This is a genomic window from Stieleria marina (assembly GCA_007741555.1).
GTDB lineage: Bacteria > Planctomycetota > Planctomycetia > Pirellulales > Pirellulaceae > K23-9.
The window spans coordinates 1-57,671 of sequence record CP036526.1; the positions used below are offsets into that span (position 1 = coordinate 1).

Genomic DNA, 57,671 nt, shown 5'->3' on the forward strand with positions numbered 1-57,671 from the left:
ATGATCGCCACGCAGCCCACCGTCACGTCTTTTCCACTGGAGCGTCCACTGCTCCGGGCTCGGTGGCGTGACGCAACGGCTGGCAACAATCCCGCGTTGCCATTCTTTATCGCGGGTACCGAAAATCGTCTGATCACATCGGTTTGCCAAAGCAACTCGGGCGTCTTTGATTTGGGTAATCCTGTGTTGCTAATCGGGCCCACCGGCTGTGGCAAAACCTCTCTCGCGTTGCACTTGGCCGCTCAACAAGCCATCGCTCTTGGCCAAGTCCAACAAGTCGGCGCGGTGAAGTATCTGCCGGCGATTGATTTTGCTCGTGGATTCGCCGAAGCATCCGCTGCCGACGACATGCCTCCGTTTCGTGCGGAAATTGATGATGCTCCCGTGTTAGTCATCGATGACTTGCATCTGATGGCAGACAAAGCGCCTGCTCAAGAAGAATTGGCCGCTCGCATCGAAATGCGTACCGATGCCCAGCGACCGACGCTAATCACTTGTCGCCGTTTGCCCCCGGAAATCCGGTCGTTTCGTCCGCGTTTGGTAAGTCGAACCCTGCACGGTCTGACGTTGCCAATTCGTTTGCCATCAGGTGAGGCGAGACGATTGATCCTACGCGAACTCGCGATGATGAATGACGTCAATCTGGACGAAGCGTTGTTTGATGCGCTCGATGCTGGGTTAGAAGATGACCTGTCCGTTCGAGCCTTGGACGGGGCTATGAAACAGGTGTCGTTGTGGTGCCGCATGAATGATTCTGCTGTCGATCTGGCGGCCATCAACAACGCGATCGGAGCGACCAAGCGAAGCGATGATGTGTCGCTAGGAAAGATCTGCCGAGTCGTGGCACGCCGCTCGGGATTAAAAACCGCTGACCTGCGTAGCAGTTCTCGTAAGCAATCCGTTGTACGCGCCCGATCCTTGGCAATGCTGATTGCGCGACGGCAGACTGGCAACAGCCTGGATCAGATTGGCAAGTACTTTGGCGGCCGCGATCATTCAACGGTCTTGCACGCGATTCGCAAAAGTGAATCGATGTTGGACTCTGATACCGATCTGCATCAGACCCACAACGATGTCACTGAGAAATTGTTCTCGTAGACGTCGCGTCAGTCAGCGAATGTCTGTCGGACATTGCTGATTGCTCTCTCTGTGCCACGACAATCCAAAGTATTTTTTTGTGGATAAGTCGTCGGTGTTTTGGTCGCCCACTGTGCTGCACCAATGTTCGTCTTTCTCCCGTGTCATCTGCCCCTGTGATTGGTTGTCTAGAACCCTGCCTGTTCTGCACAAACCAACTACCGAAGAAGAACGGGTTTTCCACTGTCTGATTGTTCTCGTAAGTATTTGATATTTCTCTACTTACGCGTTCGCGTGGTTAGTTATAGACACCATGTTGTTTCGGGTTACGAATACGACGTTAGATAAATCTTACTTACTCTAATAGCTTGCAGCATTTGCTGCTGCACTAGCATCTATCAACCCCGTGCGTTGTGATCCATCTGCCGGTACAACATGCGAGACGTTTTTGATGCCTCCCCCACCCACGGTTTCTGAGTCCCGGCTGAATGAAAATCTCTTGCCAACGCGAATCACTCACCAGCGCATTTGCACTTGCCGCCAGCATTGCTCCTGCTCGTTCGCCAAAAGAAATCCTTCAGAACGTCAAAATCACAGCGTCCGGTGGAAAGCTGACTTTGACAGCGACCGATATGGAAGTTGGCATTCGCTTGGAACTCTCCGAAGGCGTTGAGGTCGAAACCGAGGGCACCGCCTTGCTGCCGGTTCAGCGGACGATGGCCATCTTGCGAGAAAACAACGACGAAACCCTGACATTTGAAACCGACGATTCCGGCATCAAAGTCACTGGTTCGCGAAGTAAATTCAAACTGCCAGGCAACAATCCCGATGAGTTTCCAAGCGTCGATGGATTTGACGAAGCGAAGTATCACGTTCTGCCAACGCGACTTTTCCGGTCAATGGTCAAGCGAACGGTGTTTGCAACTGACAGCGAAAGCAGCCGCTATGCCCTTGGCGGAGTGCTTTTGGAACTCGAAGGCGAAAGCGTGATCGCGGTCGGCACTGACGGACGTCGATTGGCCAGAATGGAAGGCAAGGGCGAATCGGTCGGGGAGCACGGCACAACTGGCACAAGCACCATCGTCCCGACTCGAGCCATTCAGTTGATGGAACGAGCGTTGGACGACAAGGACGAAACCGTCGACGTAGCGGCTCGTAACAATGACCTGCTACTGCGGACTTCTAAAGCCGTGATCTACTCTCGGCTGGTCGAAGGTCGCTATCCAAATTGGCGTCAAGTCTTTCCACAGCGAGAGAATGCGATTCAGCTGGACATGACGGTGGGGCCATTGTTTGCCGCTCTGCGTCAAGCAGCGATTGTGACCGACCACGAAAGCCGTGGCATTGATTTCACGTTTGCCGACGGCACGTTGAAATTGGAAGCCAGCACGGCCGACATTGGTGAGTCGCAAATCGAATTGCCAATCGCTTATGACGGCGAATCCATCACGCTGACGATGGATCATCGCTACGTCGCTGATTTTTGCAAAGTGCTGGACAACGAATCGACGTTTATCATGGAGATCGAATCAGGAGCCGCTCCGGCACTCTTGAGCACCGATGATGGTTACGGCTACGTGATCATGCCAATGGCTCGCGATCGCTAGTCCAAGTCGTCGGCTTCTTTTTCGACGACCATCACGTTGGAAGACAAATCATCCAGCGTTCGCTCTTCCAGCGATTGTTCTTCGGGGCCGCCAGTTTCGATACGGGCTTCTTTGATGTCGCTTCCCGTGCCTTTGGGAAGCCGACCGACCATGCAAAGTGGCTCTCCTGGACTGATGGCTGGCAGGGTCGTCATCCCCAAGATCACGCCGTTAAACGGGGCGACCAAGACGGATTGCTCGGTCCCCAGCAAGTCGGTGTTGCTTGCCAAGGGTTGATCTTTTTGGACGATCTGGCCCGGCTGGACATGGAACTGCAGAAAACCGCCTCGGTCGGCGCGAATCCATTTAGTTTGTTCAACCACAAACTGCGTTTCGGGGGTTTCGATATCGCCATCGATCATGTTCAGCGAAACGAGAATGTTCTTGATACCGCGAACGGCGGTGTGAACGATCGCGGGTTCCACTTTCCATACTTCGCCGCCTTCCATCACGATGGTGGAACAGCCCGCCTTGCACGCTTCGCGGCGAAAAGCTCCTTCGGGGCCGGGAGAGTTCAAGATGAACTCGCTTCCAAACGCAAACGCTAAATCACGGGCCAGAGGGTTGCTGCAATCGGCACGCACATTGGGATAATTTGTGCGTCGAACCGATGCGGTGTGGAGGTCGATGCCGAAGTCAGAACGGGTGACAATTTCTTCAAAAATCTGATTCGCCATTCTTCCAGCCAGCGATCCCGTTTTGGAGCCGGGAAAACAGCGATTCAAATCACGACGATCTGGTAGGTAGCGACTGTGTCGGTCGAAGGCCAGCAGATTCAGAATAGGAACCAGTATTAACGAACCCTTTTGCAGCTCGAATTCCGAATCGCAAATCAGTTGGCGAATCGCACCCGTCCCATTGAGTTCGTCTCCGTGAAGTGCAGCGGTGATGAAGACAACCGGTCCGTCTTCCTTGGCGCGTTGGATCTGAATGGGAATACGTAGCGAGATACCGCTGTAGGATTCGCTGACGGCCAAGCGTACATTTGACGTTTCGCCAGCGGGAACGGCTTGCCCTTGCCAGTTGTCGATGGGCGTTTTTTTGCGACTGGAAAACATGCGAGTAGACAGCTTTCTATCAAATTTTGGTGACACAAAAGTAGCTTTCACCTTAGACGTTAATACGTTGCAAAACATCTGCCACCAATCCATCAGCCAATCGAATCAGTGACAACGGGACTTCCGTGTTCGTTTACGGGGTCGTTTCGTGGGTTGGCACATCGGTCGACAGTACTTTGACCTTTGGGCTTCGTTTGCGACGGTTCCGTTCGGGGACCATCGAACGCATGACTTCCATTTTACCAAAGCACAAGAGACGGTCCTCGGGCTCTAACGTGCGTTTCAGACGGGGGTTGGGGATCACCGTCGTGCCACGGTAGAGCGTCAAAACGTTGATGTCTAACTCTGGCAAACCGGATTCGTCGATCGTCTGACCAATGAATTTTGACCCCGCGGGGATATGGATTTCTGTTACTCCATAACCGCGACTGACGGTCAGTCGTTGCCTGAGATCGATCTCAGGGAAATCGACTTGAGCGGCAACGTAGTCGACGATCGCACCGGCGATGTCCAGTTGGGTACAGTTTTCGATGCCTTCCAAACCAGGTGAAGAATTGACCTCCATGACTTGAGGTCCTTCTTTGGTCTCCAGCATGTCGACACCGGCTACTCGCAGCCCCATGATTTGAGCGCAACGCACCGCGGTTTCGCAGTAGGTTTCGTCCAAGATGACACGTTCGGCAATTGCACCGCGGTGAACATTGCTGCGAAATTCTTGCCCCTGGGCAGTGCGTCGCATCGCGGCAACCACACGATCACCCACCACAAACGCACGAATGTCGCGGCCACGGCTTTCCGATACGAAACGCTGAATCAAAACGTTTTGTTTGGTGCTCTGCAGCGTCTGAATGATTGCTTCGGCGGATTGAACTGTCTCGGCCAGAATGACGCCAACGCCTTGGGTGCCTTCTAAAAGTTTGACCACAATCGGCACGCCGCCAACGCGTTCGATCGCAGGTAGGATGTCTTTGCGTTCACGGACAAAAGTCGTCGCCGGAATACCAATCTGATGACGGCTAAGAATCTGCAGGCAGCGAAGTTTGTCTCGCGAATTCGAGATGCCAGCCGAAGCACTGGTGGTGAAAACATCCATCTGTTCGAACTGGCGAACGACGGCGGTTCCAAAATACGTAATCGACGCACCGATGCGTGGCACAATCGCGTCGTAGTCGCTTAGATGTTTGGAGCGGTAGTAAAGATCCGGCTCGCCTTTGCGGAGATCAATCGAAAATCGCAGCGTGTCCAAAACACGAACACTGTGTCCCCGCGAAACAGCAGCTTCTTTTAGCCGTTGGGTGCTGTAACAGTTGGGGCCGCGAGACAGAATGGCCAGTTTCATAAGTAGTGCTTAGAGCAAGGTCGACGGATTAGGCAGGCGGCGTGAAACTGGTCGCTAAATCAGTCGCTGCGTAATCCGTCGCGACAACTACGAGAGTTTCTTCTTTTTCTTTCGCTTGGGGCGTCCACCGAAATAGGACTTTCCTGGATTGATCAAAACTCGGCCACGGACAGCTTCACGTCCCACTAACATGCGGAATCCCATTTCAGATCGGTCAGCAAGGGTCAGTTCGACCGGCCAAACTTCATTTTTCCAGCGAACGTTTGCCAGAATCACGAAACGTTCTTGCGCCTGGCCCGATGAACTTCGAATATGCCGGACGTCATGGACTTTGGCTTCGCACGCGATCGTCTTTTCGTCATTGCGTTGCACAGGGTGGACCTGAAAACGGACAAAAACTTCGTCATCACGAGTAAACGTCTCGATCTCAAACGCATGCAGACTGGACGATCGTGCTCCCGTATCGATCTTTGCTTTCAAACGAGGCACACCCAAATCAGGAAGCGAAATCCATTCGCGCCAGCCCATGATCGGCATTGAACGTTCGTCGGATGGCTCATCAAAAGCCGTTGGATCGGTCAGATTCACAGAATTTCCTAGTACCAAAGGGTCACGTCGATTTCATTCTAGGGGTAACTAAGCAGTCCCGCGACGCCGGTATCCGTGTTGAAGCAGATCTGCGTAGCCAGAGGGTCACAAACGCGAATCGATCCCATTGGAACAAACACCAGCGGACGTCTACACTTCTCGGTTCGTTTTCTGTAAGCCACGCTGAATCGAAAATCTGCCCATGTCCGACAAACCACGCGTCCAGCGAATCAGTACTTTGGTAAGCCAACTGATGTCGCGGCGAGGTTACGCACAGATGATCGCTGGCGAAGACTTTCATGCCACGATTGGAATGGCAGTCGGTGGACAACTTGGTTCTGCAATTACGGTCGGCAAACTAAAACGCGGTGTGCTGCAAATTTATGCCGCCGATTCGGTTTCGTTGCAAGAATTGAACTTTCAAAAACGATCGATCCTGAAACAGATTCAAAAAGACTTGCCGCAGAGTAAAGTCACCGATGTACGTTTTCGGATTTTGACGAAGTGACGGAAAACCAGTGACGAAATCTCCGTGAGCAAAGACACACCCAGCACCACTAAGTTGGACGATCGCATCCGTCGCTGCTGGTGGTGCGGTACTGATCCGATTTACATCGCATACCACGACGACGAATGGGGCGTGCCGGTTGGTGATGATCAAAAGCTGTTCGAGAAAATGTGTTTGGAGGGGTTTCAGGCGGGTTTAAGCTGGATCACGGTGCTGAAAAAACGCGATGCTTTTCGCAAGCACTTCAAGCAGTTTGATTTCACCAAAGTCGCTCGACTTAAAAGTGCTGCTGTCGATCGTATGTTGCAAGATCCAGGCATCATTCGGCATCGCGGAAAAATAGAATCGACGATCAACAACGCAAACCAAGCGATCAAGATTGTCGACGAATTCGGATCTTTGGCAAAGTTCTTTTGGCAGTTTGAACCTTCCAGATCCAAGGTGCTACGCAGTCGTGGCCAAGTCCAAGCCAGCACACCCGAATCAACCGCCATGAGCAAGGAACTGAAGCGTCGTGGGTGGTCCTTTGTAGGGCCGACGACTTGCTATGCGTTGATGCAAGCAATGGGAATGGTCAACGATCACTTGAAGACTTGCGATGCGTGGCCGCGAATTGACAAGGCTAGGAAGTCTTTCAAAAGACCCAAGTAGCGATCAAGCGACATTGGCTAATGTGCCGATTTTAGCGGGTGGGTTCACTTCCACGCTAACATCTTGCAGAAACTGATATGGTTGGATCGCAACACACTCGTGCAACTCAGGTTTCACGCAAGTCGACTTTTGTCGTCATCACAATGCTGTCGCTCTTTGCAGTTGGATCGACGGGTTGTGCGACGATCGTCAGCGAAAAACGGTACCCCGTTACGGTGACCAACACTCAAGCTCCGACGTACTTCTCAATTCAGAATCGTAAGAACGAAACCATTCACCAAGGCGTCACGCCTCAGCAAGTGACTCTGGATGCGAAAGCGTTTCCTTTCTGGCCAGCCAAGTACTCGGTAGTGTTTGCCGGCAATGACGCAACGACACAGACGGTGCCGTTGAAAGCCAAGATCGATCCGTGGGTGGCCGGCAATATTGTCATTGGTGGCGTAGCGGGCACTGTGATCGACGGTGCGACCGGTGCGATGTTCAAGCTACCCGCCGAAGTCAAAGGTCAAATCCCACCACAGTTTGCCGTGACAGACGTCAACCAAGGTTTCTCGCTCGCAGCGGCAGCTGTGAAAGTGCCGGCCGCAGCACCAGTGGTCGCAACGGTGTCAGGGCAAGGCGTGGAACCGAAAGTACAGACCGCATCAGCTCGTGTTGGCGACTACTCACAACCAGCGACGTTTCGCCGTTAGATGGCTCGGTCGGGTAGATTATCTCTAAAGGCCAATCACTATGAAACAACTTCTTTCAATCGCTATCGGCATCGCTTGTTGCTCGGTGGTCGAAGCGGGTTTGCAAACCCGCATTGATCTTCCAACGCCAAGCTCTCAAGGGAGCAACGTGGAATCATCTGAAGTGTATGAGTACGTGCCGCTTGCAGAGCAGGTCTTTCCAGAGACGCCGGACTCTCAACTCCTACGCAAAAGCAAATTCCAATCTCAAGTGAATTGGCTTTTGAAAAGACAACGACAATCCTCAAAGTGGGAAGAGCGTCAGAGGAAACTGTACGAAAGAATTCGCCAGCAAAAGTTACTCGAAAACGCTGAGCAGAAATCCAAATAGCGATCGAGCGACCATGGAGTCTCGCGATTCATGCGCTGTCAGAAAGGTTCTTCGTCCGGCGTAAACGTGACACGACGTAGACGCAAACACCGACGATGCAGAGTCCAATGATGACAACAACGCCGATCACAGGATTATGGTCGTCACCGCTGGAATGACGCGGATCATAGGTAACAACATGACGCAAAGGATCGGTTTCTAGTGCGGTGGGTTGGAGACCACGATACGTAGCGTTGAATTTTTCATCGACGGCGGCGCCTTCTTTGATCCATTGGGCTTCCTGTTCTACGATACTGGCAAACCATGATTCGGCATCTTTCCGTTCGCGAGTAAAGTCATCGTTGAGCGCGGATTCGGGTACATCTTCATTCTCGGTGACCTTCCAGGTGTATTGTTGCCAGTGAATTGAATTGGCGGCCCGTTGTTGGTAGGCATCTTTCGCGGCTTTCTCTTTTGCGTTGATCGCCGCACTTTTGTAAGCACGGTAGGCCAATTGGTTTGCACCGAGCGACAATTGCAAATCGCCCAGCACTTCAAGCAGGATTGGCGAATCGTGTCGAGAGAACCTCATCATTCCAAGAATACCAGTGATCGCTTCGTTGGCTTGGCTTGTTGACAGCTTGTTCTTTTCGGCACCCATCTCCCGGGGCAAATACCGGTAGAAGTTTTCTCGTTTTTGAGCGGGCGTTTCGTCGTCGCGAGATCCGAGCGGCAGCTGAACCTTGCCATCAACGGAACTCGAAATCACGTAGTTGATCAGATGGACTTGATACTTTTCGCGTCCAAAATGAGCGTCGGGATTTACCTCGATCGCTTTCTCGATGTACTCCACTCCGCTTTGTAGTTTGCCGCTGTGGATCAGGAACGTGCCAAGGTTGGCGAGTGATTCGTAGCGATCGGGAGTTACAGCGAGCTGACGTTTGGCAACGGCGATGGCTTCGTCATAGCGTCCCAATTTTTCATACGAGACAGCGACATCATCAAGCAAACGATCGTCATCTGGATTTTCTTTCAGCTTCTCCAAACGATCTTTCAGACGCCATTCGTAAAAAGCATCAGAATGGCGTGGGAATTTACCCAGAATGATTTCCAGTGCTGTCGGAAAACGCATGCGTTCTTGCAAAAGCGTTTCCGAGTCCCAATCACAGGCGATCGACTTGGAACCGATGCTACAAAATTGCACGACCGCAATCAAAACGACGATGCGATAAAGCAGCCCTGGCTTGCTCAATCGTCGACATGTCCAAAGAAAGCACAATTGACCGCTCGCCAGTTCGAGAAATTAAACGCGGAGTTCAAGCTTTACTTACCATCATCTTCACTAGCGATCCTTCGGTAGTGAAGCTCGAACTCTCGCGATGTTTCGTCAACTACTCTTTCACTTGTTTGCCGGCTCGCAACCTGAGGAATGCGTCGAAGAAACCTTGCAGTTCACTGCCGTCCAGCACGCTGTTGAAATTACCGACGTAGTGTCCCGTTCGTGCATCCTTTACGCGTTGGTCGGGATGCAGGAAGTAATTGCGAATCTGACTTCCAAATCCTGTCCGTGCTTGCGTGCCGTACTTCAATGCCGTTTCGGCTTCACGTTTTTCTTCTTCCAAACGAGCCATCTTGGCACGTAGCATTTTCCAAGCGGTGTCGCGGTTTTGGTGTTGGCTACGCTGGTTCTGACATTGCACGACCGTGTTTGTCGGCACGTGTGTCAGGCGGATGGCACTGTCGGTTTTGTTAACGTGTTGTCCACCGGCACCTGATGCGCGATACGTGTCTTCGCGGACGTCTTTCTTTTCGATTTGGATATCGATCGAATCGTCAATTTCGGGAGAGACGCTGACGGCGGCAAAACTGGTCTGACGTTTGCCTTCGCTGTTGAACGGGCTGATCCGAACCAATCGGTGAATGCCTTCTTCACCTTTGAGGTATCCGTAGGCCATCGGTCCACGAATGGCGATCGAAGCGTGGTTGATGCCGGCTTCTTCGTTGTCCTGTCGGTCCAAAAGTTCGATTTTGTAGTCTTGTCCAACGGCCCAGGCGGAGTACATCCGCAGCATCATGTCAGCCCAGTCGTTGGCGTCGGTACCTCCATCACGAGCATTGATCTGCAGAATCGCTCCCGCGTTGTCATTGGGGCCGTTTAGCAGCGCTTTCAGCTCCAAATTGTCCAAGATGCTCTCCAACCGTGTGACTTCCTCGGACACCTCGACGGCGATCGATTCGTCTTCATCAGCCATCTCAAATAGCGCACCTAAATCTTCGACCGCGCTGGACAATTCGTCCAAGGGACCGACAATGCTCTTGAGTCCTTTCAACTGGCCGATCACGATCTGGGCGGCATCGTTGTCGTCCCAGAATCCGGCTTCAGCCATTTTGGCTTCGATCGTTACGATCTCCGCACGTTTAGTAGCGTGGTCAAAGAGAGTCTCCGAGCTGTTGCAGGCGCTCGTTGATCGTTTCGCTACGTTGAACCAGTTCGGCGTCCATGACGTCGTTGACTCCAGAGTTAGGTGTTACGTTCGCGAGCGTCTGACAAGCATCAATCGCTCACAAGGATAAGGGAAACTATACATGGCACGCATTGTTCTCGCGATGAGTGGCGGCGTCGATTCAAGCGTCGCGGCTCATTTGCTGTTGGATGCTGGGCACGAAGTCATCGGCGTGTTTATGCGCCACGGCGAAGAATCCGCCCAAGCCTACGGCGAAGCAGCTTGCCAGGCGACCGGCGGTGACCCTAAGTCGCCCCCCGCTACATCGCTGCCAGTGGTCGGTGCACTTCGACAAGAGCGAGCCGACCACAAACAGGGCTGTTGCACGGCGTCGGATGCCGCGGATGCTCGCCGCGTCGCATCAGCGATGAACATTCCGTTTTATGCGTTGGACCTACAACAAGATTTCAAACGGATTGTTGACTACTTTGTCGATGACTACTTGAGCGGGCGAACGCCCAATCCCTGTGTGAAGTGCAACCACTGGATCAAGTTTGGAAAACTGTTTGATTACGCCGACGGTGTGGATGCAGATTTCGTCGCCACGGGACATTATGCCCGAATGCAAGACGGTGGACTTCATCGGGGACGCGATAGTAACAAGGATCAGTCGTATGCGCTGTTTGGTATTCGCCCCGATCGATTGCCGCGAATGATGTTGCCGGTTGGTGATTTCAACAAGCCACGTATCCGCGAAATCGCCGAAGAGCTTGGGCTAGGTGTGGCAGGCAAAAAGGACAGCCAGGAAATTTGTTTCGTCACCCAAGGTCACCACAGCGATTTTGTCAAAAGTCGCCGCCCCGATCGAGTGGGCACGACTTCGGGCAACATCGTCACGACCGCTGGCAAAACAGTCGGAACGCACAACGGATACGAAGCGTTTACCGTTGGCCAACGAAAAGGATTGGGCGTCGCGATGGGGTCGCCGCACTTTGTCGTTCGCATCGAAACCGAAACAAACGATGTCGTGATCGGTCCGCAGACATCACTTCAGCGAAATGGTCTGTCGGCGGACGATGCGAATTGGTTGATCGACCCCAACGACTTACCCGAAAACGTGTCCGTGCAGTTTCGATACAACGGATCCCCCAAGAACGCGACGGTGAAGATTGATCCGGCTGACGCCACACAGTTTGATGTTGTATTTGATGAGCCGCAGTTGGCGATTTCGCCCGGGCAGGCTGCCGTGGTCTACCACGACACGCTGGTGGTCGGTGGTGGTTGGATCAAATAGGCCAGCGATGCCCAAGAAAGCAATTGGGAAAGAGGGCAGTGTTTTGCAGATAGCAGCAGTGTTTTGTTAAACCAATTTGCAACGCGTCGGGTCTCCCAGATCTCTCCTGTCGATCTGGCGTGAATGGGCAGAGCATCGTTTCGGGACGATTTGCGGTGTTTTACCAATATCGACGTGCCAGGGTGCGAATTGCTACGATGAATCGACATTCACACGCATTCAATACTTCATTCAAACAGCAGCAAAACCATGGGTCTTTATGACCGTGACTATGGTCGCGAGTACGGAGATGAAACGGCCTGGGATCGCCACCAGCGTTCTCAAGACAAAAAGCCCAAGAGCGCCGCGATCATCCTGATGATCATCACGGTTGTTGTTCACTTCGTCGACATGATGTCGACGCAAACCGTCGAGACGCAAATCGGTTCGCAATCGTTGGGTTGGTTGTATCCCTACTTTGCGACGTTTCACGATACCGCGCTGAAGCCTTGGACTTGGTACCAATTTTTGACGTACGGGTTCTTGCATGACCAAAACGAAATTGGGCACGTCCTTTTCAACATGGTCGGACTGTTCTTTTTTGGTCGCGCGGTCGAGCAAAAATTGGGCTTCGACGAATTCATTCGATTCTACTTGTTGTCGATGCTGGCAGGCGGAATCGCTGGGTGCGCCGGGTTTTGGCTGATGGGCATCGACCAGGGCAGCGTGGTGGGCGCCAGTGGTGCCGTGCTTGCGACGACAATCTTGTTTGCGTGTTACAACCCGAACGCTGAAATCCTCTTGATGTTTGTCTTCCCGGTGAAGGCATGGATCGTGGCAACCTTCTTTGTCATCTCCAATGTGTCCGGTGCGCTGGGGATCTTTGGCAGCATGGGCGGATCCACTTCCTTCACCGTTCACTTAGCTGGAATCGCATTTGGACTGCTGTACTACTACCAGCAATGGAACTTTGCTTGGTTGGATTTCAGCAAGCTATCGACGATGAAACAGCGAATGAGCCAACGGTCGCGACGGATGAAACTAAAAATTCACGATCCGGATCGAAAAATCGAAAACGAAGCGAGCGAAGCAGATCGCATTTTGGCAAAGATTCACGAGTCGGGCGAAGAGTCGCTGACATCGTCCGAACGTAAAACGCTGGAACGATACAGTCGTCGCCAACGCGAACGCCGTCAGTCGTAGAAAGCGTTGTTTTAACCTTGCAACTTCATCGTCTTTTAAGTTTTCGCAGTACCATGCTTATTCGTATCGCAGCTTGTTTGTGTTTGTTTATCGGTTCGCAATCGGGCCGCGTTGGTTTGGCCGCTGAGACAGCCCAAGAGACTGGCGCGATCGAGATTGGTGAGAAGGCGATCAATTTTGAATTGCCGATCGTCGGCAAAGACGATTTCATCGACTTGCAAAACGAGTACCAACAGGGCATCGTCGTCGTCGTCGTACTGCGTGGTTATCCCGGCTACCAATGCCCGCTGTGTACGTCGCAGGTGAGTGCACTGATCAATCGAGCTCGAACTTTAAAAGACAAGGTTCACAAAGTCGTTTTGGTTTATCCGGGAGAGTCAGACGAATTAAAGCGTCATGCAAAGAAGTTTCTCGGCGCGCGTCGCATCCCCGAACCAATTGTATTGGTCGCGGATCCCGGAATGAAAATGGTGCAGTCTTGGGGAGTGCGATGGAACGCGCCACGAGAGACCGCGTACCCAGCAACCTTCATTGTCAAATCCAACGGACGAGTGGCTTGGAAAAAAGTCAGTCAATCACACGCTGGCCGGTCGAGCGTTGAAGAAATTGTTCGGCAGCTGAAGAAGCTGTAACACCCGCGTGGACCTTTTCGGTGGTCTGGTGAAAGAATCCGATACGATTCGTTAGACTAAGTCGCTCTCCGCCCGCGACCTTCATGACGACACAATCGATGCTCCTTCAAGAACCGCCCGCATCACAGTACGACCTCCGATTCAATGCATTCGGATTTCCAGTACGAATCGCCTGGACGTTTTGGCTTGGCGCGCTCGTGATCGGATTTGATTTTGTTCGTGGAATGGACATGGCATTTGGCGAAGAGAGTCCTGGGATGGGACCGCTGTTGATTCTCTGGACTGCCGCGCTGTTTCTATCGATTCTGATTCACGAATTAGGGCACGCGTTTGCGTTTCGTCATCAGGGCATCCATTCGTCCATTGTGCTTTACCATTTCGGCGGTTTAGCAACGCCCGTCGCGTCGATGATTCCGGGTCGATCGATCGGGCGATTGACGCCCAAACAGGACTTATGGATTACGTTTGCAGGTCCATTGATTCAACTTGCCGCGGCCGCCGTCATCATGTTCGGCCTGAAGGCATTGGGCTATGAGGTCGCGGCTCTAAAAACGTTGCCGGCCGGACTTGATGTGTTGTCGGAGTACTTTCCTGGCGAACGGATTGAGAATCCGGCTTTGTTCGCGTTTACATTCTTCTTTGTGTTTCCCAGCATCGTGTGGGCGCTACTAAATCTGTTGCCGGTTTGGCCGCTCGATGGTGGGCACATCATGCGTTCGATTGTGTTGTTAACAGGTGGCGATGAAAGCCAGTCACTTTGGATCAGTGTTGGGGCAGCAGGGTTACTTGCAGCCTACGCGCTAACGCACGGTCAGACCTTCATGGGAATCTTCTTTGCGATGTTTGCAGTGCAGAGTTTTCAAATGTTGCAGCAAAGAGGCGGTTGGCGCTAACTATTTTTTTCGTTTTGCGCGGCTTGCGTTTTGAAGCGTTTGCAACGCAAAACAAAACGGTTACGCATACGATCAGAAAACGTTTTCAACAACGCGGCAGGAGTTCTATTGGCGCAACATCGCTCGAATGAGCATTGCAAACGCAAAGTCAAAACATGTTGGTAGGCTTCACTTTACGTCAACGATGTTAAAATAGGTTCGCATGGTTTGGTTGTCGTCGCTTAGTAACGCGCGCTGTCTCTGTGTTGGCGCACAATCGCGTTGTTCAAAACGCATACAGGTTGTTGAAGAGCGCACCGCGTAGAAAACTTTTTTTGAGTGCAAGCATTTTTTTGCCGAAAACATGTTGCGGAATCTGTGGAAGGTCGTAAAGTTACGCCCAGTTTTTAACGGTTGGATGGATAAGCAAGGTTGGGTAGCTACACAGTACGTGTTGCGTCTGTCTTTTAAGTAAGGCGACACAATATTGAACTTTGAAAGTTGCTCAAAGCTCGTCGGTCCAATCACTATCGACGACAGGTGAGCCGTGGCCGGTGGCTTCCGAAGCGTCCGCTTTGAAAGTCACAAGGACTCGCCGTCGTTTACATCCTTCGCGGAGGAAAAACGTGGCTAAGAAGAAAGCAGCTAAGAAACGCGTAACTAAGAAGCGCGTAACTAAGAAGAAAGCAACGAAGAAAAAAGCAGCTAAGAAGAAGCCTGCTAAGAAGAAAGCAGCTAAGAAGAAAGCAGCTAAGAAGAAGCCTGCTAAGAAAAAAGCAGCCAAGAAAAAAGCAGCTAAGAAAAAGCCTGCTAAGAAAAAAGCTGCCAAGAAGAAAGTTGCTAAGAAAAAGCCTGCTAAGAAGAAAGCCGCTAAGAAGCGTCGTTAGTCTTCTGGATGGAACCCTTCGGGATCCATCTATCGCAGTTCACAGAACCGCCTCCATGGGTTTACCTATGGGGCGGTTTTTTCATGCACTTGCAACCAGCCAAGAATGAATGCTAGCGACGTACACGGCGAGTGCTTGACCGCAAGACTTCGGGCTGCCGTAGCGAAACTGCAGCACGATCTTGACGGGCCTGCAGCGTTAATGGGCCTACAGGGTCGGCAAGCTAGCCTTGGGTGGGTTGGCCGCCGCTTTGGTAGCAAGGCTGCGAACCAGCGATTTAGTCACTGCTTCTAAAGGTGCTCGCGCCGCGGCATCCGATTCGAGCACTTCGGCAAGACGTCCTTCGTCACCAGCGACGCGCAATTTGATGTCGATTGGCATGCCACCCAAAAACGGCACGTTGGTTTCTTCGGCTTTGTCTCTTGCGCCTCCACGACCAAAGATGTCGTAGGTCTTGCCGCAATCAGGACAAAGAAAACCGCTCATGTTTTCGACCATTCCCAAGATGGGAATGTTCACTTTGCGAAACATGCTGATCGCTTTGATCGCATCAAGTAGCGCGACTTCTTGCGGAGTACAAACGACAACACTACCAGCAAGCGGTAGCGCTTGTGAAAGTGTCAACGCAACATCACCGGTGCCTGGTGGCATGTCGATGATCAAGTAATCCAATTCGCCCCAATCAGTGTCGCTTAAAAACTGATTGATCGATCCGTGCAACATCGGTCCTCGCCAGATGACGGCTTGATCGGGTTCGACCAAAAAACCCATCGACATGACCGGCATGTCATCACCGAGCATGATGGGTTCGATCTTTTTGTTTTCGCCGATTGCTGGTCGACCGGTCAGACCCAGCAGGTGCGGGACGCTGGGGCCATAAACATCAGCGTCCATCAAACCAACTTTGGCGCCCAAGCGACGCAAGGTCAGGGCGATCGATGTTGCAACGGTGCTTTTGCCAACCCCACCTTTGCCACTCCCCACAGCGATCACACTCTTGGCTCTCAAACCAATTTGACCGATTCGAGCGGGCGGTCGATCGTGGACCACAAAATCGATCACAACTTCGGTGCCAGGATTCGCTGCAACAATCTTCGATTGCAACGCATCGCGAACGTCTTCGACAATCGGCATGCTGTGGGTTGTCAAACCGATGGTCAGCTTGGCCGTCGATCCATCGACATCGACCGACTTGATCTGGTTCATTTTGTCCAACGGTCGACCGGTTTCGGGGTCGGGATAGTTGGCAATGGCTTGGTGAACGGATTCAACCGAAAGAGACATGATGGATCGTTTTGGCGGGTGGATTGTCGGGGTGGTGCTGACAGAGAGAAGCTCTCGACACCAACCCAATTGAGAACCCTTTCCAGTCTAGAAGCTGGGCCAGATCTGAACACTCCCCGTTGTTTGCCCCTGTACGATCAAGCAATGACTTGGCTGCGGAGCTGGCCACGCGACGGGGCAGCAGAGCACCGCCCGCGGACGTTTTTGGCTGATAAACGCCAGGGAGGTGTAGCGATGAAATGGCAGAAATGCCCGGTGATTGGCTTCGCGGGATTACTTGAAATACCGCAGACACAGGTTGCTCAAACCAGGCAGTTGCTCGGGCTGCGAAATGATGGCCCCGACCCCCAATTCTGTGAGCGCCATTTGATCGCGAGGCGTGATCCCGTTTGCCGCCACAATTTGAAGAATACCTGGTGCGCCCAGGGAGGTGGACGCTACCAGATCATACATCCGGGCAGCACAACTTCCATCAATCTCCCACAGCACAACCGCCTTGCGTTTACCGATCAGCAATCGCCTTACTAGATTGGGCTCAGCGGACACCAGATTCACGGTCATGGGAGCAGGCACCAGATGCGTTGCGAATCGGCGTGATGCGGTCATCCATCGTTGATCGGATTCGCAAACGATCCAAGTTTGAATGAGCGATGGATCAATCAGAGGTGAGATCCCGCTCATTGATTCATCTCGTCGATCTTTCGTAGCAAACGCGCGCGGCTGATACCGAGCCGGCGGGCGGCTTCGGCGCGATTGTTATCGCTAGCTTCCAGCACTTCTGAGATGATTTTGTGCTCGTATCGCCGGACACTCTCGTCAAGTGAAATGTTGGCGGGACGTTGAGTTGCGTCGGCGTGCCCTGGACGAAACGACCGTATCGCTAAAGGCAGATGTTCCAATCCGATGGATTCGCGCGGTGCTGCCGCAATTGCGTGCCGGACAGACGATTCAAGTTCTTCAAAGTTCCCGGGCCACGGATAAACAATCAGTGCGTCCAAAGCAGCGCGTCCGAAACGTTCGGCGTTGCCGTCGCCCGATGCGCGACGCGTATCCAGTGCGGCGGTCGCCAATACAGGAATGTCTTCGACACGGCTGGCCAGAGAATCAATCACGACCGAAAGCGTACTGAGTACATCAATCAATTTGGGATGAAGTCCAATCGTTGACTCCGGTTCCAGCGAGATCGTGTCGTCGTCGTTGCTTTCGCCAAGCGGCTCGCAAAGCAATCGTGGTTGTTCGGTGCAAAGCCCGATCAGTCGCAGCCGTGGTGCAAACGTGGTCAGCAACTCGCTTAGCCGATGTTGTGCTTCGATCGGCATGTCGTCCAATTCGTTGACGAGCACCGTTACGCGAGTGGTTTTTGATTCCGAAAGCTGATTGATCGTCGTCATCAACGTGGCGTCTAGCAATTCGGGGTCCATTAACGGACCTTCGACGCGGACCAGCGGTTCATCCGGAGCCGACTGTTGGTGAACCCTCATGGCGATCGATAGCGAACCGGAACCATCGGGGCCAAAGAACGCCAAGTGCGTGCGGGTCGATGCAGCGACACTGAGTTTCGTCCGCATGCGTCTGGCTTGTGACGAAACACCTGCCGTGGCGATCGTTGCGATGTCCGCGTGATGGGCTCGCCAGGCGTCGAGTTTTTTGCGCAGTTCCACTGCTTGCAGGACTTCAGTCGCACCGCCCGTGTCAGCGACTGCATCGTCAAATTGACCGCCGATCGCAAATGTCATGGAATCCGACGCTGTGCCAGCGCGAACGAATCGGACATCGAGCGGCGTAACTTTACGGCCGTCAATTGGCGGCGGTTGAACACGAAGCGATGCAGTGCCTCGTTCGTTGAAACCAGGAGGCGGCGACAGCGAGGCAGCGACGAAATCCAGAGGATCATCGGAGATCGATGTACCCGCGACGCAATGACGGTCCAGTAGCACGTCGACGTCGATACCCAGCCAGCGCGCAACGGCAGCGGAAAGATAGATCAGGGTGCCTTTGGGCCCGATTACCCACAGCGGTGCGCTGGATGCGTCAAGCAAGCGCGACAGCGAACGGATCTTGGTGCCAGAGGCCATCGCAACAGGGTGTAAGTAGACGAAAATGGGTGGGTGTTTCAAACAACCGTCACCTGTCATCCACTATAGCTACGAAAAGAGACCGATCGCGGTCGGTCTCTCTTCTGCAACAAATCAGTTACGTCAGCTCAACGGCTGCGACCCTGCGTTTGGTTGGCCTAAAAGACGTCCAAATTGAAGTGGTGACCCGAGTGGAAGCGGCGATTGCTGGGGTAGTAGTTGTGCCACTTTTTGTTGTAAACCGGCACTCGCATTTCTTGCGGGTAGCGGTGGTACATGCTGTCGCTACTGCGATAGTACTCTTGGCCCCAGAAATTCTGAGGATAGTACACGTACGGGTAGTGGTAAAAACGGTTCCAGTCGCGGCTGGCCGATTGACCGCCCCAGCTTTGGCCAAATGCGCGTTGGTCAGCCGAAGCGTCTTCGACCAACATCGCTGAGCTACCAATCAGGACGGCTGCGATAATCAAATGACGGAGCATTACTGCTTTCCCCCCTCAGGGCGATCTTGTTCAACCAGATCATCTGGCTTCAGATCATTTGGTTTTTTTTGCGGATAGTTCCGGGGCCAATTGGGCGTAATCAGGCGGCTTTTCAGCCAAACGTCCAACGAGCGAACCCGATGTACCGTCACTATCGGCACAGACGGCACCATCGGTTGAGCCGTTCAGGGAGGGAATTTCAAGGGGAAACCACCGGTGGGGTCCCGGGAACTACCCAAAACGACTTCTCACAGCCCCACAAAGGCACCTATGATTAGGGAACATCCCTAACACATCGCCTTCCTATGGACGTATCGAAATGATGTTCCATCGTTTCTCGTTAGCCGCGCCGCTGATTTTGCTAGCAGCTCTAGCGACTACCAGCAACGCCGTTGCTTGCCCTTTTTGTAATGCTGTTTCACAGACTCTACGTCAGGAAATGGAAGTCATGGACGCCGTCGTCATCGCCACGGCGATGCAGAGCGATGCCACGCGAAACAAAGAGACCGGCGAGATCTTGATGAAGATCGATGTGGTGCTCAAAGGCGACGATCTGCTCAAGGTTGGATCCGAAGTCAAAGCCGTCTACTACGGCGAAGTCAAAGTGGGCCGCCGATTCATGTTGTCCGGTGTGGATCCTCCCGATCTGCAGTGGTCCTGTTTGCCCATCAACGAACGTTCCGAAAAATACATCATCGCGGTTACTAAGCTGGACGACGATCCGCTTGAGCGTCTGCGGTTCTTTTATGATTACTTAGAAGACAAAGATTCGATGCTTGCTCGTGACACGTACGACGAGTTTGCCATCGCACCGTATTCGGCCATCAAAGAACTTGCGCCCGAGATGGACCACGATCAATTGGTCAAATGGTTGCAAGAGCCTGAGATGTCGACGGATCGCAAACGTTTGTATCTGACGATGTTGGGCGTCTGCGGATCCAAGAAAGATTTGCCGATGTTGGAGACACTGATGACCAGCACCCAAAAAAGTACTCGCGGCGGATTGGATGCGTTGATCGCTTGTTATTTGACGCTGGCGGGTGAACAGGGTTTGCCGCTCGTCAACAAACTCTTTTTGGCGAACAAGAAAGCACCTTACGCGGACACCTACGCCGCGATCATGGCGGTACGTTTCCACGGCACCGAAGGCGAAGTGATCGCTCGCAGTGCGTTGGTGGAATCGCTGCACCATGTCCTTGATCGTGCGGACCTGGCTGACTTGGTGATACCCGACCTCGCAAGGTGGAAAGATTGGAGCCAAATCGAACGCTTGAAAAATTTGTTCATTAACGCGGACGAAGACAACAATTGGGTACGTGTCCCGGTCGTCAATTATCTACGAGCCTGTCCGTTGCCTGCCGCAGCAGAAGCCATGAAAGAACTGGAAAAACTGGACCCAGAAAGCGTTCGACGTGCAAATACGTTTTTTGCCATTCCAGTGCCCGCCAAGGACACGGGATCGAGCAGTTCGTCAGTCCGTCGCAAAGCCACTCGGAAATATGCCGCTCTGCCGATCGTTCGAGATCACCAGGATCCAGGCTCCGCAAAAACCGGCACGCTGACCGCGTCCGTCAGCCCCGTCGTACCGAGTTTTCCCCCACAGTTGGCCTCCGACGTTTCTTCGTCGAACCCTTGGACGCTATTGCACGTACTGGCAATGGCGCTTGCCGCGTTGATGATCGCTCAGTTTCTGCTGCTTACGGGCGGCGCGGTGGTCAAGCAAGCGTAATTTCGCTCTCGCAATGGTCATTGAACCGCGGCGTGTTTCGCGTGTTCAATCAAAGGTTTTTAGATCAGATGTCTGCCGAACTTCAAATGTCAGCGGCCGCCGATGAGGCGGATTTTCCGTACCGCGCTATTAGCCGTGCGGCGATCGCATCCGTCGTCTTCACCGTGTTCGCATTGCCGGGTCTGGTTCCGACTTTCGAGCCGATGTTGTTCTTAGCCGTGATCGCAATCGTCGCGGCCCTCGTGGCAATGCGTGCGGTCAAACGTTATCCCGACGAATACAGCGGCCGGGCGATTGCGCTGTTCAGCTTGATTGCTTCGCTGGCGATCTTGGTGGGCGGTGTATCGATGCACACGTACATCTATCTGACCGAAGTGCCCGATGGCTACGAACGAGTGCCGTTTTTCGAGTTGCAACAGCCCTCGGACGCAAAGATCGATGCTCCGACTGAATTGGCCTACGATATCGACGGAAAACCTGTCTTTATCAAAGGCTATATCCACCCGTCATCCGGTGGCGGTGTGCTTCGTCAATTCATCCTGGTCCCCGATTTGGGAACTTGCTGTTTCGGCGGACAACCCAAAAGTACCGACATGATCGAAGTCACACTGCTGGGTGGTAAGACGGTCAAAGCCGGTTTGACCCGGCGAAAACTGGCTGGCAAATTTCAGCTGAATTCGGCACCGCAGGTGGTCACCGACTTTGACAACAATGTGTTCTACCGGTTGCGTGTCGATCAGATTAAGTAGCGATTGATCCAGCGCAGTCCGCAGGAACGGCGGTTGCGAGCGGTTCTTGGGCAACTGTGAATCGCCCAATTTGACATACTCTTGGTGATGCGTTCGGTTGTATAAGCAACATCGACGTGGATGGGTTTCCGCCCCGAGTGTTTCAAATTCCAGATCTTCAATTCGTAGTCTCTTATGAAATCAATCGGCCTATGCGTTGGTTTGCTCGCGCTCGCGATCGGAGCAGTCATGTTGGTTCGACCGGGCAGCAATGCCTCGTCGCCTAGCAGCCAGCCAGTTCCATCGGCAACCGCGCTATCGGACGCTGCCCAGTTAGAGGTGGCCGAGCCGAATGTAGCTCAGTCAGACGTGGCTCAGTCAGACGTGGCTCAGTCAGACGTGGCTCAGTCAGACGTGGCTCAGTCGAGCGGCGACCTTGAGAGTGACTTAGCCCCCAGCGACTCGCAGTCAGCAAATCAGACGCGGCAGGCCGTTCAAACCGACCAGTCCACCGATGCAGCGATCGATCCTCGCACCAAAGGCGTCGTGATCAAAAAGAGTAGCGCGGCGGCCAGAGCCAAAGGTGAAATCACGTTTGACGACCTGCAGTTCAAGATCAAGAAAGACGCCAAGTTCACCGACGAGATGCTGGACGACGATGTCAAATCGCTCGACGGGATCAACGTGCGACTGACAGGATTTATCTTGCCGACCACGTTGTTCAAAGAAACCGGCATCGATCAATTTGTTCTGGTGCGCGACAACCAAGAATGCTGCTTCGGTCCCGGCGCAGCGTTGTTTGATTGCGTGATCGTTGAAATGCAGGGTGACAACACCACGGATTTTGTCACACGACCAGTGACCGTTCATGGCAAGCTCAAGATCGACACCAAGAAATACAAATACCCTGGTGGCAAGGGGCCACGTGGAACAACGCACTTCGCGATCTTCCGCATCGAAGGGCAGAAGGTCGAATAGTTGCTTGGTCAGACGTCGGATGGCAGTGCCGCGTCAACGCACACTGCTGGACGCGTCTCTACGCTCCAGGACTCCAACCGGGCCGCGGCACGTTGTGAATGTCGGCCGGTTCGTCGCCACTGATCGCTTGGATGCGTGCCGAAGCGGCGTTGACCGATTCGGCGTCAGTCAGGGGTGTCAGGCTAACTCGAAACGATTTCGTTTCACCGCCGGCAATCTCTACGACACGACCCTGCTTTTCTTCGTACGATCGTTCGTTGGGAAAGTTCGTGGCGGGTTCGATTCCTGTGACGTAGCCGTCGGTCACAGCACCCGTGTTCTTCCAGAGAATAAATCGCGGTAGCCCTTTGATCTTAAATGTCACACTGACTCCACGTTCGCCGTTGGCCGAACGCAGTAACGCGACGCACTCGTTTGCTTCGTCCGCTCGTGGTTTGGCAAAGTAAACTCGTTCGGCGTATCCTGCTTCTGGTGGACCGTATTGATTCCACTGATCAATCTCGCCCGCTGACAATGCGTCTTTGGGAGCCAGTTCGTCCAGGGGAATTTCGATGCTGGATCCTTCGCCCAAAACCGGCTCGCCGACATTGACGTGGTACAGCAGTTGAATTGTCGTCGGGGCCGATAGCTCGTTTGTCACATCATCCAATAACTCGATTTTTGCGCTGCCCGCGTGGACTCGTAAACGACTCCGAAGCGTCAGGTTTTTGAAAAACAGCCGCGACTCTCGGACTTCACCGATGACTTCCAGACGCCCCGAAGCTTCGTCGTATTCGATGGACAGCGAATCAGCCGCCAGATTGCCGATTCGCCCGTGCAGTGGGTAAACCAGCTGTCCTTTCTCGTCATGTTGCGGTGCTCCGTTGCTCTCCAACCCACAGCGGACAACCAATTCATCGAAGCCTTCCAGCCAACCGAGCCCGCTGGGGTCAAAAATCGGTACTTGTGAGGGATGGACGGGGCCACTGACGGGCGACTGCCAGCCAAACCGCACACCTTCGGATTCCACGCACCAAATCGACATGCCCCGCGTTGGCAGCAGGTAGACTCGCACCACGCCAGTGTCGACTTCGATGACTTCGACCTGGTCTGCCGCACCGCCCACGAAACGCCCGTGACGTGTCTTGATGTCGCCTTGTCGGGTCTCGACGTCCAGCGTCAACGGCGATTTGCTTTTCCACTGAATCGAATCCAGGCGGTTGTCGATACTGCGAAGGTTGGATGATTGGACCATCGGATCAAAGAAAAAAAGTAAGAAATGACAAACAGGGCCAGAGGATTTTCGTCCGTCGGCGAATTAACCTCTGAATCCTCGCCGAATCAGTGGCGTTCTTGTACCCGGCACCAGCAGGCAATAAAACAATAGGCCACTTGGATGCCCAAAAAATGTCTGCATCGCAACATTCTTAGCCCTAAACACACCACCCGAACAGCCCCAAGTAGACGATCGATGACCAATGTGAAATTGGACGCGGGATTGATTCAAGGTGACAGTGTTGCCGGAATTTTGGACTTCGTCATGGATGCGGGCGAAGGCCTGCTGCGGCTGACTCCAACCTGGGTTCCTCGATCATTTTTGCATCCTGGTCGCCGGATCAAACTGCAACCAAACGACCACCATCGTTTTGGAGCCAACCGCGGTGGCATCGATGAACGCTGGTTCGGAAGTACAACCGAAGCTGCCAACGCACCACCGACGCAGTCTTCATTTCGCACACCGCGGCGACTGGCGTTGAAATCAGGCGTTGAAATCGAAAACCTCGGCAGCGAACCACTCGTAGGACTACGCTACTTCGGTCCCAATACTCACAGCAGTCTGCCCAAAGCCGGCAGCTAAACATCGTCTCTTATACTCTTCTCACGCTCTGCGTGGGAACGAGGATTCACTAACCAGGATTAATACAAACGATGAAAATTCACAACGCAATGTGGCCAGGTTTGGTCGGCAAGGGTGACGACGAAGGCCAAGAGCCAGCAATCAGCCTTGAGCAGATGTTGGACCTAACCGCTGCCGCAGAAGTCGACGGACAGAAATTCGACGGGATCGATTACTTTCTGTTCCTGCCGCACACGAATCCCGAAGCCAGCGATGACGAACTACGCAGCATCGCCGACATGATCCAGGGCAAAGGATTCAGTGTCGGTTCGCTCGTTGCACCGATTTGGCCGGGAACCATCGGTGACTCGGCGATGGGCGACAAAGAACAAACCGACAAGTTCCTCTCTGCCGTGAAGATGGCTTGTCGCGTGGCAGGCATCTTCAATGAACACGGTGTTCGCAAATACGGTGCGATCCGTATCGATAGTGCCGAGTTTGGTTTGGAAAAATGGGCCGAAGATCCCAAAGGCAACACGACCAAGATCGCCAACACCTTCCGCGAAGCTGCCAAGATCGCTGCTGACCATGGCGAACGATTGGCTTGTGAAGGCGAAATCTGCTGGGCCGGCATGCACAGTTGGAAAGACATGCTGGACCTGTTGGAAGAAGTCGCCATGCCAGAGGCGCTCGGGTTCCAGGCCGACTTGGCTCACACGTACTTGTACCTGATGGGCTACAACGCACCGGAGCACGCACTGCTGCAAGACGGCTATGGCCAAGACGAGTTCTACGCCAAGTACGAAGAGATGACGGACAAGCTACGTCCATGGACGATCGATTTCCACGTCGCTCAAAACGACGGCGAAGTCCACGGTGCCGGTTCGCACGACAAGACCGGCAAACACTGCCGCGCTGATGACCCCAACGGCAAGCTGGACATCGTCAAGTGTTCGGGTTACTGGCTCAAAGACGCCGAGAACCGCGGCATCAAGCACATCTGTTGGGACGGCTGCATGTTCCCCAACTCCGTGCTGGAAGACGTCGGTACTTGGAACACCATCCTGGACACCATGATCCAAGTACGCGACGCACACTGCGCGACTGTGTAAGTATTGCGTGGTCGGATTCGCCACAAAGAGTCACAAAAGAACAAAAAGATAGTGGGATGATTCGGGGGACTGATTTCTCATTGATCCTCAGTCCTCGCTTTTTGTTCGATTGTGATTTCTTGTGGCCGATGCCAAATCAATCCTGTAGGTGACTTTGATGCCGCGCGAACAAAAGGATGCAGTTTTTCAATTGGCGGACGTTGTGCGAGAGACTGCATTTGCATTGCACAAATAACTTCGCCCTGGGCATCTGGAAAAGGTGTACGAAAACGGTCTCGCTCATCGGCTTCGAAAGCGAGGACTCGATGTTGAACTACAACAGCTAATCACTGTGTTTGATGAGGACGGAACGTCGCTGGGAGAGTATCGAGCCGACCTGATTGTTGATGGACAGTAGTTGATCGAACTCAAGGCAACCAGCAATATCGACAACAGACATTTGGCACAAGTTCTTGGTTAGCTTGCAGCGACTAACTTTGAACACGCACTCCTGATAAACTTTGGCGCACCAAAACTGCAAATCAAGAAACTGGCGAGTCACCGCCTCGCACATTCCTAAGTCCGGCCTCTTTTTGTTCTCTTGTGACTCTTTGTGGCCTATTCTATTCCCTACTTCACCCACGATTGAACACAAATGAAACCACTAAATATTGGCTTGATCGGTTACGGCTTCATGGGTCGTACACACACCAACGGATACAAGCGTGCCAACGATTTCTTTCCGGAGCTCGAGTATCGCCCTGTCCTAAAAGCTGTCTGCGGTCGTAACGCCCAAAAAGTGCAAGAGTTCGCCGATCAGTGGCAATACGAATCGATCGAAACCGATTGGAAGGCGCTGATCAAACGCGACGATATCGACGCGATTGACATCTGCACGCCGAATAACTCGCACGCTGAAATCGCCATTGCTGCTGCAGAAGCTGGCAAGATGATCTTGTGCGAAAAACCGCTGGCGTTGAATCCGGAAGAGGGCGAGCGCATGTGCGCCGCGGTCGAAAAAGCTGGTGTCGCCAACACGGTTTGGTACAACTACCGACGTGTGCCTGCGGTGACCATGGCCAAGCAGCTGATCGACGAAGGCGTCCTGGGAAAGATCTACCATTACCGCGCCAACTTCCTACAGGACTGGACCATCTCTGAAGACCTCCCACAGGGCGGCGCAGCACTTTGGCGATTGGACGCCGCCGCAGCGGGTTCGGGCGTGACAGGCGACCTCCTGGCTCACTGCATCGACACAGCCCTGTGGCTGAATGGTTCGATCACCGACGTCAGCGCGATGACGGAGACCTTCATCAAAGAGCGTGTCCACCAAGACACCGGCGAAAAGCAAGCCGTCACAATCGACGATGCCTGTAGTTTTATGTGTCACTTTGACAACGGATCGCTCGGTCTGTTCGAATCGACACGCTACGCACGCGGTCACAAAGCGCTCTACACGCTGGAGATCAACGGTGCGGATGCGTCAATCCGCTGGGATCTGCATGACCTACATCGCTTGGAGTTTTTCTCCAACGCAGACGAAGGGCGTCTCCGCGGCTGGCGAAGTATTCACGTGAGCGACCACAGTGGCGATCAACCGTACATGGACAAATGGTGGGTTCCCGGGTTGCAAATCGGCTACGAGCACACGTTCGTGCACCAAGTCGCTGACTTCCTTAAAAGCTTGCAAGAAGGCAAGCCGTGCAACCCCACTTTCCGCGATGCGCTCGAAACACAAGAGGTCTGCGAAGCGGTATTGAGCAGTGCCAAAGAGCGAGCCTGGAAGAACGTCTAATCGGCAGTCCAAGCAAACTGTAGCGGGCACGCTCAGCCGTGCCGCAGGCCAGCTGGGTATTCCAGGATCACTGGGCCAAGATGACTAGGACGGTACCTAACACGCCGCTACCTAGTGGCGATCAAAAAGACTAGCCACAAGAAATCGCAAAAGCAAAAGGATCAGTTGTAAAAGGGAGAGAGATCGGGAGCCTTGGCTTCGCATCACCTCTGCTCTTTTTGCTCTCTTGTGCCTTCTTATGGCCGTCTCATTCCGCCCGCCACCTGTCTCGAAAATTCGATTCGCCCGCTGAATCGAAATTTCCCGTCGACGTACTTTTCAACCACATAGCAGTCAAAGAAGTACTGCTTCACAGCTGGCCTAAATGCAAGGCACCAGCAACAGTGTGACATCCCATCACATCGTTTTGGCGACCCATCGCCTCGTTTTGGCGACAACGATCCCGCCTGAAATGGCAGCCATTGCCACGAACAGAGATCCTTTGGCATCGATCGCATGTGCGGGCGCGAGATTGCAAAGCTGTCAACGCGGGACTAGCCAGTAGTCATTGAGTGCTTGGTCAATTTTTTTCAAACCAAGTAAGAACTGTTCTTCGCGTCGTCCGCTGATACGGTTTGCTGCCGACCGTACTTTGCAGCGGATCGCGGTCTTTTCGATATCCCTCAACGTGGCCAATTCATACGCCAAAGCTAATTGATAACGGGCTTGCGGATACACCGGCACGGAAAGCTCCTCGAGTGACCAATCGTCCAATGCCAATTCTTGCCAGCCATCGTCATCGGCGTCCTCTTTCAAATGCTTGCGGGCCGAATCAGGAAGCTCATCGAAACAGGAACGATGAAATTCGACCGAGGTACGACTGCTGTGGGGAGAGTACAACGCCCACGAAGTCCAGTGGTCCCAAAGACCGGCTCGTTCGGTAGCGGGCATCACGATTGCAATCACGACCAATACTTGCGAGATCAGGCAGCCCATTCGCGATAAAGGTCGACCGGCGGCCTTGTCCCGCGGCGGTAGCCCGAACAGTCGCCGGTACAGCAATCGATTGTCACGCTTTGAATTCGTACCCGGCTGCGCGAATAGAAACCAAGCTTGAACTATCAGCAGTACGTTCCAAAGTAAGACACCGTGGCTATGGTTCAGGCTCCACGGACCAAGCATGACGATCAATGATGCGTGCAGTCCGATCACCATGTATCCGGCCAGACACCGAGTCTTTCGGACTAACAGCATCACTCCGAGCACCAGCTCGGTAATCGGAAAGACATGCGCCAAAGTAGCCTTGGTCTCCGGGCTGATCGAATCCTGCAGCCCCAACCATCCCAGCGGGACATTCAAAAAATCCTGACCGACGCTGTGGACGAACTGATAGTCCAGTTTGCCAGCCGCACTGTAGATGTAAACGCTGGCCGCTAGCGGAATCAAAATCTGACGCGCCCGGACCGGTCGCATCGTCGCAAACACGCATCCGTAGATCAGGCTCTGATATGCCCAGGGCTGCAGGCGATGCTGATCCAACACAAAACCGAGCGACAGAGACAATGCTACCAGCCACCAACCACTGGACGCCGATCGTGATGGAGCAATCACCCATAGTGCTCCGGCGACGGTCCCGGTCAACGGGATCCAGCTGCACCAATCCGGCAACGCAGCGGCCCAACGGAACATAGCGACGGGAGGGAACTCGGAGTTCGGAATCCACAGCCGATAAGTAGCGGCCAACAAAACGCAAAGCATCGCCGCCCACCAGCGTGGAAACGACCACTGCTGAGCTACCTTTTCTTGGGCAACCGTTTCGTCGAATGCAAGTGTGTTGTGATCAGTCAAAACAAATGGCGGAGGGTGGAAAGTAAGCTGCTGGCAATTGCCAAGACCAAGTCAACATTAGCGAATGGTGCACCGCAGTACTTGCGGAGCGATACAGCAACAATAGAAACGAGTCTGACTCGCACATCCAAGTTTGCCAATCGTTACCCGGGACTATTACTTTGTGCGGTGCGATATCAACTAGGGTGCGATCGGCAAACCCTGTTCGTCAAATTGAAAAGAACCGCGTTCCGTCGAAAGACGCCCAATGCTCTCGGGCAACTGGTAGTGACGATAGTTGCTGCCCCAACTGTCTGGCCATCGGTTGACATAGTCGATGGTATCCCGAAAACCAATGTTGCCAAGCCGTTCGACTTCCTGAACAAGTCCGTCGACAAGAGCTTCTTCGTCGACATCTGTCCAAGTCGTAGGCTCTCCACTTAAGCCAGCGTTTTTGAACGCCGTTTCCACCACTCCAATGTCGCTCCCGTTGAAAACGTTCGTCACGTTTCCGCGGATGATGACACGGGCAGGATACCGCACATGCCAACGCAACAGCAGCGCTGCGGCGCGCTCGGATGTGTAGACATCACCCAGTGTCGTGCCGGCGGGTAAACCGGCCGTTGCTCCAAACTTAGCAGTTAGAATATCTCGAATTCGAACACGGGCAAAGTCGTACATGCACTTTCGAAAACCGGCGTTGGTGCGTCCGGCCATCGACAGGCGGTAGAACCAATGCCAGTGCTTGAAATAGTTGGCATCATCGATCGCTGGATTCACCCGAACAAATTCACCAGCGTCATTTTGCTGCGACAACCAACCGGTGTATTTGCGAAGCGAAGGCTGCCAAAGAGCATCGCCGTTGGCAACACCATTCGCATTGGTCCAGTCTTCGTCGATTGACGCGCCAAAGAATCCAAACACCGACTCAAACGCTTGCGGATCAGCGTGGCGAACATAAGACATGAACGCACACAGTTCGCCTTCAGCGACGGATCCGTCTGCCGATGTGATGCCAAAGGTCCAATGGCACGGGCCCAACGACAAAATGGCTGTGTCATAGGCATTCAGCGAGTCAAAAAAGCCCACACATTCGACTTCCGAAACCGCTCGGACGACCTTGAACGTGGACCGTTGCTTCGCACTCATCGATGCAAACGGTGTTCCGATTAACGTACTTGGCAGGATCTCCGACTCAGTCCACGTGTGACGTGGTGCCACCGAACGCGGACCTGATGTGGCGTTGAGCGTCCAGTGATCTCCCAATGCAGAAAGCTCATCGGCCGTGTGGGCGGCTGGTACCTTGTAGTAGCCACTGAAATCGCGAGCAAACATCCGGGGTGTGGATTCAGGGATTTCACCATGGCCCCAGAGATTCTGAGACGCCTGAGCGTAGATGTTGCCCGAACCGGCATACAACTTCTTCCGATCATCGCCGTCCATGCTCCAGCATTCGATCACCAAAGGGCAGCGAAAACTATGATCAATCCAGTTTGCCAACTGCAACCGCGTGTCGGCATTGGCGACTCCGCTGATGGGACCGCCGTAGCGGTGAGGGTTTTCGACTTGAGTAAGCGAATCGCTGTAACGAATTGAAGATGTCCTCTGTTGGGCGATGTGAGGCATTTGACAATAGATCTGGAATTCGCGTAACGCAAACAGAGTGTTGCGTCCAAAAATTCCGTCCGGCGTACCCACCAGTTTGAAACCCAGCTCAGCTAGATCCGTTTGCAACTGTTCGACAAAACCAATCTCGCCCTCCATCGGAACCAAGTCGCCGTCAGCCGCCGCGCGAACGGATCCGCCAAACGTCAACGTCGAATCACGATCACCCACTTTTAGGTTGTAGTTTCCGTACCGCATTGTCTCGTTTTTCGTGATTAGGGCGATTCGTGACGACAGACTGCCGCTGCCACGATTTCGGCCGACGCTCTGCCGCCGATCAGAGTTTCAAAACCAGTATTCAAAAATCGACGGCGGTGCCGGGGATCAGAGCGTGATCTGGCAACGTCTGTTGATCGTCGAACACTCGCATCTGCTCGGGCGTTTCGACGGTGTTTTTCGATTCGTCGTACAGTTCGGTTTGTTTGTCGTAGACGGATTGGTTGTTCAAATTCAGATGCTTGACCATGAACGGATACATGGCTTGGCGTTTGACAAATTCGTAGCCGTGCTGCTGATTGGGAAAGTGAGCGTTTTCGACCGCGTCGCCTTTCCCGTACAGTTCGTAGACGCGGCGAATGTACGGCATCTCGACCAGCGGATTGTTCTTCGTCCAGTCACCACCCACGCTGACCAACAACAGCGGTCGCGGGGCGGTCAACGCAGCGATCTCGGCGTTGTTGGTTTCTAGCGTCGTCGTTTTGTGAATCGGCATGCCGCTTTCACAGTTACAGCCACCAAAGAAGTGTGCCGACACCATCGTGACCGGTGCGGCGACTTTGACGCGTTGGTCGATCGCCGTCAACAAAAACGTCTGCGTGCCTCCGCCGGAGCAACCGGTCACTCCGATTTGCTCGGGATCGACGTCCGAAAGCGATTGCATAAAATCAATCGCTCGAATGCTGCTCCATGTTTGAAGCGTCATCACTTGCGGATGTTTGTGATCCCAGCCCAGGTGCTGCGAATCACCAAAGCCCACCATGTCATACGAAAATACCACCGCACCCATCCGCGCCAGCGTTGCACATCGGTTTTGTTGATCAGGCCTGTACCGCCCACCAGCCGGACCCTGAGCGTGTCCATGCGGGCAAAGGATCGCGGGTGACTTGGCACCGTCCGGGCTGTTCGTTGGCCGATAGAGTGATCCGTACACCAGAAATCCGGGTCGCGATTCAAAGGCAGCCGATTCAACGCAGTAACCGTCATACGTTCGCTTGTTGCGAACAATCGGGTTCAAGTCAGTTCGCTCCGGTAACGGATCCAATCGCGCACCTTGCAGGATCTGTTTGCGGATTTTCTCAGCCCGCTGTTTCCACTCGTCCAGTGTCGAAAACGTTGCCCCCATCCGCTCAAGCTGCTCCACCGCGTCGGCTTCACTGTGGTAGTTGCCTTGGCACAGCGTTGGTGCAGTGTCTTGGGCGAAAACCACCATCGGGCCCAACCCAACAATTGCAGACAGCAGCAGTAGTTTCTTGAACATCAAATTTTCCTGAGCGATTTGGATTTCCGCAGCCATTCTACGCCATTGTGTTTGGAATAGGCGAACGAACCCGACCATGATCTGGGAACCAAACTCGCAGAAATTTCGTCTCAGCCGTGTTCGTCAGTGCAAGTGGTTCGGTTTAGAATCAGTCGCAGCATCCGTATTTTGAAAAATCTTGGGCACCGTTGTCGGGAGTTTGCAGTAATGAAACGTGGTTTGTATTGCACCATTGTGACGGCGGTCATGTTTCTTTCGACGAATTCATTGCTGTGGGCCCAAGAGAACATTGATCCAGTGCGAACGGGCGATGAAGTCGAAGTCTTGTCGTTTTCGACTTGGTATCCCGGAACGGTGGAAAGCTACGTCGATGGCAAAGCGACGGTGCGTTACAAGCGAAGCAGCTTCGAAACGACATCCGAATTTCCAATCGAAAAAATGCGTTTTCCAAACGGAGAAGGGCACTGGATCATCTGGAAGGACGCGACCGGCAAATTTCGCGTTGAAGCACGGTATATCTCGCGAACGAAAACCGACGTCACGATTCGCAAAGCCGACGGTAGCGAAGCGACCGTTCCTATCGCCAATCTGCATCCCACGATTCGTGCCCAAGTCGCCAAAACGCCCGTGACCGCTGACTTGGTCGCACCGGTTCGCGTTGGCGATCAAATCGAAGTGAAGTACTTCAGCAAATGGTATGAAGGCACCGTCGAATCCGTTCGCGGCGAGACGGCCACGGTGAAATACAACTACGGTAGCTTCGCTCCACGCAGCGGCGATTTCAAATTGGCCGATATGCGGTTTCCCGATGGACAAGGGCACTGGATGCTTTGGAAAGACGCGAGCGGTAAGTTTAAGACCGAGGCTCGCTACATTTCGCGGACCGCAACCGATGTGACAATTCGCAAAGTCGATGGGACGGAACTGACGGTGCCGATCGCCAACTTGCATCCAACCCTGCGTGCCCAAATCGCCAAGACAACGATCACCAGCGAGCTCAACAAAGTCGATGGAGCCATCCCGATTCGTGTCGGTGATCAAGTGCAAATCAAGAGCTTTTCCAGTTGGTACGACGGCACGGTTCAAGAGGTGAAGATCGGAGCGGCGGTGGTCGAATATCAAAGAGGCAGTTGGGGAGCCAAGACGGATACGTTCGAGCTGAAGGACATCCGTTACCCCAATGGCGAAGGCCCTTGGCGGGAATGGTCGGACGCGTCAGGAGATTTCAAAATCATTGCCAGATACCTTGGCCGAGACGAAACGCATGTCACGATTTTGAAGGAAGACAAAACGGAGACGCGCGTACCGATCGACAAACTCAGCACGACCCTTCGCAAGCTACTGAAGGAAACGCCGATCATTGCGCGCCGGCCCGCGCTGGTTACTTTGGCAGGTGCCGAGCTGATTGGCGATGTTGCTGGTGCCGCGACGCGATTCAGCATGAACACCGGCTCCAGTTCGGCCAGCTCACCAGATTTGTCAAGCGTTACGCTCCCGATGGGCACACCCATTTCGCAACAAACACTGCGTCTGCCCGAAGGCGGCGCGGCGATCGCGATTGATCCCACGTACACGGTCGATCACGTGGTACCGGTCGGTGGTAGCGACGGATGGGTGATCGCCAGCGCCAAAGCCGATTGGCCTAACAAAGGGCTGCTGACGCACGTGTACTGGGCCAGCTTGGCCAACAAACGCATGATCAAAGGACCAACCTTTCACCCTGATCAACGTCTGGTCGCGTACTCCGCCGGGCAACAGCGACTGGTGATGTGCAGCGTGCAGGGTACTTGGAGCGAACCGAGTCAGCTTTCGACCTATCGCATTACGCCGGGCCAATCCGCCGCGCAACCCGAGATCACTTTAGGAATCCCCAAAGCCAAGCATTCCTACAACCGAGAACCGATTCGCGTTGAATTGATCGGCAGCAATACGATGCTGTTCGGGTTTGGTGGAAAGATCTCGTTGTGGGATTTGGAGTCGCGGCGAGTGCTTTGGGAAGTCAGTGGTCTGAAATCGCATCACTTTCAACTCAGCATCGACCATCAGTACTTCTCCGCCCTGAGTGCCAGCAGCACGATCAGCGTTTACCGCGTCGACACGGGCGAGCCAATTGGGCAGGGGAGTTGGCAAGGTTACGGCGCGACGACAGCTTGTTTCAGTCTGGATGGAAAAGGATTGCTGGCTGCAAATTCGTCGGGCATGTATCGCTGGGACTTAGCGGGGAACCAACCAGTCACGACATTGCCGATAGGTGGTTTACGGATTGGTGACACAACGCCACTGGCGGACTTGGGAAGTGGCTGGATCGTCGCGGGCCCACAGATCTACAGCTCAGGCCTTGGTCTGATCGTGTGGCAATACGCTGGTGGTGCCAGGCCAGTCCCCGTGAACATCAAGTACCAACGCATGTTAGGCCGACAGATGTTGGTCGCGGCGACCGCAGGCGGATCCAAAGGAAAGTCGATGTTAATTGGCGTCGCGACGGTCCCTCATAAAGACGCGATCGAACTGATGAAACAGGTCGACCCCGAATCGGTTCGTATGCTTGTCCGTGGCAGCCGCGTCAAGATTGATACGTCAGTCGACAGTCGCATTGCCGCAGGGCTACGGCGTGCTGCGCAGCAAAACGGATGGATCGAAGACCCGTCTAGCGAAGCCATTCTGACGGGATCGGCCAAACAGGGAAAAGCCCAAACCATGACGTATCGCAAGATCGGGTTCGGCAGCCAAGGCAGTGGCGAAGAAACGCACACCGTGTCGCCTTGGATACAGACGGCCGAGGTAGTCTATCGCGATCAGAACGCTTGGCGAACAGCCATGGGCGGCGTACCGTATTCGATGCACCTTAGCGAAGGCCAATCACTGGGGAGTGAACTGGGGAAGTCGTCACAACCCAATTATGCGTTGTTTGAGAACTTAAAAATTCCCGAGGAAATCATCTACCCAAAATTTCAACAAGGACTCGGCAGCACGTTGCTAACGCCTAGCGGTTTCGTCGATGTCGCAAAGTGACCTCTGCCGTCCAGACGCTGCCTTGTTACAGAGCGTGAAACGATCCGATCAAGTTCTCGCCACCAGGAGTAAAAATCGAATCGCGAACGCCCACGTTCGGCGGCAGCCCTTTCAGTTCGATTGTCTTGGCGTCTTGAGTCAGTTTCAATAATTGTGCGACCGGTCGTCCGCCGTCGATGCCCGTCACCAACACATGGTCTCCATCGGGATGAAAATCGACGGACAGCCCGTGCGCTGTCGGCAAGACGGCATCGTCGTCTTTGACCAATTTCAGTCGCGTTGGATTGTCCACGTCGACCACGCCGGTTGCCGAGCCGCCCCGTTTCAGTTGTCCGCCGAAGACGACCATTCTTTGATCGCCTTTGGCCCAGTTGAAATGATGCACCAGCGTTGTGAAGGGTGATTGTTCCGCCGTGAATACGTCGCGAATCGTTTTGGTTTCAAAGTCATAGACTCGCAAATGATTCTTCTCGGATTTACTGCCGTCGTCATCCCTGCCGCCAAAGAAGACCAACAACTTTCCATCACGGGACCATCGTGCGCCCCAGGCACCTTGGTCAGCGATCATGGTCGCGTTGCCACCGTCGGCGTCCATGACCCAAATCGATTGTCCCTTCACGCCGCTGGGTTTGGTGTACCGATTCACGCGGCTGACGACAAGCTGTTTGCCGTCGGGTGAAAAGCTTGGCATCACACCATCAGAGATATCACAAGCACGACTGCCATCAATGTTCGCCACGATGATTCGCGCGTCCTGCCAGTCTCCTGCGGTGGTTGACCAAGCGTCGTAGGCAACCAACGTTCCATCCGCCGAAACATCCGGTGTTCCCTGACGATCATATTTGTTGCGCAAATCAACATTGTCGATCAAGGGACGAATCGGTGTGCCGTCGGCTTCGCAAAAGTGCAGAATCATCCGACTGCGTTTGGTTTCGTCGACATCCAAAGCAGGGTCCATGGCGACTGCCACAAGCGATCCGCAAACAGTGCCCACAGCAATCAAAGTGCCCACGGCGATCAAAGCAAAACGGCGCATAGAATGTTCCTAGCGAAGAGCGGGCGAAGAGCAGACGAAGAGAGGAGCATTAGTTTAGCGGTTGCCAAACAGGCAGGTGCTTCGTCGACCTCCCTTTCGGAGGCGAGACTCTTTAAGAGTTCCGGTTTGCTCCGAACTGGACGGCCCTTTCGATCAGGACCTTCCTTGTCGCCGCCTGGTGCGATGCTGCCAGCATGTTTTTTCCCAAGCGAAAACGGTCCCGCAAGCGTGACAGCGGGAAGCGCCCCGATGCGATCATCGACGAAATCCGCCAGCAAATCGCGGCGAATCTTGGCATGGATCCCTGCGATATACGCTATGGAAACCTCGGTCGGTGTGGAAAACTAGGAACGACCGATCCCCATTGGTTGGTCTTCTACCGTGGCCAGTGGCGAGAACTACCTTGGCATTTCGACGGCCCATTGTTGGTGACCCGACAGCACATTAGCCAGTGGTATGATTGAACAAGCTACGTCGACAAAACAAAACCCACTCAATCGATTCATACGAGAACATTGGTGACAACTTGGATCGCATTTTTTCGAGGAATCAACGTTGGCGGGAATAACCTGTTGCCAATGGCGAAACTACGAGTGGATCTCGAGCAATTGAAGTTAAAGAACGTTCGGACTTACATTCAAAGCGGTAATGTGATTTTCGATTCGCCCATCAAGACCGCGGCCACGTTGGCCAAGAAGATAGCAGCGCAAGTCGAAACGGAGCATGGATTCCGGCCACCTGTTTTTGTTCTCAAACGTGACGAGTTGCAAGAGACAATCCAGTCAAATCCTTTTCCGCACGCAGTTGCCGATCCCAAAACGCTCCACGTTTTCTTTCTTGGCAGCCAACCGGCGAAACCCAACCTCCCAGCGATCGAAGCCGCGAAAAAACCGACCGAACAATACGAATTAGCAGACCGCGTTTTCTATCTGCATGCGCCTGACGGCATCGGGCGTTCCAAACTTGCCGCGAACGTCGAAAAGTATCTTGGTGTCGTAGCGACAGCACGAAACTATCGCACGATCGACAAATTGTTATTGATGGTCACGTAAACACAAAAACGTAACCCAGCGAAGACGATTACCTAGATTCCACGAGCGATTGTGAATCGATGAATCCCTACGATCCTCCTCAAGCTATTGATAACGAAGGCCCCCACGTCGACGTGGTTCAATCCGAAGGAAACTTCAGGGTTTTCGCCGCTGGCGTCGCGATGGTCGTCGTCGGCGCGGGGCTGATACTGTTTCGCCACCTCGCCCACTCGTTCTCGGGCGGCAGGCAGTCACCACCGATGGAGCAAGACTGGCTCTACTATTTCGTCGCGATCGGAGTGTTACTAACCCACTTCGGCGGAAAAGTACGCCGCCGCAGCCGAGAACGAAAAGTCATTCTTTCGCCCAACAACACGACCGGCCAATTCCGCGAACGGGCATCGCCTAAATTGACCATCGTCGTCAGTGCGAACAGGCTAATTACCGCCCAAAGAAAGGGAAACATAGACGGGAAAACACGATGCAAATTAAGAGTGGTGATTCGAATCACCCCCAAGTTCACAGACCGCCGAACTAATGCAGTTGCGGTCATTGTTGGGCGATGCTGACCGTAGTGAACTGCAGTCGTTGGTTCGCGGTCTGATCTGATAACAGTCCAACGACATTCTCTGTTTACTTAAACGTCGCCAGAGGATGGTTGCGGCAATCGATGTTGCCGGGCCTTGCATCCCAATAAAAGATTCCAAACTGCTCAAGCGACGAAACGGCTGAGTCCACCAAGTCCCAATTGCCTTCGAACATTTCGGTTCGCTCTTGTTCGTAGTACTCCATCACGGAGTCGTCGAAATCTGGGCGACAATTGATGTAGGCTTTACCAAAATCGAGTATGAAGGGCGGGGCCACAATCGTCATTTCGACAATCAAAAGTTCCCGATCACTTCCGATTAAGTGGGGAATTGTGAATCCATCGATCTCAAACACCCCATGTTCCGCGAGGATTTCGTAACATCCCAGTTCAGAATTGAAGTTTTGCTCCCGATCAAATACCTTAATGGCCGTCTTGTTGGTTGTTGGCCACACCGATCCCTCTTGGCCTGTGCCCAGCAAGTTGTCAAAATCGGGTCTCGAGTCGCGTTTTTCACAATACTCCGACGCTCGCTCCTCTGGTGTCAATTCATTCATGGCTAGAAAACGTAGTCCCTACTCTGCTCAAGTCGTGTTGAAGCTATTTATAGCCGGACAAGTATTCTCGCTTTCACAAGTCGGTCCTGACTTCGTGGTCTTGCGTGATGTTCCCACTCAGGCGAGAGGAGCAGCCAAAAATGGGCGCATCGATGTAATCGTCGATGACCGGGTTACCTCAAGCGAGGTGTTTCTCTTCCCTCATGGCATAGTGGCAGATTCGAAGATGGTACGCTACTTCTAACACAGTCGTGTTCCATTCACTCGTCGCATAGTTACGAATTGGCGGTTGCGGCGACGATGTTTCAATCAGGAAATAGCGTGAATCGGGTTGCTTGACGCACGCTTGGTGCCAGCCTAGCTCGATTTTTCTGGAACCATGGCATTCGGCGTGGCGAATGCACCCGCGAAGCATTACGGACAGTGCGACGCTCTCAAACACGTTTTGGTTTGGGGCATTTAAAAACGACTTGTCGCTGACGCACCGTTCAACCTGGTAGCCAGAAGCAAAAAGAAAAACCCAGTGCCCGGGGCGGGACTTGAACCCGCATAGCCTTTACAAGCCGGGGGATTTTAAATCCCCTGTGTCTGCCAATTCCACCACCCGGGCGTGGGTGTAAGTCGTTTCTTGAAAGCAACCTGTCGGACACTTGCTGTGGCGTTTCGGTTCGCCAATGCCGTGTCGCTTGGATTGTGACTTGCGTCGTCAGGGAAATGATACCTACCGATTCACGCGGTTTGAAGCCGAGTGGTTTGGGAATGGATGAAACCCAGTTCCGGGTAAGTTGTCGACTTTCATGGGGTTTTCTAAGTCGAACGGATCGCCCATCGCAATTTGGCAGAGGCGGCTCTTGAATTTTGACTGATTTCTTTGGGCGTTGGGCGGATCACATCGCCCGCGACGGCTTGATAAATTCCGCTGCGAAATCCGTCTCGGAAGTGATGTTTGACTCGGCGGTCTTCGCCAGAGTGGAAACTCAATATCGCAACTCGGCCGCCAGGGCGAAGGCAGGCGGGAATCTGTGCAAGGAATGAATCGAGCGCGCTGAACTCATTGTTCACCGCGATCCGGATCGCTTGAAACGTCCTTGCGATAGTCGAGTTGAGAGTTTTGTCCGACACGCCTGGTGGTGAGACCGATTGAATGATGCGGCGAAGTTGTTTGGTGGTTTCAATGGGTGCCTGCTCGCGAGCTGCAAAAATTGCCTCCGCGATGCCCACCGCGTTGGGCTCGTCACCGCCGTCGATCAGCACGCGGGTGAGCTTGTCGACGGAACTGCATCGGGCGATCCACTTACTTGCCGAAGCACCGCGACTGGCATCCATTCGCATGTCCAGCGGGCCATCGTGTTTGTAAGTAAATCCACGCTCTGGATCGTCGATCTGCATCGACGAGAGACCTAGATCGGCGAGCAGAAAATCAAGCCCGTCGGTCCACGCCAGTTGCCCCATCACCTTTGCCAACCCGGCGTAGTTGCTTTTGACCACGGTGAGCGATTGTTCGCTGTGCCCTAGCGCGCGAAGCCGCTCTTCAGACTTTGACAATTGGTCTGCATCAACGTCCAACGCAAGTAGTTGTCCGGTCCCTTGCATTTGATTGAGCAAAGCTTCGCTGTGACCGCCGTAACCAAACGTGACATCGGCTCCGCGTTCACCGGGTTGCGGCACCAGATGATCCAGAACTTCCTGGACAAGAATGGGACGATGCTGCCCGGCAGGGGTTTTGCCGGCGGCAAGCAGCTTGGCGATCATCGCCGGATCTTGGTCAGGCCCGTGTTCTTTGTACTTCTGATCAAAACGCCGCGGGTTCTTTCCCGAATACCGGACACGGCGTTGATGAGTTGAAGGAGTCTCGGGCGATTCACTGGAATCGGGCATAAAAGGATATCGCTCAGGTTGTGTCTGATTGTGAGTCTTCAGGCGTTGAAGTTTCTCGTCTTGGATTGTGCTTCATCGTAGCAGGCACGGAGCGATCGGATCGGCTAGTGCAGCAGCCGCACAGGTCGGCGCGTCGCTAGACAGTAAGATGGTGCATCCACGAATGTCACAAATCCTAGTCGTCATCGTCACTTGGAAAGAAAACATGACTGATCTGAAATCAATGAATCGCCGCCGGATGTTACGAACCACTTTGGCATGGGGTGGTGCGGCGGTATTCGCGTCGCGAACAGATCGTGCTCAGGGCTTCATGGCGGCAAACGATCGCCCTCAGGTTGCGGCGGTCGGTACCGGAAGTCGTTGGTGCCAGAAGGCCACGGGCATTGACCGCCCCTATGGCTCCGCACCAGACATGCGGAAGTACGGTGACTACGTTGTCGTGTGTGATGCTGATGAAAACCGACGAAGCCTCGCGTCGATGCTTACAAAGGGGTGGACCGGCACGGCCGCCGACAGCGTCGCAGATTATCGAGCGATCCTAGACCGCGATGATATCGACATCGTGCACATTTCGACGCCTGACCACTGGCATGCCAAGATCGCGATTGAGGCGATGTTGGCAGGCAAAGATGTTTACTGCGAAAAGCCGATGACGCTCACGATCGACGAAGGCAAAAAGATGGTCGATGTGTGTCGCCAAACCGAACGCATTGTTCAAATTGGAACCCAACAACGCAGTAATCCGAAATTCATTCAAGCGTTGGCGTTGATCCCTGACGGTCGAATTGGAACGCTGCAAAAAGCCACTTGCAGCGTCGGCGGCGCACCGACCAGTCCGATGCTACCCAAGGCTGATGTGCCGCAGGGATTGGACTGGGATAAGTGGCAAGGGCCTGTTCCCGGTTCCGATTTTCGATCGCTGGCTGGCAACAAAAACGAGACAAGCAGCTGGTCGCGCGGTCACTACGAATTTCGCTGGTGGTATGAATACTCTGGCGGCAAGCTAACCGACTGGGGTGCGCATCACGTTGACATCGCCACGTGGGGGCTAGGCAATACAAAGATGGGACCGATTTCTGTTAACCCGATATCTGTCAAGCATCCCGTTTCTTTCAAGGATGGTTATCCCACTGACAACACGCAGTACAACACCGCCACCGAGTTTCAGATTCAAGCGACGTTTGATGATGGTATCGAGCTGGAAATTCGGCACGACGGCGACAATGGCATTCTGTTTGAAGGCAGCGATGGCCGAATTTTTGTGAACCGTGGTCGGCTGACCGGCAAAGCTGTCGAAGATCTGAAATCAAATCCATTGCCGGATCGTGCGTTGGAGAAGGTTTACAAAAACCGTCCGCTCGTCGATCACTTTCGGAATTTCTTCGAGGCGGCTACCGATCGCAAAGAACCGATTTCGGATGTCTTTAGCCATCACCGTGCGCTGTCGACTTGTCATTTGGCCGGTATCGCCGCGCGTTTGGGACGTGAGATCAAATGGGATCCAAAAAAGGAACAGGTTGTCGGCGATGATCAAGCTCAGTCGTTCATCGCCCGTGACTACCGCGACGGTTTTGAGATCGAAACGTAGCACATGTGGTCAGCGTCTCTACCGTGGACAAAAGCTATGACTTGTTTTCTACATTGTTCTGACAATTGCTCGCAGCTTCGCTGTGATAATTCGATGCGCAACATTCGATGACTCATGGTGATGGAGCATGTCTCTTTATTCGCAATTCCGCTTTCGCAGTCTCTTTGTGCGATCGGGTTGGTTCTGACAGGTATGGCTTGGCCGGCAACGTCTCGGGCGGGCTGCGCAGCGATCCGGCGATGCGATGTGCCGTCACATGTTCGGTGGATGATTCGGTCGTATTCGATCGCGCAGTGCGGTCTGGTTTCGCGTTGTCCATTTGGTTTTGTCGCCGTAGTAGTGGGGATGGACGAAAGAAGCAAATTAGGTGGCGTCGGTTTGGATCAGTTCGCCAATCAGTCTTTGGGTTGCCGAGACCGCGGTCAAGAAACGAGAGGCTCAGACACAATCGTCACCTTTGAACAATTGCCGGTGTATGTCGACCGAACCAGTCGCAAGATCCTGATTCACGTTGATGAACGATGGCAATCTTTTTCCACAAGGCCAAGAAGTGTTCACTGAGTATCAACGCATTCAGTTTGGCGACAACGGCAATACGATCGGGGTGACCGGATTGGGCAATTCGTTCAGTCTTTATCGAGCAGGATTCAACGCCAGCTGGGAAGTCGATTGTTGGAGCCGTTTGCGACGTGTGGTCGAATCGTCCGAAGCAAATTTGGGTGTGTCGATCGAAGACGAAAGAGATATTCGACTTTGCCTGACAGCCGAAGTCGTCGCCGCCTACACCGAGTTCGCGTTTTCCGGAATCGCATCCAAGTCGCGTTTGAAAATGCAAAGGCACAACAAGAACTGCTGCAGATCGCAGAATCTAGATTCGCCAGCGGAGATACACCGAAACTGGATGTCTCCCAAGCTCGTGCCAACTTGGCCAACACTCACGCCGCCATTCCTCCGCTACACAACGGGCTCAATCAAGCGAACAACCGGCTTTCCTTGCTGATTGGTGCGACGCTACAACAATTCGATGCGACGTCGACCTACGGTTTCGTTCCTTCCCCGCAGGCGCAGTCGTCGCGGGCATGCCACGCGACCTGCTGCGTCGTCTCCCTGATATCCGCCGCGCGGAGCGCGAAGTCGCCGCGCAGATCGCTTTGATCGGTGTTGCCAAAGCGGAGTTATTTCCCACGTTTTCATTGAAGGGGACCATCAACTGGGAGTCGTTCGAGCTGGATAACTTGATCGAATCTGGCAGCAATGCGGGTGCGATTGTCCCTGGTTTTCGCTGGAATATTTTGAACTATGGGCGCCTGACCAATAACGTGAAAGTGCAGGAGACGAGGCTGAAACAGACACTCGTTAACTACCGACACTCGGTCTTGGCTGCGAACACCGAGGCGGCAGATGCGATGTCAGCCTTCGCGAAAAAGCAGGAACAGATTAGCTATTTGAAACAGACGGTTGAAAGCAGCAGGGAAGCGGTCATGTTGGCGACCAAGCAATACGAAAAAGGCAAAGTGCGATTAGATCGCGTCACCGATCTGCGGACAGACTTGATCCAGCAGACCGACGCACTCGTGTTGGCAGCGGGCGAAGCGTCACTTGCATTGATCCGTTTGTACAAAACGATGGGCGGCGGATGGACCATGCCGCGTCAGTCCGCCTAGCGAAGTCGAAACGTTTGGCTGAAGTAAAAAGCGTGCTGTCCGGCGCGACGCGCAGAAGCAATGTTGCTGAACGCAGAGGGATTGCGATCACAATATGGGACGACTTCGATTTCAAAATCGATTTCTCGCTTTTGCCCCGTGTCGATTTAAGAACGGACCGCTGCCTGGGCTATTCGTGATCGCCTGACAAGGTAAAGGCTGCCCAGAAGAATGGCGATAGATTTTTGCCTTTGTCGTTGGGCTGGTCATCGATGGGAGCATCATCGGAAAGCTCGAACCGCCGATCACCTCGGAGTGCCCCGGTTTGTGGTTGGTAGCGATGGATCATTTCAAGCTGAGTCGCTTGGAGTGCTGCTGATTTGGTCATTTTCTCACTCCAGAGCTTTTCGTAAAACGTTGTCATGAACACTTGAGTCGCACGGTCATCGACTTTCCAAAGGCTGGTCAGAATACTTTTCGCCCCCGCCAATCCAAACGCTCGTTGGAGTCCCACGACTCCTTCGCCCGATTGCACTTCGCCGAGTCCGGTTTCACAAGCAGACAGCACGACCAATTCGGTTTCGACTAAATCCAGTTCTGTCACTTCTGCGGCGGTCAAAATCCCGTCGTCTTGGCCCATCTCCGGTGTTTGGTTTGCACCGGCCAGCACCACTCCCGTCAAGAAAGAAGGATGCAGCCCGGGTACGGTCTGCCCATCCAGCATCGACATCGAATTGAGAGATTCTTGTCGCCCGCTGGGCTGTACCGCACCGTTGCTGTTGGTGTTCTGCCCTGCGAAGAAACCATGTGTTGCCAAGTGAAGGTAGCGTGTCTTGCTTGCCATTCTGCGAATGGCGTCTTCACAAGCAGCGGTGCGGTTGAGCGAGATGACCTGAACATCTGGAAAACAGCGTTCTGCTGCTGACGCAATGCTGGTGATTTCATCGCGTGTCCCTGGCAGGGACTCCCAGTCATTGGATTCGGTCGGCGATCGGTTCGCCCAACGCGGGGCGTACTTCACTTTGGTCGTGACGGCGATCTTGTCGGAATCGATGCGGTTGGATTGTTTTGGGCTCGCGTTTTTTGCAATCGCATTTTCGGTAGTCTGCTGGGCAATGCTGGTCTCAAATCGGGCAGCGTAGTCCACGTCGCCCACCAGCAAGATTTTCTTCCCTGCATCAAGGCTGTTGTTTTGATCCCGCGCATCCTTTCGTTTGGATTCAATCATCCATTGGGGAACAGGCACTGTCACAAATGCGTGGTCTTGTACCAGAGAGCCTCTCTTGGCGGTGTGCGGAATCGCGGCGAAAGGTAACTGTGACAATCGGCCATCGGGGGATATCAACACGGTTTTGGCATTGCCGACCAGCGGCGCCAAAGGCTGCCAAAGAAGCGTCGCCAAGTGTTCGCCGGCGAGCTCTGCTCCGTTTCGGTTCGCGATCGTTGAGCCGGGGGTAAACGAACCACGCCACTGCGAAATGGCGTGGTTGATCTTGTCAGCTGGTCCAAGATCTATCATCGCGATGGCACCCGAGTCGCCCTGGATCGCAAAGGCCACGATGCATTTGGATTGGTCCGACGTCAGATCGCCGATCACATCTGAGCGTTTGAATTCAACAAAGTCGACCAGCACTTCGCTTGGCTTGATGAATTGCTGCCAATCAGTGGGAGTGGCTGCCCAGTTGGCTTCGGCCAGTTTGGTATGCGTCAGCAGTGCTAATTCAGATTCCAGCCGCTGCTTTTGTTGGGTCAGTACAGTCAGTCGATCCAAGGCCTTGGTTTGGTCGATTGCATTTCGTGCGGCAAAAACGCGAGAGGCGAGTTCGCGATTGACACCTTCCAACTGGCGTGAGACTGCGATGGTTTCAGGGTTGTGACTACGTGATGCCTTTCGCAGTCGGGCTTGTTGCATGAACACAGCCCCTTTCCATTGCAGGACGTAACGATGCACTTTTTCGGCGGCCAAATTCTGCTGGAGCGCAAATCCTAGATAAGCGTGCATGGCCTGGTCGGTTGCCATGCGTAGCGACAGTTGTTGGTTTTCAGATAGAACGGAAGCAAATCGCTGTTCGTCGGTGAGTGCGGAAACGACGCCCAAAGTGAGCCAATTTTCCGCTTCGGCGACCCGATCACAAAGCTGACACAGCTGTGCCAACTTGCGGTGAGTCCCCCATTGCAGGCTTTGTAAGCTGACAGCTGGATTGGCGACTGCATCGGCCTTTTCGCCCTTAGACGTTGTTGCATTTCCTCGGCTTAGCTCAAGTGATTGCGTCAGGTGGCGTTCGGCATCCATATAGCTGCCCTTGGCCAACAAGGCTTCTCCGAGCAAATGGTGTGCTCCGATCAGAAGCTCCCGATTCGGTGTTTCTGTTTTGCAACGTTTCAGGACGTCTTTTGCAATCGGTAACGCAGCATTGGATTCGCTTTGTATCAGATAGAGACGAGTCAGCAATTGTAAAATGCGTGTGTCGACTTCGTCCCCGACCGATTTGTCGTCGGACAAAAGTCGCCCGCGATGCAGCCACAGTTCGGCAAGGTCGGTTTTTCCCATTCGCAGATAAAGTTCTGCCAGTTGCAGCATGGACTGACTTCGCTGACCGATACCTGCTTCGGCCATGGCATTTTCTGCATTCACCACCAGCGCTTCGGCGCGATCAAAGTCGCCCATTGCTGAAAGCAAGTCCGCGTGTCGGAGCGACAGATTGGCAACGGCCAATGAATCGTCGGCCATTTCGTTTTGGAAGATCCGCAAGCAGAGATCTCCGTGTCGCAGGGCCTGTGGAAGGTCACCTCGCAGCCGGTACGCTTTTGCAATCGTGGCGTTCACGCGCGCGAACAACAACGATTCGTTGCCCTGGTCCTGTTCGGCTAAATCGATTGCGCGGTGTAAGCGACTGATGGCGGATGTGAAATTTTGCTGAAATATTTCGGCTTCGGCGACATACTGAAGTGCAATGACATGCAAGCCGATTTCACTGGGACCGTTCAGTTCTAAAACAGAAAGCGTCTGGGCAGCGAGCGTGTGAATTACTTCTGCGCGAGCATGATTTAGTTGCCCCATGGCATCGCCGTGCGGCGGAACAGTCAACGGCCGCAGCATCTTTAAGATTGCATCGGCATACTCCGGCGTATCCGTTTTGTACTGAGCTCCTGCGTGAGCCAAAAACTGTTTCACCCATGGGCTGTGATCATGGTTGTCGGTCCACGTACAGCTGGCGACAAGGCATCCGTACAAATTGGGGAGGTCACCGCCGGTTGGGTCGATTTTCTTTTTCAGTTCTAACGCGGATTGATAGTGTTCAACGGCTTCATCAAATCGCTGTGCTTCAAACGCGTTGTAACCTCTTTGAAAATGATTCCAGCAAGTCATTTGGCCATTGTTGAATTGGTTTCGCTCTCGAATCTCCAAGGCAGTCTTCAGATGTTTCTCGCTTTCATCGAAGTATCCCAATTGCGTTTCACAATCCGCTAGGTCGACCATCGTCTGGCAAATCTCAAACCCATCTTGTCCGTTGTAGATGTATGTCAGTTTCTCAAGTGCGTCGGTTAGCAAGGGATAGGCCTTGGCGGGTTTGCGCAAGCCATCCTTCAGAATACGCGCCTCGATTCGAAGACAATGCACGAACCGCTCCGATTTTGGACCCAGCGTTCTTTGGCAACATTCTTTGGCATCTGAAATGCACTCCAACGCTTGATCGATCTTCGCAAGTGCAGCCAAATTTCCGGCACGCCACTGGAGCCGTCCGGCATGCCGGGCTGTTTGATTGTAAGGACGTTTGTCGGTCCGCCGGAAAAGCTCTTCGTAGACCGTGGCTGCTTCGACGTGGCGTCCTAGTTCGACCATCACATTGGCGACCATGGATTGTGCATCATGGACGATGACATCTTGGGTCCCCAGAAGTGCGTCGGACTGTGCGAGAAATTTTTGTGCCCACTGGAGCGAATCGGTGTAGTTCCCCGTGCTGTAGGATTGGTCAGCACGATACTTCAGTGGCATGGCTTTGGCCAACTCCGAACGCTCGGTAGCCGATAGAGCGAGTCGGCGTTGAAAGCCGGCCAAAGAGATTTGCCCGTCAAGCACCATTGGATGGTCGTTGCCAAACCGCGCCTTCAAGCGAACCAGGAAATCTTGGACGGGCTTGATTACAGACGGACTAATTTGATCCGAACTGCCCAAATGATCGAGGTTGATAAAGACATCGTTTACCGCGCCGCAAAGCCAGTCATCCCGGCGTGCCCGCGTCTGCATGAAGACATCCGAGGCCGTGATCAGATGCTCGATGGCTTGTCGATAGGATCCCTGTGTCCAAGACCAGTAGCCCATGCGCCGGTAAATCATCGCCGTCGTATCGGACTGGTCGCCGAACAGTTTTTCCCACTTGGGCAAGATATCCTTGCCCAACTTGATTGCCGCAGGAAAACTTCGCACGCTGGCAAGTTGGATTGCTTCTTGTCGTTTCGCATTCAGCGTCTGGTAATCGTTTTTTTCGTCGGCTGACAAGGACACGATCGCGCGGCAGACGTCTAGATCGCGTTTCAATCCAGCGTTCTCGTCTGATAGCCGGATCGCGATTGCCTGTGCTTCTTCGCGAAAGGATAGCGCGGCGTCCCAGTCAGCGTTGCGCTCGGCGACTTTGGCTCTGGTAACCAGGATGCTAGCCGTATAGCCAGCTATGTTTGCGCCTCCATCGTCCTCCATGGCTTTCCACCAAGTGTCAGGCATTTCTCGCTTGAGTTGCTGGAAAGCCTGACGCGACACTTCAATGGCTTTCTCCGCGTCACCATCGACCAGGAAAACATAAGCACGCAGCATCGAAAGGTTGGGAGGCATTCGTACGATGCCTGAACCATCACGCACCGCTTCGATGGCAAGTTGCTTGGCAAACCAATCGTAGGATTCGATGATTTGTGCAAACCGATCCGTGATGTCGCGGTCGCTGTTGAATCTGGCAATCGTGTAGGTGAGATCGGTCAGACGCTTGCGGGCTTCGACTGCCATGCCCCGAGAGACCGGACCGTTGCCATCGACAATTCTGGTGGACTGACCATTGCCGGAATCATAAACGAGTTTCCATAGCTTGGACGCGTCACTTTCTTGCCCCAGATTGTTGTATGCATTTAAGAGCATGAAGTGCGTCAGTTTGTTGCCTGCAAACGAGTCGCCAAAAGCAATCTTTTCGAGTCGTTGGGCTTGTTGTCCCAGCTGTAAAAGTTTGGCCCAGTCTTTTGCAAGCAGGGCGTCGCGGCAATCGTTCCAAATTAGATCTCGCGATAGAATTGCACGCGATTGAGCAATGGTCGGTACGTCGATTGTGGGATCACCTTCGTCCGCCCCCACCTTCGTCGACCGAAGCACGGATGTTGAAAGAATCACGATGGACAAGGCCACCATTGTGATGCAGATTTTCGACGGGCGTGATGATGCGTTCATTGACTGATCCACTGAACCAAGTGAGCATCCCACCACAGGTTGCTCGTTGCTGTTTCCTGGCCTCGGATGGCTGACGATTGGCTCGAAAAGAAATCGATCTTCAACTGAGAACCATTCGCATCCTGCTGACGGACAGCACTGTTTGGGTTAGCTGTAAACGCCCCACTGCGTGTGGGGGTGGATTCAGGGGCGTGTAAAAACTGAAAGAGACTGGAGAGATCAAGAGGTCGGGGACCGACAAAGACGATCGCCCGATGAAGCCCCACGATCGCTGGACGAAATTCAGGATCGTCTCGTGGTAGCAGAGCATCTCCATTGCAAACAAAACCGCTGGAGCGAACGCCCCTAGTGGCGTCAATCCTCTGTCGCTCGATATTGGGTTGTGTGAAGGAACGCGGACACATCAGCGACACTTCATGGTTGGGATCAATATGGACAATCGTGGCAAAGAGATCTTGGTCTGAAGCCAAATCGTGTTGCACTTCGATAATGTAGATGTCACCCGTATCGAGCTGGGGGCGTCCAGAGAGTCCCGGTTTGGCGGGGGCCCATTGGATCGTTTTCGCATCAGGCCCTGAACGCTTACCAATAACCAGCCCGGTTCGGATCGCAGCATCGCTGGGAGCTCTGGCCGCGACGTGCTGCGCGATGATCTGTGTCAATCGATCCGAAGCGATCTGGCCAGGAGATTTTTCACCAGCTCGCGTGACCGCATCCTTGGAGACAAAGCCGGTTTCGATGGATGCCCAAGCAGTGTCCGGTCGAGCGACTGGCGCGTGGTCGTTCCATTGAACGGATACACGGGATTGGTCAAATCCGACTTGGTCAATCGTCGCCGTGCCGATGGTGTGCCGGGAACTAGCGAGCGCGGCGATCGGTTTGGCAGACGTGAAGATCGGAAACGATGTACCTGTCTGGATCGAATCCAGGATGCCGCGTTGCAAGAAACCTTGTGAATCGCCGTCGTCTTTCTGGTTTGGCGTAAACCGGATCATTGCGATATCGCGAAGGTTACCTGAATCGGTTTTCGCTTTGTGATTTGTCAACCAGAACGGTTCCCCCGCCATCGCACCGGAGATCTCGACTTGAGGTTCTGGAAGCAGACCGAGGTGATCTTCGAGCTGATAGTGCCAGTGCAAAAGGTTTGCCAAACGGGTCATCGGCAGCGGTGATCCTTGCTCGATCAACGCACAAACTCGGGCCAGAGAAAGCGTCAATAGTCCGTGCGGTTGTCCGGCTGATTCGGTCTCTGGTTCCAGCTGATCCGATCGACAAGCCGAAATGAATCCGACATTGTTGGGTAGTTCGGCCTCTGTTGATAAAGCAGCAAACTGATCGACAGGAGGCGAAGGCAGTGATCGGTCCAAGCGGCGATGCCGTACGCGCTCTCCGGTGCCACCTCCTCGAAGCCCTGTTCCGCTGTGACAGCAATCCAGAATGACCAACAGGCGATTAGTTGGATCGCTGGCGATCGAATGAGCCCAGTGTCGTAACTCATCGTCGCGAATGTCTTGCTGGCCGCCTTGTCGATCAGCGTCGTGGGGAACGATTGTCTGATCGAAATACGAGGGCTCGTCGCGCATCGGTCCTTGCAACTGATCCATCGCTTGGGAACCGTGTCCGCTGAAATGGAACACGACCCTTGCTGGTTCTCCGGATTGATTGCAGGCCTGGACTTTCTCCAGCGTCGCCTGCAAAGCGTTTAAGATTGCAGAACGGGTCGCCATCGAATTGGTCAGCACCGTCAAATTACCCGGCTTGTAAGCCTGGTCGGAACCCAACATTTGTTTGACGAGACTGACGTCGTTGACGCAGCCGCGTAATTGCTGGCTTGGTGGCAACGATGCGTATTGGTCGATGCCAATCAGAATGCCAAACCGTTCAGCAGACACGTCAGGCGCAGCGAAGGCGACTGCGAACGAAGTTGAAACGATCCAAAAGACGAACCTCGCAGGATTATTCATGTGGGTTTCTTCAGGCGTAGTCGATCAAGTCACTGAATCGATCCCATCACTGGTTTGATTTTGTGTCACTGCTGCTGGCAGACGGACGCATCATCGACGTCAGCAGCATGTCGAATGCTTGCTCGCGCGTCTCGTCATCGACTCGGATGGGAGAGGGGAAACTAAGGCTATTGACGCTAGCGATGCGTGCGAGCATCTCTTCGGCCGGTCGACAGATTTCCAAGTCATCGTTCGTCACTTTCCCGTGATAAGCTCGGGAACCAAGCGACTTGAGACTCGCTTTCTGTTCGCTGGTCAGCAACTTTGTTTTTGCAATTGAATTGGCCAAATCGCGCAGCGTCGAAATGTCCTCGTCCTTGCCGGCTTGAATCAATGATTTTGCGATCACACGGTACAGACCCAAGCTGGCTACTTCCCGATCGTCCCCACCCAGCGAAACCAACACGGACCCGGGCAGACCCACCGAATCAGGCCTTGGAATGGCGACGTCAGTCTTGCTACTTGCGGCAATCGCCGTGTCGTCACTTGACGCAGTGGCCTTGATCGAAGCAATCGAGTGTGCGTCTTGATATGGACCTTGCAATTCTTCTTCGATCTCACGTAGGTAAGTTCGCAGCCCGGCTTGCTGGCGTGACCCGATACCGTCTAGGTCGGTTTGTAACAGTCGATGCAGGACACGCATTTCGGTTACACATTTGGCGTAGCAGATCGAGAGCGGTCCGCAATTCGACGGCGAATAGGATTTCAATTCCCTCAACATCGCGTCTGCGTTTCCGCGAAGTGCACGATGACGAAACAAACTAGGCCAAGACGACGACAGGTCGCTTGCGGTTCGCTCTTGAAGCGCAGCTGTCTTGATTCGATTGGCAGCGATACGTTGGTCCAGTTTCTCTTTGGCGTTCTCCGCTCGCATTTTTCGCAACGTCCAAATCATGATGGCGCGTTTTTGAGTCAAATCCAAATCGGCAGACTTCACTTCTTGCATCTTTCTCATGCATTCGATTCTCGATATCTCGCCCTTCCAATACGAGTCGTAGAGCTTGCCGTACGCGTCCACCAGACTTGCTCTTTGTTGTTCTCTTGCCTGTAGAACAGAGTAGGCGTTGGTTCCATCACCGCGGGTTAGCTTGAGCGACTTTCGGTCTTGTGATGGCGTTGCTCGATAAATCCCTAGTAGCTGGTCGCTGGTTTGCTGCTGATCCTGCTCCTTTTGCTGCACAGCGTTGAACAGATTAACGGCGACACCGGTGATCGACGGCGGCAGTTGCTCGGCAATGCTTTGGCTCGCATCCGCCACCCGATTCAACTCGTCTAGCAGCGACTCTGGCAATGGTTTGCCAACCAGTTCGTCACGTAGATGTTTGACACGGTCACGTTGACCGGTCACGGCAGCGATCAAGAGATCTCGTCGCAGCTGTTTTGACCAAGCAAGGCTTTCCGCGGTGACGGCATCCGCTTCGACGGAGATGGGGAGCGGTTTCAACGCTCCGGCATCGTCCGCTAATTGCTTGATCGTCTGTGTCAGCCACTGATCTGATTCTGCTACGGACAACACGGCTTTTGTTGATGATTCATCTCCGCTGGCTGTCGCCAAAACCCAGGCCGTAACCGGCACCGATCGAATGCTCTCTGATCGCACGATTTTGATGGGAATCCCGTTGATTAGTTCGACCAGTCGCGCGGAGTCCAGGCTGTCAATCGCTTGGCCGATCTGAACAAACGTTTCGGTCGTTGGCGGTTTTGCGTTTGTGGTAACCGCCTCTTCGGCCACCGCGTTGCCAAGTGCCACGATGCTGATCGCAATTGCGGCCTGCCGGATGATGCGATTTAGCATGCGAAAACACTTTTCTGTTATGAACGTTTGAAGCATCCAACCGATTGTAGACCATCGTATTTTTGGCGTTGCGCAATTTCAAGAATTCGGGGTAAGCATTTGGGCAAGCAATCGGAGTGCTGTTCCAGGGTAAAGCATTCATCATTGCGGGGGCTGATCTGTCCAAATCGACAAGTGCGTCTTTCTGAGTGCTGACGGCTATTGGTGACGGAAACACGAAAGTGTCCTGAAGGTGCCAAATGAATTTGCAGGGCCGATTAACGGGACACCCTGACTCCGTCGCTCCTTTTGCGTCGTCCGATTACGTTTAGGCAACGATAATCAATTGGCGGTCGTTGTATCGCCAGCGTGTACTGCAACTGAGAATCATTCCATCACGGAGTATCAATAGTGAACATTCAGGCTCAGGGTTGGTGGGAGCAAGATTGTTACGGTCGGCAGACAATGGATCCGTTGTTGCTGGATTTCGTTGACGGAGAAGTTTCCGGATCGGGCAACGACATTGTCGGGCCGTTTACGATGTCGGGCGTCATCAAGGACGGCAACGTCGCGATCAAGAAACATTATGTCGGCCAGCACGACACCGACTACATCGGTCAGTTTGACGGTGAAGGAACGATGCAGGGAAAATGGCATATCCACGAAATGACAGGACCATGGATGATTCACTTGCGTGGCCAAGTCGGTGGTCGTCATCGAGATTGCGGCGGCGACCAGGAGCCGGCGGACATTCGTCAGATCTAGCGTTTGTTGGTTAAACGCTCTGGTGGACAGCACTGAGACGCGCACGAAAAAACCGGCCGCCTGACTTGCAAGCGGCCGGTTGTTTGTTCGAGAGCGTCTTGCGAAGAGTTACTTTTTCTTGGCAACTTTCTTAAACGCTTTGGCAAATTTGGCATCGGTGAAAACGAGTTTCATTTTGGCCTCGTCGCCCTGCGTGGATTCGACCTTGCCTTTGCAGCCGTCACAGCAAAATGCAACTTTGACGCCAGCGACTTCGGTTGCTTTCGCTGGGTCCGCAGGTTTCGAGCTGAACGGGCACAATTTTTGTTCGTACTGTTTAGTAGCGACCAACTGATGGTTGGCTTTCACCGCGAACTTCTTTTCTGACTTGGCAAACTTGCCAGCACATCCGCCACAGCAGAAGTAAACTTTTCCGTCTTTGTAATCGACCGATTTCGACATGTCCGCAGCCTTGTTGGCGACGACGCACTGTACGGTCTTCTTCGTATCGGCTTCGGTCGCAACGACGACGCCTGCAATGAGGGCAACGGCAAGGAACGCGCTGATTTTCTTAAACATGTTCTCAATCTCCAAGTGACAATGAAATCGGATTCAACCACGCGTCTTTTGACAAAGTCATTCGACAGTGTCATCAAATCACGGCATCGATGCTGATCATGCCAACCATGGCCACCAAACTCCGTGCTAGAGCATAGGCAGTTTGGCAACACAGGGTCAAATTTCCGTTTAGTTTGACGGCGACTCCAGCAGCATTCTCAGATAGCTTCGCGGCTCGTCTCGATGCAATCCCAGCTCAGGAGCCAATTCCAAAATTCTGGCTCTCGCATCGGCAATCCGTGTTTCTTGCTGGGAAACTTGCTGATCATTATGGCTTTCGATGACCAGTTCGATCTCAGAAAACCAGCCCAGAGCGTGGACATGATCGATCGTGACCGTGAATTCGTGGTCGTTTTTCGCTAATAAAAAACTACGCCGATCTTTCTTCACCGTGGCAACTCGCCGGAACCCAAGCAGATCCAGCAGCGTTTGCATCTGCGAACCATCGACGTCGCCGGGGTCTAATCGCCATTCGAGTTCGCGTCGTGCTTTGACAGCTCCCGGCAGCTTGGTCCCTTTGTAAGTAATCAAGGGCATGCCATTGCTGTAGCGAATCCGCAGCGCTTCGTGAGTCTGCGCAAAATCACGACACGGATGATTGAAATATGTGTCGGCGTGTTCCTGAAATGGCTGTTCGGTCGCGCCCAACGCGACTAGCCGATGTTGAAGCACGTCTGCCTCGTCGACGTGGTACTTTTGTTCGACTTCGATTGCGTTATTCATTGACGGTCGACGATGCGTTGGTAGGGGAGGGGCGTGTCAATCGAAGACGTCCCAACGGTGGTGACTTGCCCTCGCTGGTGATCCAAACTTGATGTTGCTGGTCGACGGCCACAGCTTCGACTTGCTTCCAATTCGGCAACGAGTAAATCTGAGGCAGCTTGGCAAACTGTTCAGACAACTTTTGGTCGTTGGCCGTTCGTTTGAAGTGAAAGGCTTGAAAATAATTGACGATCCAAACATCACCGTTCTTGCTGTCGATATCCATTCCCGAAACCATTGGAATCGATAACGTCGTGGCTTTCTGGGCGACGATTTTTTCGGTGTCACCTGCTGGTCGACTGTTTCGCTTGGGCAGGTCGATCGTATACACGACGGCGTAGGGCAGTTTTCCCTTGGTGATTAAGACAACTTTTTGACGCTCCGTATCGACCGCGATCGCTTCGCAATCACGGGGCTGATCGGGAAACGTAACATGAAGGACTTGGACGCGTTTTTGGTCGGTCTTCTTGTCTGGATTGGGTTCGTCCAGAAGGTACAGTTCGATCGACTTGCGTTTGTGCAAATTGTTTCCACTGTCGGCGACCAGCAACCGCGGATAGCCGTCGTGAACGAACGACGCCATGTCTTCCCAGTCTTTGTTTTCGATTCCTTTCAAGCGACACCGGCCGGTTGCTTTGCCGCGATTGTCGACGGCATACAAGTAGGACTTGTTGCCGGAATCGTTGTGCGTCCACCAGCGATTTTTGCCGACATTTGAAACCGCCAGTCCGCTACTTTCAGTGACATCTGATTTCTTCAGCCTCACGACATCCAGCACCACAGCGGGATTTTCGTCCAACTTGGGCTGTTTGTCGTCGGCGATGGCCCAGTTAGATGGCAACCCGAACGGAACAACCAGCAGGCCGCACAAAACGGTAAACGCTGAGATGACTTTCATGCCGGATTTCGCCTGCGTCTGATTCATTTGGATTGCTAATTCGCCTGCAGTCGATTTCGCAAGTCACGTGCCGCTGTGACGCGGTCATCGGCTCGGTCGATGGCGCCGGTGACGGCGATGCGATGAAAACCTGTGGCGGTCACTTGAGCGACATTGTCGGCTTCGATGCCACCGATTGCAAAGGCAGGAAGCGCCCGTTGTTTCTTTGCATCGTGGACTTCGGACAGAAACTCCGTACCGACAAATTCATCAAACAATTTGGTTCGGCTGGGAAACACGGGGCCGCAGCCAATGTAGTCCGCGCCCTCTCCAATCGCGTCGTGGACTTGAGCGATGCTATGCGTCGAAACACCGATCAATCGATCGGTTCCGATGATTGCTCGAGCGGCGTCCGCGGGCATCTCATCTTGGCCGACGTGAACTCCATCTGCACCCGACGCCGCTGCGATGTCAGGCCGATCGTTGACGATAAAAAGCGTGTCGTTTTGGTTGGCGATCAGAACGCCGATCTTGGCACGCTCCAGCAAGACGCGGTCGCTCTGTGCTGAATCACGAAGCTGTAAGATATCCACGCCAGCTTTGGACAACTCAGTTACCTTGGTTGCAAAGTCTTGATCGTCGGTGCCTGCGTCGATCAAAACATAGAGCTGACTTGCGGCGAGCCGAGTCAGTCGATCGCTGCGACGGAGTTGTTGTTCCAGATCGGCACAGACCGTGTACGCGCGGTAGCGAACTCGTTCGACCGCCGAACTAACGCTCGTGTCGATGAGTTTGCTGTACTCTTCGATGACTCGCAGCGACTGTTGGGTTCGACTGGCCGCAGCCTGTATTACGCTTACGGCATTGGAGCGATGGTATTCTGTCTCCACTTGGATATTGGTGCCGACATCGTCTGCCGTGTCGCGTGCGGCCAAGAGGGACTCTCGGTCAAGGATCGACAGAGCCGTTGTCAAACCGTGTCGCAACGTTTTCAACGACGACGTCATCGTTGAATCATCTAGAACAAAGCGGGCGTACTCTTCCATGGTACGAAGCCCTTCGCCGGCTCGGTTGATGCTCGCATCGAGAATACGATAGACTGCCCGGTGTGATTGAATAGACATTGGAGAGCGAACAAAAACCGGGAGATTCGGATGAAGACAGTCTTACAGAACAGTTTAGTAGTTGCGTTGGTTGCCGGAGTCTTTTGTGCGACTTTCAACGATCTCACTCCTTCGTTTGCCCAAGAAGCTGCGACTCAGAAGAAATCGCCGGAGAAAAAGCGGCCTGCGAAGAAAAAGCGAGCACCTAATCCTGCCTTCCAACCACCGGAAATCCAAGAGGGCTTGCCCAATGTGCTGCTGATCGGCGATTCGATCTCGATCGGATACATGGTTCCAGCCCGCCAAGAGCTCAAAGGCATTGCCAACGTTTTCCGCCCCAGCACTAACTGCGGACCGACGACAAACGGAGTGGCCAAAGTGGACGCTTGGGTGGGCGATCGCAAATGGGACGTGATCCATTTCAATTTTGGACTTCACGATTTGAAATACATGGGCCCCAAAGGCCAAAATTTGGCGGACCCCCAATCGGCCGAAAGCAAGCCACAAGTCTCCATCGACGACTACGCCGCGAACCTGACAACGATCGCGAAGCGTCTGAAGAAAACGGGAGCAACCGTCATTTGGCGACAAACGACGCCCGTCCCCGAAGGAGCCAAAGGCCGCGTGGTGGGCGATTCACGCCAGTACAACGAAGTGGCGGCGAAGGTGATGGAAGAGGTCGGCGGTATTCAAACCGATGCTATGTTTGATTTCGCGACAAAGGAAGTCCAGACCTTGCCGGCCAACGTGCACTACAGCAAAGAGGGTTCGGCCAAGTTGGGCGCACACGTCGCCGACGTGGTCAAACAGGCGTTGTCCTCACGCGTCAAAAAATGACCCCGCAGAATCCTAAGCGCCCTTCTAACTCTCGCGTGAACACATC

50 protein-coding genes and 1 tRNA gene are annotated in these 57,671 nt (G+C 53.6%); 27 read left to right on the plus strand and 24 right to left on the minus strand.

Annotated features, from left to right (window positions below; genetic code table 11):
- Together K239x_RS00005 and dnaN are read left to right on the plus strand one after the other, a co-directional pair.
- Positions 1-1,098, plus strand: a complete 1,098-nt coding sequence (locus tag K239x_RS00005; RefSeq protein ID WP_145415677.1) for a helix-turn-helix domain-containing protein — start codon at positions 1-3, stop codon at positions 1,096-1,098.
- Positions 1,099-1,565: 467 nt separating this feature from the next.
- Positions 1,566-2,684 carry a DNA polymerase III subunit beta gene (gene dnaN, locus K239x_RS00010; protein WP_145415678.1) on the plus strand — a complete coding sequence of 373 codons (1,119 nt, stop codon included), beginning with the start codon at positions 1,566-1,568 and terminating at the stop codon, positions 2,682-2,684.
- Here the strand turns inward: dnaN and K239x_RS00015 are convergent.
- From K239x_RS00015 to K239x_RS00025, 3 genes are all read right to left on the minus strand, one after another.
- On the minus strand, positions 2,681-3,781 hold the full coding sequence (locus tag K239x_RS00015) for a succinylglutamate desuccinylase/aspartoacylase family protein (protein ID WP_145415679.1): 1,101 nt from the start codon (positions 3,779-3,781) through the stop codon (positions 2,681-2,683). The two genes, dnaN and K239x_RS00015, sit on opposite strands and share 4 nt — an antisense overlap.
- Positions 3,782-3,914: 133 nt before the next feature.
- Positions 3,915-5,120 carry a RimK family alpha-L-glutamate ligase gene (locus K239x_RS00020; RefSeq protein WP_145415680.1) on the minus strand — a complete coding sequence of 402 codons (1,206 nt, stop codon included), beginning with the start codon at positions 5,118-5,120 and terminating at the stop codon, positions 3,915-3,917.
- A gap of 87 nt (positions 5,121-5,207) precedes the next feature.
- A complete protein-coding gene (locus K239x_RS00025) occupies positions 5,208-5,708 on the minus strand; it encodes an ATP-dependent zinc protease family protein (protein WP_419189480.1) in 501 nt (166 codons plus the stop codon).
- Between the two features lie 202 nt (positions 5,709-5,910).
- Between K239x_RS00025 and K239x_RS00030 the strand changes: the two genes are divergently transcribed.
- From K239x_RS00030 to K239x_RS00045, 4 genes are all read left to right on the plus strand, one after another.
- Positions 5,911-6,216, plus strand: a complete 306-nt coding sequence (locus K239x_RS00030; protein ID WP_145415681.1) for a DciA family protein — start codon at positions 5,911-5,913, stop codon at positions 6,214-6,216.
- 24 nt (positions 6,217-6,240) lie between these two features.
- The gene (locus K239x_RS00035; RefSeq protein WP_419189481.1) at positions 6,241-6,867 is read left to right on the plus strand and encodes a DNA-3-methyladenine glycosylase I; all 627 of its coding nucleotides are present in this window, start codon (positions 6,241-6,243) and stop codon (positions 6,865-6,867) included.
- Between the two features lie 77 nt (positions 6,868-6,944).
- Entirely contained in the window at positions 6,945-7,559 is a 615-nt protein-coding gene (locus tag K239x_RS00040) for a hypothetical protein (protein ID WP_145415683.1), read from the plus strand.
- Positions 7,560-7,599: 40 nt separating this feature from the next.
- Positions 7,600-7,929: a hypothetical protein gene (locus K239x_RS00045; RefSeq protein WP_145415684.1), complete on the plus strand. Its 330-nt coding sequence runs from the start codon at positions 7,600-7,602 to the stop codon at positions 7,927-7,929.
- Positions 7,930-7,957: 28 nt separating this feature from the next.
- Here K239x_RS00045 and K239x_RS00050 read toward each other — a convergent pair whose 3' ends face one another.
- Positions 7,958-9,160 carry a tetratricopeptide repeat protein gene (locus tag K239x_RS00050; protein ID WP_145415685.1) on the minus strand — a complete coding sequence of 401 codons (1,203 nt, stop codon included), beginning with the start codon at positions 9,158-9,160 and terminating at the stop codon, positions 7,958-7,960.
- A gap of 139 nt (positions 9,161-9,299) precedes the next feature.
- Positions 9,300-10,410, minus strand: a protein-coding gene (gene prfB, locus K239x_RS00055) for a peptide chain release factor 2 (protein WP_419189482.1) whose coding sequence is annotated in 2 segments (ribosomal slippage) — positions 9,300-10,340 and positions 10,342-10,410 — 1,110 coding nt in all. Because the reading frame shifts where the segments join, the coding sequence is not laid out codon by codon here.
- Between the two features lie 84 nt (positions 10,411-10,494).
- On the opposite strand from prfB, the gene mnmA reads away from it, so the two are divergent.
- The 5 genes from mnmA to K239x_RS00080 all read left to right on the plus strand — a co-directional run bounded on the left by mnmA (position 10,495) and on the right by K239x_RS00080 (position 15,219).
- Complete coding sequence (gene mnmA / locus K239x_RS00060; RefSeq protein ID WP_145415687.1) at positions 10,495-11,646, plus strand: tRNA 2-thiouridine(34) synthase MnmA; 1,152 nt, start codon at positions 10,495-10,497, stop codon at positions 11,644-11,646.
- A gap of 249 nt (positions 11,647-11,895) precedes the next feature.
- Positions 11,896-12,828 carry a rhomboid family intramembrane serine protease gene (locus K239x_RS00065; protein WP_145415688.1) on the plus strand — a complete coding sequence of 311 codons (933 nt, stop codon included), beginning with the start codon at positions 11,896-11,898 and terminating at the stop codon, positions 12,826-12,828.
- A 53-nt stretch (positions 12,829-12,881) separates the two neighbouring features.
- Positions 12,882-13,460 (plus strand): redoxin domain-containing protein, encoded by a 579-nt coding sequence (locus tag K239x_RS00070; protein WP_145415689.1) that lies wholly within the window; start codon positions 12,882-12,884, stop codon positions 13,458-13,460.
- Positions 13,461-13,558: 98 nt separating this feature from the next.
- Positions 13,559-14,353 (plus strand): site-2 protease family protein, encoded by a 795-nt coding sequence (locus K239x_RS00075; protein WP_145415690.1) that lies wholly within the window; start codon positions 13,559-13,561, stop codon positions 14,351-14,353.
- 605 nt (positions 14,354-14,958) lie between these two features.
- Positions 14,959-15,219 (plus strand): hypothetical protein, encoded by a 261-nt coding sequence (locus tag K239x_RS00080; protein WP_419190132.1) that lies wholly within the window; start codon positions 14,959-14,961, stop codon positions 15,217-15,219.
- 207 nt (positions 15,220-15,426) lie between these two features.
- Here K239x_RS00080 and K239x_RS00085 read toward each other — a convergent pair whose 3' ends face one another.
- The 4 genes from K239x_RS00085 to K239x_RS00100 all read right to left on the minus strand — a co-directional run bounded on the left by K239x_RS00085 (position 15,427) and on the right by K239x_RS00100 (position 19,012).
- A complete protein-coding gene (locus K239x_RS00085; RefSeq protein ID WP_145415691.1) occupies positions 15,427-16,503 on the minus strand; it encodes an Mrp/NBP35 family ATP-binding protein in 1,077 nt (358 codons plus the stop codon).
- Between the two features lie 273 nt (positions 16,504-16,776).
- Complete coding sequence (locus K239x_RS00090) at positions 16,777-17,184, minus strand: hypothetical protein (protein WP_145415692.1); 408 nt, start codon at positions 17,182-17,184, stop codon at positions 16,777-16,779.
- Positions 17,181-18,578: an AAA-type ATPase lid domain-containing protein gene (locus K239x_RS00095; protein ID WP_419189483.1), complete on the minus strand. Its 1,398-nt coding sequence runs from the start codon at positions 18,576-18,578 to the stop codon at positions 17,181-17,183. Before K239x_RS00095 ends, K239x_RS00090 begins: the two co-directional genes overlap by 4 nt.
- 158 nt (positions 18,579-18,736) lie before the next feature.
- The gene (locus tag K239x_RS00100) at positions 18,737-19,012 is read right to left on the minus strand and encodes a calmodulin-binding protein (protein WP_419190124.1); all 276 of its coding nucleotides are present in this window, start codon (positions 19,010-19,012) and stop codon (positions 18,737-18,739) included.
- Positions 19,013-19,379: 367 nt separating this feature from the next.
- Between K239x_RS00100 and K239x_RS00105 the strand changes: the two genes are divergently transcribed.
- The 3 genes from K239x_RS00105 (at position 19,380) to K239x_RS00115 (ending at position 22,495) form a co-directional block, all read left to right on the plus strand.
- A complete protein-coding gene (locus tag K239x_RS00105) occupies positions 19,380-20,789 on the plus strand; it encodes a hypothetical protein (RefSeq protein WP_145415695.1) in 1,410 nt (469 codons plus the stop codon).
- Positions 20,790-20,857: 68 nt separating this feature from the next.
- Positions 20,858-21,538, plus strand: coding sequence for a DUF3299 domain-containing protein (locus tag K239x_RS00110; protein ID WP_145415696.1), 681 nt, complete (start codon positions 20,858-20,860; stop codon positions 21,536-21,538).
- A 174-nt stretch (positions 21,539-21,712) separates the two neighbouring features.
- Positions 21,713-22,495 (plus strand): DUF3299 domain-containing protein, encoded by a 783-nt coding sequence (locus K239x_RS00115; RefSeq protein ID WP_419189484.1) that lies wholly within the window; start codon positions 21,713-21,715, stop codon positions 22,493-22,495.
- A gap of 58 nt (positions 22,496-22,553) precedes the next feature.
- Here the strand turns inward: K239x_RS00115 and K239x_RS00120 are convergent, their stop codons facing one another.
- Positions 22,554-23,729, minus strand: a complete 1,176-nt coding sequence (locus tag K239x_RS00120; protein ID WP_145415697.1) for an aldose 1-epimerase family protein — start codon at positions 23,727-23,729, stop codon at positions 22,554-22,556.
- A gap of 216 nt (positions 23,730-23,945) precedes the next feature.
- Between K239x_RS00120 and K239x_RS29015 the strand changes: the two genes are divergently transcribed.
- The 4 genes from K239x_RS29015 (at position 23,946) to K239x_RS00140 (ending at position 27,197) form a co-directional block, all read left to right on the plus strand.
- A complete protein-coding gene (locus K239x_RS29015) occupies positions 23,946-24,332 on the plus strand; it encodes a hypothetical protein (RefSeq protein ID WP_473163557.1) in 387 nt (128 codons plus the stop codon).
- A gap of 71 nt (positions 24,333-24,403) precedes the next feature.
- Positions 24,404-25,423 carry a sugar phosphate isomerase/epimerase family protein gene (locus K239x_RS00130; protein ID WP_419189485.1) on the plus strand — a complete coding sequence of 340 codons (1,020 nt, stop codon included), beginning with the start codon at positions 24,404-24,406 and terminating at the stop codon, positions 25,421-25,423.
- A gap of 259 nt (positions 25,424-25,682) precedes the next feature.
- Positions 25,683-25,820, plus strand: coding sequence for a GxxExxY protein (locus tag K239x_RS28130; RefSeq protein WP_419189486.1), 138 nt, complete (start codon positions 25,683-25,685; stop codon positions 25,818-25,820).
- 237 nt (positions 25,821-26,057) lie between these two features.
- Positions 26,058-27,197, plus strand: a complete 1,140-nt coding sequence (locus K239x_RS00140) for a Gfo/Idh/MocA family protein (RefSeq protein ID WP_145415698.1) — start codon at positions 26,058-26,060, stop codon at positions 27,195-27,197.
- Positions 27,198-27,719: 522 nt separating this feature from the next.
- Here K239x_RS00140 and K239x_RS00145 read toward each other — a convergent pair.
- The 3 genes from K239x_RS00145 to K239x_RS00155 all read right to left on the minus strand — a co-directional run bounded on the left by K239x_RS00145 (position 27,720) and on the right by K239x_RS00155 (position 32,145).
- Positions 27,720-29,024: a hypothetical protein gene (locus K239x_RS00145; protein WP_145415699.1), complete on the minus strand. Its 1,305-nt coding sequence runs from the start codon at positions 29,022-29,024 to the stop codon at positions 27,720-27,722.
- A gap of 180 nt (positions 29,025-29,204) precedes the next feature.
- Complete coding sequence (locus tag K239x_RS00150) at positions 29,205-30,866, minus strand: peptidoglycan-binding domain-containing protein (RefSeq protein WP_145415700.1); 1,662 nt, start codon at positions 30,864-30,866, stop codon at positions 29,205-29,207.
- 100 nt (positions 30,867-30,966) lie between these two features.
- Positions 30,967-32,145, minus strand: coding sequence for an alpha/beta hydrolase family protein (locus K239x_RS00155; RefSeq protein WP_145415701.1), 1,179 nt, complete (start codon positions 32,143-32,145; stop codon positions 30,967-30,969).
- Between the two features lie 207 nt (positions 32,146-32,352).
- On the opposite strand from K239x_RS00155, the gene K239x_RS00160 reads away from it, so the two are divergent.
- Positions 32,353-35,157: an SHD1 domain-containing protein gene (locus K239x_RS00160; RefSeq protein WP_145415702.1), complete on the plus strand. Its 2,805-nt coding sequence runs from the start codon at positions 32,353-32,355 to the stop codon at positions 35,155-35,157.
- A 25-nt stretch (positions 35,158-35,182) separates the two neighbouring features.
- Here K239x_RS00160 and K239x_RS00165 read toward each other — a convergent pair whose 3' ends face one another.
- Entirely contained in the window at positions 35,183-36,193 is a 1,011-nt protein-coding gene (locus tag K239x_RS00165; RefSeq protein ID WP_145415703.1) for a TolB family protein, read from the minus strand.
- 194 nt (positions 36,194-36,387) lie between these two features.
- Here K239x_RS00165 and K239x_RS00170 point away from each other — a divergent pair, with 194 nt between their 5' ends.
- The 3 genes from K239x_RS00170 to K239x_RS00180 are packed head-to-tail and all read left to right on the plus strand — an operon-like array spanning position 36,388 to position 37,793.
- The gene (locus K239x_RS00170) at positions 36,388-36,657 is read left to right on the plus strand and encodes a hypothetical protein (protein WP_419189487.1); all 270 of its coding nucleotides are present in this window, start codon (positions 36,388-36,390) and stop codon (positions 36,655-36,657) included.
- A 54-nt stretch (positions 36,658-36,711) separates the two neighbouring features.
- A complete protein-coding gene (locus K239x_RS00175) occupies positions 36,712-37,245 on the plus strand; it encodes a DUF1697 domain-containing protein (RefSeq protein WP_145415704.1) in 534 nt (177 codons plus the stop codon).
- 59 nt (positions 37,246-37,304) lie between these two features.
- Positions 37,305-37,793: an eS19 family ribosomal protein gene (locus tag K239x_RS00180; protein ID WP_145415705.1), complete on the plus strand. Its 489-nt coding sequence runs from the start codon at positions 37,305-37,307 to the stop codon at positions 37,791-37,793.
- Positions 37,794-37,857: 64 nt separating this feature from the next.
- Here K239x_RS00180 and K239x_RS00185 read toward each other — a convergent pair whose 3' ends face one another.
- The 3 genes from K239x_RS00185 to rsmH all read right to left on the minus strand — a co-directional run bounded on the left by K239x_RS00185 (position 37,858) and on the right by rsmH (position 40,245).
- On the minus strand, positions 37,858-38,367 hold the full coding sequence (locus K239x_RS00185) for a hypothetical protein (RefSeq protein ID WP_145415706.1): 510 nt from the start codon (positions 38,365-38,367) through the stop codon (positions 37,858-37,860).
- 524 nt (positions 38,368-38,891) lie between these two features.
- A tRNA-Leu gene (locus K239x_RS00195) sits at positions 38,892-38,977 on the minus strand.
- 197 nt (positions 38,978-39,174) lie between these two features.
- Positions 39,175-40,245 carry a 16S rRNA (cytosine(1402)-N(4))-methyltransferase RsmH gene (rsmH, locus tag K239x_RS00200; protein WP_145415708.1) on the minus strand — a complete coding sequence of 357 codons (1,071 nt, stop codon included), beginning with the start codon at positions 40,243-40,245 and terminating at the stop codon, positions 39,175-39,177.
- A 163-nt stretch (positions 40,246-40,408) separates the two neighbouring features.
- Here rsmH and K239x_RS00205 point away from each other — a divergent pair, with 163 nt between their 5' ends.
- From K239x_RS00205 to K239x_RS00215, 3 genes are all read left to right on the plus strand, one after another.
- The gene (locus tag K239x_RS00205; protein ID WP_419189488.1) at positions 40,409-41,833 is read left to right on the plus strand and encodes a Gfo/Idh/MocA family protein; all 1,425 of its coding nucleotides are present in this window, start codon (positions 40,409-40,411) and stop codon (positions 41,831-41,833) included.
- A 753-nt stretch (positions 41,834-42,586) separates the two neighbouring features.
- Positions 42,587-42,988 (plus strand): TolC family protein, encoded by a 402-nt coding sequence (locus K239x_RS00210; protein WP_419189489.1) that lies wholly within the window; start codon positions 42,587-42,589, stop codon positions 42,986-42,988.
- Positions 42,913-43,497 (plus strand): TolC family protein, encoded by a 585-nt coding sequence (locus tag K239x_RS00215; protein WP_145415709.1) that lies wholly within the window; start codon positions 42,913-42,915, stop codon positions 43,495-43,497. The genes K239x_RS00210 and K239x_RS00215 overlap by 76 nt, the downstream gene beginning before the upstream one ends.
- 169 nt (positions 43,498-43,666) lie before the next feature.
- Here the strand turns inward: K239x_RS00215 and K239x_RS00220 are convergent, their stop codons facing one another.
- The 3 genes from K239x_RS00220 to K239x_RS00230 are packed head-to-tail and all read right to left on the minus strand — an operon-like array spanning position 43,667 to position 52,705.
- A complete protein-coding gene (locus K239x_RS00220) occupies positions 43,667-48,907 on the minus strand; it encodes a CHAT domain-containing protein (RefSeq protein WP_145415710.1) in 5,241 nt (1,746 codons plus the stop codon).
- The gene (locus tag K239x_RS00225; RefSeq protein ID WP_145415711.1) at positions 48,904-50,871 is read right to left on the minus strand and encodes a caspase family protein; all 1,968 of its coding nucleotides are present in this window, start codon (positions 50,869-50,871) and stop codon (positions 48,904-48,906) included. The genes K239x_RS00220 and K239x_RS00225 overlap by 4 nt, the downstream gene beginning before the upstream one ends.
- Before the next feature lie 46 nt (positions 50,872-50,917).
- Complete coding sequence (locus K239x_RS00230) at positions 50,918-52,705, minus strand: hypothetical protein (RefSeq protein ID WP_145415712.1); 1,788 nt, start codon at positions 52,703-52,705, stop codon at positions 50,918-50,920.
- Between the two features lie 390 nt (positions 52,706-53,095).
- Here K239x_RS00230 and K239x_RS00235 point away from each other — a divergent pair, with 390 nt between their 5' ends.
- Positions 53,096-53,449: a hypothetical protein gene (locus tag K239x_RS00235; protein ID WP_145415713.1), complete on the plus strand. Its 354-nt coding sequence runs from the start codon at positions 53,096-53,098 to the stop codon at positions 53,447-53,449.
- Between the two features lie 108 nt (positions 53,450-53,557).
- Here the strand turns inward: K239x_RS00235 and K239x_RS00240 are convergent, their stop codons facing one another.
- The 4 genes from K239x_RS00240 to K239x_RS00255 form a co-directional block, all read right to left on the minus strand.
- Positions 53,558-54,007, minus strand: a complete 450-nt coding sequence (locus tag K239x_RS00240; protein ID WP_145415714.1) for a hypothetical protein — start codon at positions 54,005-54,007, stop codon at positions 53,558-53,560.
- Between the two features lie 168 nt (positions 54,008-54,175).
- On the minus strand, positions 54,176-54,769 hold the full coding sequence (gene cyaB, locus K239x_RS00245; RefSeq protein ID WP_145415715.1) for a class IV adenylate cyclase: 594 nt from the start codon (positions 54,767-54,769) through the stop codon (positions 54,176-54,178).
- Positions 54,762-55,733 (minus strand): 3-isopropylmalate dehydratase small subunit, encoded by a 972-nt coding sequence (locus tag K239x_RS00250; protein ID WP_145415716.1) that lies wholly within the window; start codon positions 55,731-55,733, stop codon positions 54,762-54,764. The genes cyaB and K239x_RS00250 overlap by 8 nt, the downstream gene beginning before the upstream one ends.
- Before the next feature lie 8 nt (positions 55,734-55,741).
- On the minus strand, positions 55,742-56,809 hold the full coding sequence (locus K239x_RS00255; protein WP_145415717.1) for a thiamine phosphate synthase: 1,068 nt from the start codon (positions 56,807-56,809) through the stop codon (positions 55,742-55,744).
- A gap of 30 nt (positions 56,810-56,839) precedes the next feature.
- Here K239x_RS00255 and K239x_RS00260 point away from each other — a divergent pair, with 30 nt between their 5' ends.
- Positions 56,840-57,625 (plus strand): SGNH/GDSL hydrolase family protein, encoded by a 786-nt coding sequence (locus K239x_RS00260; RefSeq protein ID WP_145415718.1) that lies wholly within the window; start codon positions 56,840-56,842, stop codon positions 57,623-57,625.
- Positions 57,626-57,671: the final 46 nt, after the last annotated feature.

Bases quoted from the DNA above. Each gene is read 5' to 3' on its own strand.
- K239x_RS00170 (WP_419189487.1), top strand. From the start codon at position 36,388: ATGTTTTTTCCCAAGCGAAAACGGTCCCGCAAGCGTGACAGCGGGAAG.
- rsmH (WP_145415708.1), bottom strand. From the start codon at position 40,245: ATGCCCGATTCCAGTGAATCGCCCGAGACTCCTTCAACTCATCAACGC.
- K239x_RS00250 (WP_145415716.1), bottom strand. From the start codon at position 55,733: ATGAATCAGACGCAGGCGAAATCCGGCATGAAAGTCATCTCAGCGTTT.
- K239x_RS00040 (WP_145415683.1), top strand. From the start codon at position 6,945: ATGGTTGGATCGCAACACACTCGTGCAACTCAGGTTTCACGCAAGTCG.
- K239x_RS00120 (WP_145415697.1), bottom strand. From the start codon at position 23,729: ATGGTCCAATCATCCAACCTTCGCAGTATCGACAACCGCCTGGATTCG.
- K239x_RS00240 (WP_145415714.1), bottom strand. From the start codon at position 54,007: ATGTTTAAGAAAATCAGCGCGTTCCTTGCCGTTGCCCTCATTGCAGGC.
- K239x_RS00255 (WP_145415717.1), bottom strand. From the start codon at position 56,809: ATGTCTATTCAATCACACCGGGCAGTCTATCGTATTCTCGATGCGAGC.
- K239x_RS00220 (WP_145415710.1), bottom strand. From the start codon at position 48,907: ATGAACGCATCATCACGCCCGTCGAAAATCTGCATCACAATGGTGGCC.
- dnaN (WP_145415678.1), top strand. From the start codon at position 1,566: ATGAAAATCTCTTGCCAACGCGAATCACTCACCAGCGCATTTGCACTT.
- K239x_RS00090 (WP_145415692.1), bottom strand. From the start codon at position 17,184: ATGAGCGGGATCTCACCTCTGATTGATCCATCGCTCATTCAAACTTGG.
- K239x_RS00130 (WP_419189485.1), top strand. From the start codon at position 24,404: ATGAAAATTCACAACGCAATGTGGCCAGGTTTGGTCGGCAAGGGTGAC.
- cyaB (WP_145415715.1), bottom strand. From the start codon at position 54,769: ATGAATAACGCAATCGAAGTCGAACAAAAGTACCACGTCGACGAGGCA.
- K239x_RS00160 (WP_145415702.1), top strand. From the start codon at position 32,353: ATGAAACGTGGTTTGTATTGCACCATTGTGACGGCGGTCATGTTTCTT.
- mnmA (WP_145415687.1), top strand. From the start codon at position 10,495: ATGGCACGCATTGTTCTCGCGATGAGTGGCGGCGTCGATTCAAGCGTC.
- K239x_RS00150 (WP_145415700.1), bottom strand. From the start codon at position 30,866: ATGCGGTACGGAAACTACAACCTAAAAGTGGGTGATCGTGATTCGACG.
- K239x_RS00260 (WP_145415718.1), top strand. From the start codon at position 56,840: ATGAAGACAGTCTTACAGAACAGTTTAGTAGTTGCGTTGGTTGCCGGA.
- K239x_RS00155 (WP_145415701.1), bottom strand. From the start codon at position 32,145: ATGTTCAAGAAACTACTGCTGCTGTCTGCAATTGTTGGGTTGGGCCCG.
- K239x_RS00185 (WP_145415706.1), bottom strand. From the start codon at position 38,367: ATGAATGAATTGACACCAGAGGAGCGAGCGTCGGAGTATTGTGAAAAA.
- K239x_RS00225 (WP_145415711.1), bottom strand. From the start codon at position 50,871: ATGAATAATCCTGCGAGGTTCGTCTTTTGGATCGTTTCAACTTCGTTC.
- K239x_RS00045 (WP_145415684.1), top strand. From the start codon at position 7,600: ATGAAACAACTTCTTTCAATCGCTATCGGCATCGCTTGTTGCTCGGTG.
- K239x_RS00230 (WP_145415712.1), bottom strand. From the start codon at position 52,705: ATGCTAAATCGCATCATCCGGCAGGCCGCAATTGCGATCAGCATCGTG.
- K239x_RS00140 (WP_145415698.1), top strand. From the start codon at position 26,058: ATGAAACCACTAAATATTGGCTTGATCGGTTACGGCTTCATGGGTCGT.
- K239x_RS00065 (WP_145415688.1), top strand. From the start codon at position 11,896: ATGGGTCTTTATGACCGTGACTATGGTCGCGAGTACGGAGATGAAACG.
- K239x_RS00115 (WP_419189484.1), top strand. From the start codon at position 21,713: ATGAAATCAATCGGCCTATGCGTTGGTTTGCTCGCGCTCGCGATCGGA.
- K239x_RS00075 (WP_145415690.1), top strand. From the start codon at position 13,559: ATGCTCCTTCAAGAACCGCCCGCATCACAGTACGACCTCCGATTCAAT.
- K239x_RS00100 (WP_419190124.1), bottom strand. From the start codon at position 19,012: ATGTTGGTCGAAGACGCTTCGGCTGACCAACGCGCATTTGGCCAAAGC.
- K239x_RS00030 (WP_145415681.1), top strand. From the start codon at position 5,911: ATGTCCGACAAACCACGCGTCCAGCGAATCAGTACTTTGGTAAGCCAA.
- K239x_RS29015 (WP_473163557.1), top strand. From the start codon at position 23,946: ATGACCAATGTGAAATTGGACGCGGGATTGATTCAAGGTGACAGTGTT.
- K239x_RS00105 (WP_145415695.1), top strand. From the start codon at position 19,380: ATGATGTTCCATCGTTTCTCGTTAGCCGCGCCGCTGATTTTGCTAGCA.
- K239x_RS00095 (WP_419189483.1), bottom strand. From the start codon at position 18,578: ATGGCCTCTGGCACCAAGATCCGTTCGCTGTCGCGCTTGCTTGACGCA.
- K239x_RS00165 (WP_145415703.1), bottom strand. From the start codon at position 36,193: ATGCGCCGTTTTGCTTTGATCGCCGTGGGCACTTTGATTGCTGTGGGC.
- K239x_RS00205 (WP_419189488.1), top strand. From the start codon at position 40,409: ATGTCACAAATCCTAGTCGTCATCGTCACTTGGAAAGAAAACATGACT.
- K239x_RS00180 (WP_145415705.1), top strand. From the start codon at position 37,305: ATGAATCCCTACGATCCTCCTCAAGCTATTGATAACGAAGGCCCCCAC.
- K239x_RS00020 (WP_145415680.1), bottom strand. From the start codon at position 5,120: ATGAAACTGGCCATTCTGTCTCGCGGCCCCAACTGTTACAGCACCCAA.
- K239x_RS00215 (WP_145415709.1), top strand. From the start codon at position 42,913: ATGCCACGCGACCTGCTGCGTCGTCTCCCTGATATCCGCCGCGCGGAG.
- K239x_RS00070 (WP_145415689.1), top strand. From the start codon at position 12,882: ATGCTTATTCGTATCGCAGCTTGTTTGTGTTTGTTTATCGGTTCGCAA.
- K239x_RS00085 (WP_145415691.1), bottom strand. From the start codon at position 16,503: ATGTCTCTTTCGGTTGAATCCGTTCACCAAGCCATTGCCAACTATCCC.
- K239x_RS00015 (WP_145415679.1), bottom strand. From the start codon at position 3,781: ATGTTTTCCAGTCGCAAAAAAACGCCCATCGACAACTGGCAAGGGCAA.
- K239x_RS00005 (WP_145415677.1), top strand. From the start codon at position 1: ATGATCGCCACGCAGCCCACCGTCACGTCTTTTCCACTGGAGCGTCCA.
- K239x_RS00110 (WP_145415696.1), top strand. From the start codon at position 20,858: ATGTCTGCCGAACTTCAAATGTCAGCGGCCGCCGATGAGGCGGATTTT.